Origin of the sequence: Enterococcus sp. AZ163, assembly GCF_050498925.1 — a bacterium.
Taxonomy (GTDB): Bacteria; Bacillota; Bacilli; order Lactobacillales; family Enterococcaceae; genus Enterococcus_A; species Enterococcus_A ferrettii.
Genome location: NZ_JBIPAO010000003.1, coordinates 576714 through 625419 on the forward strand (window position 1 = coordinate 576714; position 48706 = coordinate 625419).

Below are 48706 nucleotides of genomic sequence, written 5' to 3' on the forward strand. Positions count from 1 at the left end.
ACCACGTGTTTTCGAGAAGGGATATACTGGCTACAATGGCCGTGAACAGCAACGAGCAAGTGGGTTAGGACTGTATTTAAGTCGACAGATTGCTCAAAAAATTGGTTGTCGACTTGCCATTGAGTCTACAATTGGTCAAGGAACCACGGTTTCTATTTTCTTTCCTAAGAGAAGGCCTATGAACTAACCCAAACTTTCAGAACTGTAAGTTTGGGTTTCTTTTTGTAAGTGGTTCTGGAGGGCTATGAGCCATATGATAGAGGAGAGGAGGAGAGATTATGAATGAATTATTATATGTGAAAGATGTACGAAAGGTTTATCAAAGCCAAATGAATGGACTATCCGTTGAAGCACTCCGTTCCATCAATTTTAGTGTTGATTCAGGTGAATATGTAGCAATCATGGGAGAATCTGGTTCTGGTAAAAGTACGCTATTGAATCTAGTGGCAACACTGGACAAACCAACAGCAGGGACAATGACATTAAACGCGATGGATTTAACGAAAATTAAAGAAAAAAATGCTGCAGCTTTTCGTCGAGATCACTTAGGGTTTGTCTTTCAAGATTTCAATTTGTTAGATACTTTTTCAGCTCGAGACAACATCTTACTACCACTTGTATTATCACAAGTAAAGGTTGGAGAAATGGAAAAACGCTTAGCGCCAATAGCTAAATCATTAGGAATCTATCAGCTGTTAGAAAAATATCCTTATGAGCTTTCTGGCGGGCAAAAGCAGCGAGTCGCCGTCGCACGAGCAATTATTACCGAGCCAGAATTGTTGCTAGCTGATGAGCCAACAGGTGCGTTAGATTCAAAAACCTCGGATCAGCTGCTGCAAATTTTTCAACAAATCAATCAGAATGGGCAAACAATTTTGATGGTTACTCATAGTTCAATCGCTGCTAGCCATGCTGATCGTGTGCTCTTTATTAAAGATGGGCAGGTTTTTCATCAGTTGTATCGTGGACAACGGAAAAACTTTCAATTTTTAGAAACGATCAACGAAACTATGACAGCTCTGTTGTCAAAGGAGGGGTAACATGTTTTATATAAAGTTAGCCCTTAATAATTTGAGAAAAAACCATCGAGCCTACTTACCATTTCTGATCTCAATGATCTTTTTGGTGGCTGTGACTACCATGACACAAGTAATTGTAAACAATCCTGGGATGAGAAAGCTGCCGGACAGCTATAGTGCGATGATTATGTTCCGTTTGGGCAACATAATTCTGATGATTTTCTCGGTGATTTTCTCGATTTACACCAACAGCTTTTTATTAAAACAGCGCAAGAAAGAAATTGGCCTTTACAATGTTTTAGGTCTCGGAAAACGCGAATTATATTGTTTAATGTTTTGGGAAAATCTGTTGAGCTTTGTGATTGTTTTAATTTCCGGTATTATTAGTGGGATAATTTTTGGCAAACTAGGGTTTTTGATTTTAAAGAAAATGTTGGGTGTAGGCGAGGCTTTTGTTTTCCAGCTAACCTTTGATGGCTTAACAATAACTGTCGGTTTATTTGTACTCATTTTTCTATTTTTATTTCTAATCAACTGTTTGCAAATTCGACGGACCAACCCGATTGATTTATTACACAGCAGCAAATCGGGTGAAAAGGAACCTAAGAGTCGTTGGTTTCTTTCAATTCTAGGATTGATTTGTTTATTTACAGGTTACGCAATTGCTTTATTGATTGAATCACCAGTCGATGCGCTAATCTATTTTTTTATTGCAGTTATCTTAGTTATTGTAGGAACCTATAGTCTATTTATTTCCGGCAGTATCACTTTGCTTAAGAGTTTGAAGAAGCGAAAAAATTATTATTATAAACCGAATCATTTTATTTCGGTATCCAATATGATTTATCGTATGAAGCAAAATGCAGCAGGTTTAGCAAGTATTTGTATTTTATCCACTATGGTTTTGGTTACGATGGCAACAACGGGGAGTCTTTTTTTTGGTGGAAAAGATATGGTCGAGTCGCGGTACACGCATGATATCAGTGTGAGTGCCTCGGTTCCTACAGATCAGATGGAGCAGACGGCAAAGGATTTAGCTAAAGAACAAGGACTTACCTTGAAAAATTTTCAAGTCCTTCAAATTTCAGATTCAGTGGCCTTCATGCGTGAGGGAAAAGGAAATCAATTTGACTTAAAAATGAATTTGACGGTGGATGATATGACCAAAGCGGCAATTATTTCCTTTGTCACCTTACAGGAGTACAATCGTCTATCAAATGAGAATGTGCAGCTTGCGGAAAATGAGTTAGTTGTTTTCGCTGAAAGCGGCGACATCATCGGCAATCGACTCTCATTAGAGGGAGAAGACTTTAAGATAAAAAAAGTGATTGATGAATTTATTGGTATACGTAAGCAGAACAATCTAAGTGATGTTTTTCTAATTGTATTAAAGGACCAAGCAAAAATGGATCAGCTGATTGATCGTTTAGCCGTTGCTTCTGGCGATGAGCACTTAAGAATTCCAACATATTCTCTATCATTCGATATTGCTGCTTCAGAAAGCAAACGTTTAGACTTCGCTGCAACCTTGGCAAAGAAGTATTCCCAGCAATTTGATACGGAATCCTACCAACTTTCTTCCAAGGATGAGTATGCGCTTTCGAACAAAACGTTTTCTAGCGGATTCTTCTTTTTAGGAATGATTTTCGGGGTAACTTTTACTTTGGCTACTGCGTTAATTATCTACTATAAGCAAATATCAGAAGGTATGGATGACCAGTTAAGATTTGAAATCCTGCAAAAGGTAGGTATGAGTCATACAGATGTGAAGAAGGTCATTCAAAGCCAAGTGTTAGCAGTCTTTTTATTCCCCTTGGTTGTTGCGGTGATTCATTTAGCTTTTGCTTTTCCAATTATTCAGAAGCTGCTGATTCTGTTCGGTTTAATGAACTGGCATATTTTCCTAATTGTCACTATAGCAGTGGTACTCATTTTCGCCATTCTTTACTTCATTGTGTACCAATTAACTGCCCGCAGTTACTATCAAATCGTTGAACGAGAAACCTAAAGATAAAAAAGGAGAGCCCAGAGCTATTATAGCGATGGCGCTTCTTTTTTTTATTCCTTTTGATCGATCGACTCTATTGTTCACGTTCACTATGTCCTCACAACCATACCAATTTAATTGAAACATTTTTCAAAAAGATTAGTCAATGGAAGTATTTTGATGATGAAAGAATGTGAAAAAAATAAAATAAAAAGGGCAATTGTCTAAAATTATTCACTTTGATTACTCATTGAAAACCTTATCAAAAAGTTGCTCAGAAGATATTAGGATGAATCCGAAATTTTCCCATGTTTTTTCTGGCATTTAGATGGTTTTTTTTAAGGAACTATTCTATAAATTCTCATAATACAAGTTAAGATTTTGCACAAAAAAGTGAGATAATCATTTGCTATAACGTGGTTTCTTGTATTTCAAAGTCTTTGTGCAGAATTTAATAAAATATATCAATTATTATCTTATATATATATTTGTTATTTTATAATTTTCTATTTTCTGATTTAATTGATTCAAAACAATGAGAAAACGGCTTTTTTGTCTAAGAAAGCAATGAGCGCTATTCTTGCCGGACGTCTTTTTTCAGAGTAAAGTCTTATTTGGGAGCTCTTATTTTATTGTATTGTACTTGTTCAATCAATAACGAACTGGAACTTATTTTTCTACACAATATAATTAGCCGCCCAACTAAAAAACATTCGAAATGGAGTGATTGAAATGTCCAAAGCAGAAAAGGGCATGACACTGGGAGCACTGGTCCTGATGATCTTTACCTCAGTTTTCGGCTTTGCCAATGGACCAGTCGCCTTTTACTTGATGGGCTATGGATCAATCGTCTTCTATGTCGTTGCAGCGATTTTATTCTTTATTCCGTTTGCATTGATGATGGCAGAGTTTGGTTCAACTATTAAAGGCGAGAACAGTGGAATGTACAAATGGTTGGAAGTCAGCGTAGGACCACGGTTCGCTTTCATTGGAACATTTATGTGGTTTGCCTCTTACGTTGTTTGGATGGTATCGACTTCTTCCAAAGTATGGATTCCATTTACTACAGCATTTGCTGGCAGTGATCAGACCCAAAAATTAGGAATGTTCGGATTAAACTCTACCCAAATGGTGGGTTTACTCGCATGTCTATGGATGGTTATTGTAACTGTGGTATCCATTAAAGGGGTCAAAGGTATTGTAAAAATCACCAGTCTTGGTGGAATTGCCGTAACAAGCTTGAACGTTGTATTAATTATTATTTCTGGCATTATTTTGGTGATCAAAGGAGGCCAATTGGCACAACCTTTTGACCACATTTTACACTCTCCAAATCCTAGCTACCAAAGTCCGATCGGATTGCTCGGTTTTGCGGTATTTGCGATCTTCGCATATGGTGGGATCGAAGCGGTTGGGGGCATGGTTGATAAAACCCAAAATCCAGAAAAAACTTTCCCTAAAGGGGTTGTATTTTCAGCTTTAGTTATTTCAGTTGGTTATGCGCTAGGTATCTTCTTGTGGGGAGTAAGTACAAACTGGGATGCTGTTCTTTCAGGGGACTCAACGAACCTAGGTAACATCAGTTATGTTATGATGAATAACTTGGGTGTTGAATTTGGTAATGCTTTGGGCATGAGCCAATCTGCGGCAATCAGTTTAGGTAATTGGTTCGCTCGTTATACTGGTTTGGGTATGTTCTTGGCATACAGTGGTGCCTTCTTTACTTTGACTTACTCACCATTAAAAACCTTGATCATGGGTACGCCAAAGAAACTATGGCCTAAAAAATTTACTGAATTGAACAACAACGGAATGCCGTCTTATGCGATGTGGGCACAATGTGCGATAGTTGTTGCGATTATCTTGATTGCGTCATTTGCCACACCAGATCCATCAGCGTTCTATAATATTCTAACCTTGATGGCAAACGTATCAATGACCTTGCCATACTTGTTCTTGATTTATGCGTTTCCCAAGTTCAAGCAGAAAAATATGCCTCAAACCTTTGAAGTATATAAAACAAAAAGCATGACAATGGTTGTCAGTGTAGTTGTTTTCTTACTAGTATTAGGTGCAAATATTTTTACGATTTTTCAACCAATTATTGAAGGCGCCGGCGTGCGTGACACCTTGTGGATGATCGCCGGGCCAATCGGCTTTACTATTGTTGGGATGCTTCTCTATTCCAACTACACTCGACGTGAAAAAGAATAGATTACGAATCAGCAGTTAAATCTGCCATTTCTTAATATAAAGGGCACAGGAGCAATCCTGTGCCTTCTTTTCGTCCAATTCTATTCTTCCCAAAAATCTGCAATCTCTTCTAAAATTTCTTCTGACGGTAAAATAGTTGCTTCAACAATTGTTTTACCGGTCTTCTTCAAGTAGTGTTCAATCATGTAATATCCACAAGCATAGCCTGCGCAAAAAGGTAAGCCAACTGGGAAATAATTGTTCATCTTAGCGATCTCATCACCATAAAGATAAGCGGTTAAATTATCCATACCAGAAACATCCATTGCATCTTTAATTAAAGGTTTAATGTAATCGTTTAGGGTTTCCATATCAACTTTACTAACCCAAGGTCCGAGTTTTTCTTTGCCATAAATGGAGGTGGCATAGTTTTCGGCTAAGCCTTCACTAACCATCATTTCAGCCAAAGTAATATCATCCCGCCACTCAACAAACTGGAAGCGAACGTTGTGATTGCACTCATGGGCTAAGGCAGCAGGCATCCGGTCCAAGGTGAAGCTGTTGGGATTAATTGCTCCCCAAATATATCCAGGAATCCCACCATCACCAGAATAGCCATCACTTAGAATGGTGTAGGGACTTTGCGGATCAGCCAGCATAATCGTATAAAGATATTCCTGCACTGGTAAAGTAATTTTGGCTTCTTCAAAACGTCCCAATCCATCTTCAATCGCTTCCTGACAGGTTTGCCAAAAGGAATCTTGTGAGAGTAAGGAAACATTTTCCTTTTGACTCTCATCAATTTTTTCAGCAGCTATATATCCAAGCATAGTGCTGGCCATGATGACATCATAACCGTTCTCTTGCTTTGCTTTGAGGGGAATACGATAAATTTCCAGTTTCTTTTCAAAAGGTTTCATCAGTTCGTAACGATAAATGTCGTTGCGCTTTTCTACGGAGGCTGCGATCATCTTTTGATAGACGTGATCGGCCCGAACACATTGAATCTTCATTTGTTTCATCTCCATTTCTATAGTTTTACTATATCTGTTGACGTTGCGTGAAGGTCAAGGGATTTTTTTAGCAAATTATTGCAAAATAATCTTTGTCATTTAACTTTTTCCTGCTATGATAAGCACCAAGGAAGTGAAGATTTGAACCTACATAATTTATTAACGACGGAGAGCTTATTCTCCAATCTGATTGTTTTTATTGTGGCTGTTTTGTTGACTAATTGGTGGCATAAACGAAAATCAAAGCCGGAAAAAGCCGTTTCTAAACCAACAGCTAAAGTATCTTTTGAACCGCCGAGTACTATTTTAAAGACTTATCGAGATGATACAAAGCGTTTTGGTTTTGCGTATTTGGAGAAACATACACCGGCAATCATTGAGAAACTAACGAAAAATCGAGCTGACCCTTCTTCGGGTATTGACCAAGCTGCCATTGATGAAGTGATTAATAGTTTAAAAAATTTTCAAAAGCAATTTAAACAGGTGGGCAAAGATGCAAATGAACAGGAAAAACGCAAAATTATGGTGTTAAATTATGTGAATAAGACGCTGATTCGCTGGAAACAACTGTCGGAGCAAGATTATGAGTAAGAAATGGCAATTTGCCGTTTCTTTTTTTCGTTGACAAGCTTTTCTTTTGTATTTATGCTGACTGTGAAGAACGATTTAGTCAAAAAGGAGTTTTATTGTGCCGAAAGTATTTTCAGAAGATGAGCGAAAATTTATTGATAAGCGCTTGCGGGAAGAAGCAGCGTATTGTCTCACAAATTTTGGAGTTAAAAGAACCACAGTAGATGAACTGGTAAAACGGGTTCAGATTCCCAAAGGCACTTTCTATCTTTTTTATGATTCGAAGGAAGAGCTGCTGTTTCGGGCATTGTTGGATTTGCATGAACAAATCGAAAAGGAATTAGTCAAACTAATCGACGACTTAACCGATATCCGCAATGTTGAACTAGTTACCGATGCGCTTTTGGATTTATTCAAGCTTGCTGATCAATTTGGCTTACTGCGAATGATGACCACTGGAGAGTTGGATTTAATTTATCGTAAATTGCCTAATGAAGTATTTCAAGCACATTTGGCCGATGATTTTGATGCAGTGGAAGCAATTTTTATTCTATTGGAAGTACCCTTAGAAAAAATTGATGGGTATGCAGCAGCATTTCGCGGATTGTTTGTGACGATGCTTTATAAACGGGAAGTCGGTGAAGTGCATGCTTTTGAAGCGTTGCGTTTATGTATTCGAGGATTAGTGATTCAAATGTTCGAATAGTATCTGTTTGCGCAGGTACTAATTTTTAAAATTTATTTGACCAAAAGAGCTAAAATGGTCAAAAAGGAGGTTTTTAAAATGATCAGTGTAAAAAATTTATCCCTTAGCTATACTCCTCTTTCCTTTATACAAAATATGAGTTTTGAAGTAGCCGAGGGAGAAATTTTTGGCTTTCTAGGTCCGTCATGTGCTGGGAAATCTACACTACAAAAAATTTTGACGGACTTAATCACCAATTATTCGGGAAGTGTTCGGCTGGCAGATATGGAATGTAAGAATCATCCCAACCACTTTTATGAAACGATTGGTGTGGATTTTGAATATTCCACAATGTATGAGAAGTTAACAGCACGACAAAATTTGGCGTTTTTCGGTTCACTATATTCCAAGCAAGCGCGTCCGTTGGAAGAGCTATTAGAAAAAATTGGGTTAGCAAATGATGCAGACAAGCGAATTGTCGAGTATTCTAAGGGGATGCGTTCTAGAATAAATTTTGTCAAAGCGCTCATTCATGACCCAGCCATTTTGTTTTTGGATGAACCCACTAGTGGGCTTGATCCTACCAATAGTAGAATGATGAAGGACATGATATTGGCTGAGAAGGCACAAGGAAAAACTATTTTGTTAACAACACACAATATGACAGATGCTGCGGAATTGTGTGACCGGGTTGCGTTTATTGTTAATGGTGAGATTGCGGCATTGGATACTCCTCAGCATATGATTATGCAAAAAGGAGCAGCAAAAGTTCACTATACTTATTTTGACGAAGGAGAAAAAAAGAATTCGTGTTTGCTGGAGGATTTATCTGAAGATCAATTGTTTGCTCAGCTGATGCGGGAAAAGCAATTAACTTCTGTCCATAGCAGTGAGCCTGACTTAAGCGATATATTTATTGAAGTAACTGGGAGGCAGCTGGTATGAGAATATGGCGGTTGTTTTTGGGAGACATTAAGTTTCAAGTGATTCATGGGTTTTATTTATTGTATGGAATAGTTACTTTTTCATATGTAGTTCTTTTGCTTTTGTTACCGCAAGCGTGGCGAGCCAAAGCAGCAGTGGCGATGATTTATTCTGATCCCGCTGCTTTGGGACTGGTTTTTATGGAGCAATTATCTTGCTGGAGAAAAGTCAACGAGTTTTAAATGCTCTGGCTGTTTCTCCTGTGAATGTGCGGGATTACTTAATAGCAAAGATTTGTTCTTTATGTGTGATCTCAGTGGTTTCTTCCTTAGTGTTAGCGATAATTGGTGGGCTGGGAAATTTATTGATGATCGCTGCAGCTACAATGGTTACTTCGTTAATTTTTTCTTTGCTAGGCTTGATTGTGGGAGCAAAAATCAGTAGTCTAAACCACTACATGTTTGCGATTGTTCCGCTAGAAATAATTTGCTTTGTTCCACCTCTAGTTTATTTGTTTGAACCATTTTCCTGGTTAACACTGCATCCGCTATGTGGGGCAATCGCATTGATTAACGAAAGCAGCTCAAGTTTGAGCTATGATTTTAGTCGACTGTTGCTTTTATCTTTCATACTATTTGCCGCTGCACAAAAAAGTACTTCAAGAATGTGGCAAACGATAGGGGGGGCGAAAATATGACTGCAATCCACACTGGCTTCCTGCATATAATGAGGCAGCTAAGAAACGATTCTTTATTATTGATCATGCTTTTTGTTCCTTTTTTAGCTGGGACAATCTTTCATTTTGGTTTGCCAGTTGCTGAAAGCTATCTAACAAATTTTTTCTCTGTGCCGGTCATTTTGGCACCTTATTATCAATTAGTGGATGTATTGCTCAGCTTGCTAACACCGACCATTTTGAGCTTTGTCGTGGCCTTGATTATATTGGAAGAAGCTGACGATGGGATTGTTCGGTATCTGGCAATCACACCTTTAGGGAAAAAAGGATATCTAATTTCGAGACTGGGAATAATGACATTGATTGCTATTCCGTTGAATCTTTTCGTTACATCTTATTTTAGTATTACGGAGTTGAAACCTTCTATTATTTTGGCATTCAGTGTGTTTGGGGCAGTTCACGGATTAGTAGTTGCTTTAATGATCGTTGCGCTTTCTTCAAATAAAGTAGAGGGAATGGCTATCGGTAAGGTGACATCCTTAATCACAGTTGGATTGTTTGCTCCTTATTTTCTTTCTGACCAGCTGTCCTATTTATTTGCGGCAATGCCCTCGTTTTGGGTAGCAAAATTTGTTATCGAAGGTCAGATTCTATTTCTAATCCTCTCTCTGACTATCAATGTATTTTTCATATGTTTACTCTTCCGCCGTTTTGCAGCGAAGCTTCGATAAGATCGAAAGTTATTATCGTGAATGGTGAAAGTTGAAGGGTTCTAAACTGATCAGCTATGTTGTATTCAAAGCAAGATTCGCTTTTATTCCTTTATCCAACTGGATAGATACAGTCTCTAAACGTTGTTTAATGGTTTTGAGTACTACCATGGCTGAGTTTCCTCCGAAAAAAAGTGTTTTATTGTGAATGTTAAGTACTGTCGAAAGTTCTTCTTTTTTCTATGAAATTATGTCGCAAAAGATAAAAATGCGTTATTATTAAGAATAAGAGAATTATGACTTTGTGTTGAGCCTGGCTAAGGTTCTTCAACCCATGATTTTCTGCAGCTATTTAAATAGTCCAATAGGTTTCACAATAGGACAACCAGGAGGAGATTTTTTTGTTTAACAAGTTATTCAAGAAAAAAATACCAATTTATCAACCAGTTTCTGGAAAAGTTGTTTCATTGCAGGAAGTAGCGGATGAAGTATTTTCCAGTGAGATGATGGGCATAGGCTTTGCTGTTCAACCGGATTCAAGTGAAATCGTCTCACCAATCAACGGAACAATTGACAGCGTTTTTCCGACAAAGCATGCATTAACAATTAAAGGGGACAAAGGCTTAGAAATTCTGATCCATATTGGAACTGACACGGTGGAATTGAATGGAGAAGGCTTTGACATTGTTGTTAAGGCTGGAGATAAAGTAATTGCGCAGCAAAAACTCGCAACTGTTGATTTCGACTCAATTAAAGCCGCAGGAAAAGGTACCGATGTGATGGTGATTTTCCCAAGCTTAGACAAAGCTGAAAAAGAGAAGTTCGACTTATCTAATCAAGGCGATGTAGTGGCAGAGTTATAATAGAAGAAAGACGGTCAGAATGACTGTCTTTTTTACATTTACTTTCTAATTTTAAGTGAATTGATTACGATAAGATAATAGGTATCTAAAGAAATGCTAGGTTTATTCTTTGATCAACTAAGAAAGTGATAAAAGGCTTTAGCTTGTTGAATATGGAACGCTTCTATTGGAATTTAGAATTATTCAATTAAGCGTTGATCAAAGAGGGCATTTCCAATAAAAATCAGAACTGAAAAGCGAGTTCCTTAAACTCGCCAACTACTCTTTATCGTGAATAGCTTGCAACCTATTGCTATTTGCCTAAAAATGAAGATTTTATCATCAAACATTAAGAAACGTGTAAGTTAGACTCTTTATTCGTTTTAAAAGGGGAGTTAGATATACATTGCTGCTTAAAGCGTGTATAGTGATAAATGTAGTAGATTTGTCGTTTAAATCAAAGAGTCATTTCATTCGTATGGGTGTTGTCATTCTTCTTTTTTAGCAGCAAGGTATTGCAAAAAAATTAATTGTGCAAAAAGCACTAGGAGGATACACACATGAATACAGGTACAGTGAAATGGTTTAATGCAGATAAAGGATTTGGCTTTATTACTCAAGATAACGGACAAGATGTGTTCGCACACTTCTCAGCTATCGAAGGAGACGGCTTTAAAACTTTAGACGAAGGTCAAGCAGTGACTTTCGACGTCGAAGAAGGCCAACGCGGCTTACAAGCAACGAACATCATCAAAAACTAATTTAAATCCAGTCAGAAGCGATCCAAACGGTTGGGTCGCTTCTTTTTTCCAATATTGTCAACAGTTTGTTTTTGAACCATAATTTTTTTATAAAGAAAAGGGGATAAGTGAATGGGATTCAATGGATGGAAAAAGACCGAAGCATCAGATAAGAGTCAGGCATTTGACGAAGGGCAAGAGGTATCATTTGTGTACAACAAAGTGACCTGTCATGGAAAAGTACAAGTGTTGCTAGTGAATTCGGCAATTGTCAGTATCGATGAATCACCCAATCGCAATGATCAAAATGAAAAAACTGTGATTAGCTATGGAAAACTATTAATTAAATAGACAACAGGTTATCTAATTCGTCTAAGCGAATTAGATAACCTTTTTTTATTCTTTCATGTTAATTATGAGCACCGCAGTAGTAAATTTACTCTTTTTTGCTGCTGTACCAGGGAAATTTTTTGCTAAATCGGTTATGGCTGGTGTTTATCTAGGAATTGCTATGACTCTTTCTTTAGCCCTAGCTAGTACGGTCAACATGCTCCATCCCGCTTTGGCAAAAATTGCTTTTGCGATGTTCTTTGGTCTAACCTTTGTGCTGATTGTTTTTCTCAATGGTGAACTGTTCACCGGTAATTGTCTAACCACAGCTTTTCCATTGATTAATCACAGTCAAACCCTGTCTCAGTTGGTAAAATTATGGGTGGTTTGTCTATTCGTAAACTCGGTGGACGTGCTGTTGTTTGGCTTTTTGTTCATCCAAAGCAAATCGCTAGATTCATTGATATACCCCTATTTAAAAAGTTTAGTTTATGCTAAACAAGATTTCACCTTAATCAGTCTTTTTATCAAATCAGTTCTCTGCAACTTGATTGTCTGCATTGCAACATATACGGCCTTGAAGATGAAAGATGAGTTAGCCAAAACAGTTATTATGCTGCTGACGATAATGATCTTTGTTCTTTGTGGATTTGATCACTGTATTGCCAATATTGGACTTTACGTAATGCAAATATTAGTTGATCCATCGGTATTGAATTGGAAATTGATTTTTGAGAGCATTTCCCTATCAATTTTAGGGAACGTAGTTGGTGGCGCTGGTTTGCTGGCGTTACCGCTATATTTTAGTTCCCGAGAAACAAAACGAAGCAGCCAAGTAACCAGCGGGTTAGTTGACTGCTTTTTGCTTTATTTTTTCTCCGCCACTATTCGAATCCGATGATAATCTGCCTCCCAATAAGTCTCCTTCCAGCAGCTGTCTTCCAAAGTAGCTTCCACTTCTGACAAGACTCGTTCTTGTTCTACTTCCGATAACGCAGCTAAATCACTAGCGAAAAATTGCTTCAACCAGTTTCTCAATCCTTCCGAACCCTTCAAGGGAGTGGAACGATCGTACTCTTGCAGTAGATGCACTTGAAAACCATGAGCCTCCAGCATCGGCTGATATTCCTCACAGGATGGGAAAAAGAAAGGAGACTGATAGTTTTTCCCAAGCTTTTCAAGTTCTGCTTGAAAAGCACTAGTAAGCTTCCTAACATTTCCCGCTCCGCCAAATTCACAAATGAGAAGACCTTCAGCTTTTACTAGACGCTGAAACTGACTCAATAACTTTTCATGATCAGTAATCCAATGCAAAGCCGCATTGGAAAATAAAACATCATAGGGTTGAGAAGTTTCAAAGGTCAAGGCATTTGCTACCAGAAAGTTCTCACCTGGAAATTGTGTTTGAGCCTGCTGAATCATATTAGGTGAAGCGTCAATTCCCAACACCTGGTGCCCTAATTCTGTCATTTGGTGGCTCAGCTCACCAGTTCCACAGCCAACATCTAAAATATTCATTGAAAATTTTGGCAGCAGTTCCAGCAAATCTGCTCCATATTGAAAAACAAAGTCATGATTCTTTTGATAATTCTGTGCATTCCACTCCATCAGCAGTTCCCTCCATTTTTGGCAATTATCCCAATAAATCGTCTAAAAAGCTATTGAATTTGCAAAAGTATCGCAAAAGTTGATTATTTGATATAGAAGTTAACAACCACTCCATTGAATGTATGTCTATGAACCTCTACAATTAAAGTGAAAGGACGTGATGGTATGCGCATGAACCTTGGTTCGGTCATCGCTGAAAAACGTAAAGAAAAGAGGATTACCCAGCAGGAGCTGGCAGAATTTATGAGTGTTTCAAAAGCATCGGTTTCAAAGTGGGAAACTGGTCAAACCTATCCGGATATTACTTCGTTGCCTTTATTGGCTGCCTATTTTGATATTAGTATTGACGAATTATTGAATTATGAACCACAGTTAAGCACGAAGGAGATCCAACATATTTATATCTCTTTGAAGAAATCCTTTGAAACCAAGTCGTCAGAGGAGGTGTTAGCTTCAGTGCAAAGCTTTGTCCGCCGTTATTATTCTTGTTATCCATTGGTGCTGCAGATGGGCATGTTAATTATCAATCATTTCGATAAATTACCAGGCAAAAATCAAAAAGAAAAGCAGCAAGTCTATTTGAAAGAAGCACTGGATCTGTTTGTCCATGTACGTACACAAGCAAAAGAGCCTGAATTAATTATCGAAGCCTCTCGTTTTGAGGCTTATGTGCTGTTAACCCTACAGGAGCCAGATCAGGTTTTGGAAATCCTAGGTGAGCATACCCCTGTTAATTTTCCGATTGAAAGTATGATTGCAGCGGCTTTTCAGATGAAAGGCCGAAATGAGCGTTCCGTAGAAACGATGCAAAGTGCTTTGTATCAATATGTTACCGTGGTGATGAGTCTGTTCACGAATTATTTACATTTTCTAATTGATCAACCTGAAAAAATGAAGGAGACAATCAAGCGGGCACAACAATTTGTGGCGATCTTTGATTTGGGTCAGTTAAATCCTATCAGTTTAATGAATTTCCAGTTGTCAGCTGTTCATTGTCTCATTCAACAGCATAAGGAAACGGCAGCACTGGAACTATTGAATGAGTGGCTAACGGTCTTAGAAAACACAAAATTTCCAGCAGTCTTACATGGTGATGATTATTTTGACCAGCTTGATGTATGGTTTGAATCGCTGGAAACCGGCAATCAGCTGCCGCGCAATTCGATGATGGTGAGAGAACAATTGATCGAGATTGTTCTACTTAATCCAATGATTCAAGAATTAAAGGATCAGGAGCGTGTGCAACAAATTTTTCAGAGACTAGAGCAATTAAGGAGGAAACACAATGAATAATAATTGGCAATTTTTTATGGATAATTTAGCTTTGCTATTGCCGTTGATTTTACTAGAATTGGTACTGACGATTACGGCATTGATCCATGTATTGAAGCATCCTCATTACCGATTTGGTAATCGTGTCTTATGGATTTTTATCGTAGTCATTATTCAAATAATCGGGCCAGTGGTTTACTTTGCCTTTGGAAGAGGCGATGAGCAATGAGCATTCTGGAAATCCAGCAAATATCCAAGAGCTTTGGTGCTACACAAGTATTGGATCGATTAAATCTGGTTGTACCTGACGGATCGCTATTTGGCTTTGTTGGCGAAAATGGTGCTGGCAAAACGACCACTATGAAAATGATCTTGGGTTTAGAGGAAGCTGATAGCGGAAATATTTTGGTTAAGGGTGAAAAAGTCAGCTTTGGCAACACGCGTACCAATCGATATACTGGCTACCTGCCAGATGTACCAGCATTTTATCCTTATATGTCGGCTAACGAATATTTAACACTTTGTGGTGAACTAACCGGAATGAAAAAAACAAAGTTAAAAAAGAAAGTTCCGGAAATACTACGATTAGTGGGCTTAGAGACTCATAAAGGAAGAATCAAGGGTTTTTCTCGCGGCATGAAGCAACGGTTAGGAATAGCCCAAGCTTTGTTAAACGATCCGGAGTTATTGATTTGTGATGAACCAACTTCTGCTTTGGATCCCAGTGGACGCAATGAGTTTTTGGAGTTGTTAGCTTCTTTGAAGGGACGAGTGACAATCTTATTCTCCACCCATATTCTTAGTGATGTGGAACGAATTTGTGATTATGTAGGAATTTTGGACGAGGGAAAGCTGAAAATTTGTACTTCTTTACCAGAGTTGAAGGCACAATATGCTCAAAATAAAATTGAAGTTGTGTTAGCTGATGAAGTGAAAAGCAGTCTGTTAAAACAGCTAGGGCAACTGCCTTCAATCATCGCTGTAGAAAATCCAAACCAACAAACAATTACTTTAACTTATACGGGCGATTACCAAGAGTCAGTTCAAGCGATTTTCAACTATTTGGTTCAGGTAAACATGCTGCCGATTTCCTTGAAGAAGATTGAACCAACTCTAGAAGATATATTTTTGGAGGTGGTCAAATGAGAGCGATGATTTACTTTACCAAAAAGGAATTCCTTGAAAGCTGGCGTACCTCCAAGCTTTGGATCCTCGCAATTGTTTTTCTAATTTTTGGTGTAATGAATCCCTTAATGGCTAAGTTTTTACCGGAAATCATTAAAAGTACTATGGGAGAGGCGATAGCAGGGGCAATCCCAGCCCCTACTTCCATTGATTCTTGGACCCAGTTCTACAAAAATATTTCTCAGATGGGCTTAGTTGTAATGGTGCTTTTGGCTAATGGAACCATCAGCCAAGAGGTTAGCCGCGGCACGCTAGTAAATTTAGTAACTAAAGGTCTGAATCGGACTTCGGTAGTCTTAAGTAAGGCTATATTTTTGATGGTTCAGTGGACATTCTGCATTAGTATTGCTTTTTTTGTGACTTGGGGCTATACCTTATATTATTTCCCTGATAATAAGAGTCCTCATGTTTGGTTCGCTGTTTTTCCAATGTGGCTCTTCGGTATCTTATTAGTTGGAGTAATTCTGGCTGCATCAGCCGCTTCTCGAAATAGCTATGAAGGACTATTAATGGTGGGAGGATTTGTCGTCATTCTGTTCATTTTACAAATTTTTGATAAAGCTAAAGAATACAACCCACTTAGCTTGATTACGGAAAATATGACTGTTTTACAAAAAAGTAGTGAGCTGGAATTTTATTTGCCTGCGATGATTATCTCAACCGTTCTGTTTCTTTCCTTTGTCGGCTGCGGAATCTTAATTCTAAACCGCAAGAAACTATAGTATACTTGAAAAAAGATAACATGTAGGGAGATAAGATGAAGATACCAGGCAAGCTAGTTACTGTTAATCAGCACCAAATGCACGTTTATTATCAAGCTGCTGGTCCTCTTCGACCAACAATCGTTCTGTTAGCCGGTTCTGGCACTGCTTGTCCGACTTATGATTTTAAGGCCCTGTGGCAATTGTTGAAGAAGGACTATTCTATCGCTGTTGTTGAACGCCCAGGCTATGGATGGAGCGAGATTACCGAAAAACCACGAGATGTCGATACCTTATTGGAAGAAACCCGTGAAGCTTTAAAACAGGCGGGTATCAGCGGACCATTTATTCCCGCTGCTCACTCTATGTCAGGGTTAGAAGCCATTTATTGGGCACAAAAATATCGAGAGGAAGTCTCGGCCATCATTGGGTTGGATATGGCTGTTCCTGCCGCTTATGAAGAAATGGCACTGCCAAAAGCTTTTGGTCTCACAGTTCGTATCGGACAAATACTACGGCGACCAATCACTACCGCAATGGTCAGAAGTCATTCAGCAGTAAAAAAAAGATTGCTGACCAAAGAAGAGCAGGACGATATGAAGCAAATTACTGCTCAGCAACTTCTTAGCAAAAACATGGTGAGCGAAATAAACTACGTGAAGGCAAATGCAAAAAAAGTAGCAGCTGGCGCTTGTCCTCAGATATCGGTCTTATGTATTCTTGCCGACGACAAAAACAATTTAAAGAAAATTCCAAGCTGGGGTAAGATCCACAAGGAATATTTTGCTGCTAATCAACAAACAGAATTTCTTGAATTAAATTGTGGTCACTATGTGCATAACGAAGAGCCGGAAAGGGTTGCAAAGGCGATTGAGGAGTTTGTGAATTAGAAAGCTGACTGAATGGGCTAACAGCTCACTCAGTCAGCTTTTTTGAATGTAAATATGGCTTATTTATGCGTATAACATAATTATTTATCTTTTATAATTAGGGAACGAATCAAGAAAAACACCTTTACTTTCAGAATGATTATTGACACATTTGTTGCATTGGCAGCCTTTATTTTGGGAGGGCCTATCAACTTTGGAACTGTTTTACTAGCTTTATTGATCGGTCCTCTAATAAACCTGTTTAGAAAAAAAGTGACGTATCGACTATTTTCGATGGATGAATAAAAAGACAGCAGCATTCGTTTGCAGAACCTGTGGCTTCAGCTGAACTTGTTCATTCATAATAAAAATAGGTGTGAAGCAAAAAAACATCTTCACACCTAGCATTCTCCTCTATCGTTTTTTTTGCAGTCTAACACATTAGTAATTCAACCTTCGCTCCATCCATTCCACACAAAGCGGCAGCCATTTAGCAACGGGCTGATTAATTTGTTCTCCTTTTTTTGATTCAGCAGAAGCTCTTGTAGACAGTGAGAGTCCGTGACGTCCATTTTCAAAAAAATGACCTTCAAAAGGAATTGTTTGCTTGGTTAAGCCCTCGCAGTATTTTAATGAATGTAAAACAGATATTAAGCTATCATTGACTGTGTGCCAGATGAAAGTATCAGGTGTTTCAGCATTGATATGGGCAGCGGCATCATAAGCTTTCAAAAGCTCAGACTCTAATCCACTCGCATTTGGCCAACCGTAGTCAAAGCCTATGACTGGATAACAAAGCACATTACCTAAAGGCTTCGAGTGACTAAGATTCTTTGTTTTTGCCACTTTTTGCCATTGACCAGCATAAAGCGAAGCCATGTGACCACCCGCAGAGCAACCTAAAAGAAAGACGGCATTAGGATCAATCTTCCATTTGTCCTGCTTGTCTTCAATCTCTTTGAAAATATCAGCTAGCAATCGTGTATTGTTATCTAAATAATCAGGTGTGATCGTTTCATTTTTGGCCAGTACTGGGTAGTTAATCACCAAAGTATGATAGCCATGAGATAGGAAAGCTAAAGCAATCGGCTCAGATTCACGATCAGATATCATTTGATACCCACCACCCGGACAAATAATTACCGCTGGAAGCAGATCCTTACCATGGGAAACATTGTTCCGCAGGTACAGATCAACTGTTGCACAAAAAGCTGGTAATTCAATGGTCTTTAGTTTCATAAAACACTCTCCTTTGCTGATTAAAATAAATTTTGAGTACCAAGAATAACTATTGGTCAAAACAATGCCTAACGAACTGCTGTCTTTCAGTGAAAAGTGTAAATTATCTTAGCCGTTAAAGTAATGAAGTCTGATGCTATTACCGATAGCTTTGATAAAGATATCGCTATTATAATAGGCTATGTTGTAACAGTTTTTGTTGAATGATAAGGACTTATAAAAAACTAATAAACTTTACGGGGTTCTTTATTTGCTAATCAGAATCATACTTAAAACTGATTAGTGAAATATGCAAATCATGTTGCATTCATGCTGCAAAACGCAAGAAGATTACTTTACGGGTTGACGACGAAAAAGTTGTGAATGTCCAAAAGGATAGGCTCACTAGTTGGAGAACGTAAATACAGCTTCAATAATCATTCGTATTCCAAGTAGAATATATTCCTACTAAATTGCCCGCGTAAATTCATGATATACATAAACAAGGCTAGTATGCTGAATCTCCGCCATCTCAATTACTCTATAGATACAAGGTATCTCGGTAAAATTGGAACCATCGTATTAATGACTTCACTCAATAAGCCTGCTTATATTCTTACACCATATCCATCCCCCGTTTTAAACAAAATACAGCGGACCTAGATCATTCAACTTAGTTATACTCAATAAAAATGAGAAGGCAATTATTTTCGGTTCAAGATACAAAGTGTGTAACTAAAAACTAGTTTAAGCACTATATCTTTATTATTTCAGTCGGCACCTTCAATACAATTTAAAGTCTATTAGACACAATCATTCTAAAAATTAATACTGTATCGAATCTGCAGGTATGTTCAAGCGCTCTAAATTCTCCATGACTTGTAAAAAGTTTTTGAAAGAGTAAGTAGACAATTTTTCATGATTGGGTTCTAAAGAGATGAAGTCATTCACTAAAAAAACAGGCAGATTTGCATAATGAGCTGCTAAAAGTCCATTCTTCGAATCTTCAAAAACAATTGTTTGCTCTTTAGTGGTTCCCGAACGATGAACGGCTAGTTCGAAAATTTCTGGACTTGGTTTTCCCTGTGTCACTTCATCACCAAATGAAAAAAAGGAGAAGTCGTTATAAATTCCCATCTTCTCTAATAGACATAGAGCCTCTTCCTTGTGAGAGGAGGTGGCTACCCCACAGGTAATATTTGATGAATGACAATGATCAAGAAATTCTCGCACACCAGCAGTCAAATCGAAGCTGCCGGTTTGAATCAGCTCGTTTCTTTTCTCCATAAAGCTAGCAAAAAGTTTCTCAAAAGGGAAAGCGGATCCAAAATAATTCAAGAATAATTCTTGGATTTGATCCGTGGGACAACCTAAAATATTTTTATAAAACTTTTTAGACAAAGCATAATTTTCCTGTTCAACTAATTCGCTCCAGACAGAATAATAGATACTTTCTGAATTGATTAAGGTACCGTCCATATCGAATATCACACACTTCATAAGGATCTCCTTCAGTCACATTTTCTTATAGTGTATCACGTCCCAAACACTAAAGGAATAACCCACGTGAATAGGCGAGAGGACATCAGTTTACCCCACAACATTATGTAGCTTCTAAAACAATCATCGAACTCACTGCTCGACAGACGATTATGATCTTATGTTAATTATCCATCTTTTAAAAGAGAATTGTAGTCACATAAAAACTGTCAAGTTAGACATCCTTCTTATACGACACGTCTGAACAAGAAGTCTCAGCTTTTTTCTTTCCTATTCTTAGTACTGACTTGTATTCCTTAAGAATTATTTTGGTTGAAAGAGTTCTTGTTTCGAAACTATCAATCCTATTCGTGACTTTACTAAATTGCTCAATAGCTTAATGAAAATTCTAAATAAGTATTTCGCAAAAAAATTTACCGAATGGCTAAGTACTTTTTCATGAGTTCTTCAATGATTTGATATAAATTGTTGATTTCACTGAAAATACTTAGAATATTCAAATTATTATTCAGTTATTCTAGTGAAGTAGCTATCTAGTTATTCCTAAATTTTTCATTAAGCTAATCTTTGTCAAAAATAAAACGAGTAATAGTTATTTTTATATTGAATGGTTTGTTCGGTTAATTAGATAATTTTTACGATTCATCATTTTATTTATCCCTTAACTATCAATGATTTTTGTTTATAAATTTGTGAATAAATCAACAAAGATGGTTTTAGATGGATAGTCAAATTTTATGTGTGAATTTCAAGAAAAAAACGAAAGGAACAGGGAGGTAAATGATATAAGTTTATTGAAAAAAAGTTTTTTATCTGAAAGAAAAGGAATGAACGTAAGAGGTTATAAGGAATAAATGGAGCAAGAAGATATAGTCGACAAGAATACGCAAGAAGAATTTTTTCTTTTTCGTGGCAAAAAAAAGAAAAAAGGTCGACAAAAGAAGAGTAATTTGAGTAAATGGGACATTTTGTAATCTAATTATAATTAAGTGGTACCCTAAGGTCAATAGTTTTTAACAAAATGCTAATCATTTAGCCATTTAGGGGCCGAGGGGTTAAAAAAAACTAACTTTCCCCCGTTATTGCTTAAATTACTCGTTTTTTTACGCCGTCAGTTGCGCCGTCAATTTACGAGGAGGAATTAAAATGAGTAGACGTGGTGAAAACATTTATAAGAGAAAAGATAAGCGATGGGAGGGAAGGTATATAAAAGGCCGGAAAAGCAATGGAAAAATACAATATGGCTATATTTATGCTAAAACTTATCGAGAAGTCAAGACGAAATTATATCCTTACAAAATAAAGTATCAAACTTTAAGAGAAAATAACGGAGTCTCATCCATCATGATGAGTGATTGGATAAACGAATGGTTAACAGATATGGAAAAGATAGTAAAAACTTCGACTTATGGTGGATATTCCTACAAAATGTTTAAATATATTTTTCCTTACATAGGAGAAATTCCGTTAAACGAGATAAATGAGTTGCTTCTCCAAGATATGGTATCGGCTTGGGAAGAGGAAAGTAAGTTATCGCCAGCTTCAATAAGGGTTGTTTTTAGACTGGTAAACAGTTGTTTAAAAAAGGCGGTTGAAAAGCAGTTATTGATTATAAACCCTGCATCAAAGGTGATTCTTCCTAAGGAACCTTACAACAAGGTCGGAGCTTTAAGCACGGGTGAACAAAAAGAATTGGAAAAAGCTGCGCTAAATAAATTAGATGGGATGGGACTAGCAGTACTTCTAAGTCTGCGTACAGGGCTGAGGATTGGAGAAATAGCTGCACTGAAATGGGAGAATATTGATTTTAAGAGGGGAATTATTCGCATTGAAAAAACTTTACAACGTATACCGATAAAGGGTGTTGAGCATAGGACGAAGGTAATCATTGATAGGGTGAAAACACGTTCATCTAATAGAATTATTCCCATGAGTTCCACCATAAAAAAATGGTTAAAAGATCATTACCTTCAAACCAAACATGGCTTTGTGCTATCAAACAATGAAAAGCCTTGTGAGCCGCGCTTGATTACTTATCATTTTCACAAAATTAGAAAGGCAGCGGGTTTGGATCGTATCCATTTTCACCAGTTACGTCATACTTTTGCAACAAGATGCTTAGAGTCAAGAGCAAATGCCGTATCAGTTAGTTCGTTATTAGGACATTCATCTATTAAAATGACTTTAGATATCTATGCGGATTCAATGATTGAGGAACGTATTACCACAATAAAAAATATGGAAAAGAAAATCAGCTAAAACGGTTTCAAAAAAATAAATAAACAATCTAAATTTTTAAAAATGGAGAATAATGAAAGCGCTAACTTTTGTAGTTGTAAAAATTTGCTTTGTGATCATTAATAGTGTTTTTTTTAAAAGCCGTCAATCGCCGTCAATCCACCCTAAAAGAGTCCTTATTATCAATAGTTTGCAGCATTTCTTTTTTTTGCCACGAAAAAGAAAATAGAAATACTACTCGTTAGTAGAAAAATTAACTTCGAGATAATTTGATACAAAGAGTGAGTACTGCCATAAAAGGATGTCCAGTATATTTCAATAGTTAGTAATCAACAATGTCTAAGTGATAAATTACCGTAATAGACCAAACATTTTTTCGTGTCGAGCTACATCCATTATATCGTCGAATGAGAGTAATAAGAATGGATAAACCTCAAAAACCTGAATTTATGTAAAATCTTACGGTTGATAAGCTATTGAAAAAAATGAAGGAAAAGGAAGGTTGTAAATGAACGTACTAATTTTGACAAAATGCATACTTGCAGAAGAGGAATTTACCAGAAGGCTCTATATGCTTGGCTACGAAGTTTTTTGTAGTTTCGATTTATTGAGTAGATTGAAGAACAAAATGTCTTCTGATACGATCACGAAATATTTTCAAATTATCATTATTAGCGAAACAGTACCTGATAATGAGGTAGAGTACTTACTAGAAAATAGAGAGTTTCAGTCATCCACTTTGTATAGAAAATCTTCAACTATGACCGAAGTCTCTAAAAATGAAGAAAGTCCAATTCAAGCTATTCTTGCTACTAATGAATCTCTTGAATCATTAAGAGAAAAGTTATCTCAAAATAATAAAAAAAATACGAGCGATAAATTCGCAAACATTTCACCTTTAGCCAAAGAAAATATAAAAAGCTTTTTCCCCTTTAGCAAGCAGGAAAAAATTGTTTTTGAACTCTTGCGAGAAGCGGATGGAGAAATTGTATCAAGAGAAGAAATTTGTGAAAAGATTTGGTCTAAAGTAACACAATCTAATCTTGCTAGAACATCTAGCATAGTTAAAAGAATCAAAATAAAATTGGACGGTTTAGGAATAGATGATAGTAGTTTACAGACTCTCTGGGGAAAGGGTTATCGCTTAATTAAAGGGTAGTTTAATGTATAAAAAATAGCCAGATAGAATCAATATCATGCTAATGAAATAGCAATTTTTGATATTTTTAGGAGAGTAAACGAGTTGATATGAGTGATAAGAACTTAAGGAAGTATAGAAAAATAGCAGATAAAATAGTCAAATTAGTACCGACTTATAAAGCAATGTCTGATGACGAATTACGTGGTCAAACCGCTATTTTTAAAGAGCAGTTGGAAAATGGAAGAAAACTTGAGAGCTTAATTCCTGCGGCGTACGCAGTAGTCATGGAGGCGGATAGAAGAGTATTGGGTCTTGAGCCTTACTACGTACAAATTCTGGGTGGCATTGCCCTTTTTTTTGGCAATGTTGCGGAAATGAAAACTGGGGAAGGTAAGACACTAACAGCAACGATGCCCATGTACTTAAGAGGGTTAAATGGAAAAGGTAATTTCTTAATTACTTCAAATTCTTATCTTGCTTGGCGTGATGCTGAAGAAGTTGGGGAAATATATAGTTGGTTGGGACTAAGTGTGGCTGTGGGAGTCACCAAAGATGCTACTGAGGAAGAAATTGATAAAGAAGCAGTGTATGCTGCGGATATTGTTTACACTACTCACAGTGCATTAGGCTTTGACTATCTATTTGATAATTTAGCCACTACACCAGAAGAACAATACTTAAGTGAGTTCAATTTTGTGCTAATTGATGAAATAGACGCCATTCTGTTAGACATGGCACAAACTCCTTTAATTATTTCAGGTGCCCCTAAGGTTCAATCAAATCTTTACGAAACTTCGGACTGGTACATAAAGAGTCTAATTGATGGAGAAGATTATCTAACAAGCGAAGATAAACGGAATGTTTGGTTTACTGAGAATGGAATAAAGAAGGCGGAAGATTATTTTGGGATTGAAGGAATTCTGACCGAACAATGGAAAGATCTTTATCGGCATTTAGTTTTGTCACTGAGAGCAAACAAACTTTTAATAATAAATCGAGATTATGTAGTTGAAGAAGGTGAGATCCTTCTTCTGGATGAAGCGAACGGTAGAAAGTTAATTGGTACGAAGCTTCAAGCGGGCCTTCATCAAGCCATTGAAGCTAAAGAAGGGGTCGAGATTACAAACGAAACGCGTTCAATGGGTTCTATCACTTACCAAAATCTGTTCAAAAAGTTCAAAATACTTTCTGGTATGACCGGGACGGCTAAAACAGATGCGGAGGAATTTCGTGATACGTACAATGTAAATGTCGTTGAAATTCCGACAAATAAGCCAATTAGGCGAGAGGACCACTCTGATGAAGTCTATGTAACGAATAAAGCAAAAGTTTTAGCATCCTTAAATGTCGTGAAAAATGCGCTGAAACAGGGACGGCCTGTTTTGGTTGAAACTGGATCCGTATCTATGTCTAATCTTTACTCACTTTTGTTATTACAGCAGAAAGTACCACATAATTTGCTCAATGCAACTACTGTTGCGAAGGAATCATTAATCGTATCTGAGGCTGGTCGTAAAGGCGCTGTAACCGTAGCTACTTCAATGGCCGGGAGGGGAACAGATATAAAACTTGATCCGGAAGCAAAAGAAAGTGGCGGGTTGCTCGTTGTGGGGACAGAGAGAATGACGAGTGACCGAATTGATAATCAGCTTAGGGGACGTGCGGGTAGACAAGGAGATCCAGGAGATACCCAATTTTTTGTTTCAATGGAAGATAAAATTGTCGTCGAAAGTGCGCCCAAATGGGTAGCAAAATCAAGGATACACTTGATTGATAAAACTAAAACTGAAGAAATAGATGCTGAAGAACCGCTGAAGGAAAAGAAGTATGACAAGATAATCAGTAAGTCTCAGGCAAATCGAAAAAATCAAGAGATTGAAAGCAGAAAAAATATCTTAGAATATGATGAAATTATCAGTGTGCAAAGAGAAAAAATTTATACCACCAGAAATAAAGTAATGGAAAGTTCTTCTCTATTTTTAGATGAAATTATCAGTGCTGCTGCCTCTCAGGTGATTGAGCGCTTTACAGCTGACAAATCCAATCTGAACAGAGATCGCTTAATTGACTTTATTTACAATAATATCCAATACAATTTTGTACCGTTTTTATTAGATGGTGAACTGGAGAATTATACTAGGAAAACAGTGGAAACCGTTCTAAAGCAATTAATTAATACACGGATAAAACAAATGCCAGAAATGATCCCAGATGACTTTCAACTTTTGTACTTTAAACGAATTTCTGTTTTAAAAGCGATCGATATGATGTGGGTGGAACAATCAGATAATTTACAGCAATTAAAATCTGTCGTAAATGGTCGAAGCTGGGGACAGCATAAGCCCATTTATGAATTTCAGCTTGAAGCAAGGCGCTCCTTTTTTGAAATGAAGGATGAAATATGGCTTAACATATTGAGAAATCTATTGTTGTCAGATCTAATACACAAGTCTGATGGTTCAATAGACGTCGACTTTCCATAGGCCACCGATATTCTAGTATTCAAAGAAGGACGGAAAAAAATGAAAAAAGACAAGGAAATAATTAAACGGATTTGCTGGAGTATTCTATTGTTGGCAATTGTACAAATCGGTAAGAGTATTGAAGTCCCTGGATTTGTAAATATACCTCAAACAGAAAAAGCGCAAAATCTTGTTTTACGGTTCTTATCAACAACAACTGGCGGTAATTTTGCTAAACCGACATTACTATCATTAGGTATGGGACCTTACATGACATCACTGATTATTTGGACCACAATCAGCATGATTGATATAGATCGAATTAAAAATCTTTCTGCTAAACAAAGAGGCTATATTCAAAGAACGTTGACGCTAATTTTCGCCATTGCACAGGGAACAGCTATAATGTTTCGCTTTCGGACGTTAGGAAATTATGATGCATTTTCAAATATCAGCAAAATGGCTTTCTACATGATGGTTATTTTGATACTTGCCACAGGTGGAATGTTTATTTCATGGTTGTCAGATATCAATAGTGAAAAGGGGATTGGTGCCCAAAGTCTGTTTATCTTGCCAGGGTTAATTTCTAATTTACCAGCGATGCTTGTATCTGGGCAAAGTGGAACATTGAAAATTGGTAGTGAGCAAATCATTGGTTTAATTGTTATTACGCTTATTTATCTTTATATGACAGTCTTTTTATACCATTCTGAATACCGAATATACATTCAACGCACTGGTATTGACAGTCGTTTCAATAACTCGTATGTTCCTATTCGTCTGCTAACCGCTGGAGCGATGCCATTTATGTTTGCGGTAACGGTTTTCTCTATTCCTCAGTTATTACTGCTAAACGATGCGTGGAGCAATACGCTTTTCTCAAGTATTTTATCAAGGTTTTTTTCATTTAACTCTGTGGAAGGCATCTTGACATACGGACTAATTCTCTACGGCTTAGGTATGGGATTTAGCTTTATCAATGTTCGGCCCAATGATATTGCTAAACATTTAAAAGAATCCGGCGACTATATTTACGAGATTCCTCCGGGTCAGCAAACGGAAACTTATATAAAAGGAAAGCTACTAAGAATTTCGATGGTTGGGAATAGCTATTTGGTCTTGGTTTCTCTTATCCCCTTATTTATAGGATTGAGAGTAGAAATTGTGTCAAATTTAGCGTTTTATTTTGGGAGTGTGTTCATGCTGATTATTATTATAGACACCATAACCCAAGAAATGCGCTTCATATTTTCCAAGCGTGACTATAATATTTTTTAGTGAAAAGCGGGAGCGTACAAATCAATGATCTATTTAATACCTAACTGGAAACAAAGTGATAACCATTTGGAAAATGATAGAATGCTCAATATTGCTCGATTGTTCTCCAAAAATGGTGAAAAATATGAATTGTTATTACTAAATTATTTGCCCTTTTTACGATACAAGGCACAAGAGTATACCATCTTTTCCGATCGTTATTGGCGTGCTTATGACGTTCTGCAAAACATTCATTTAATTAATGGACATCCTTTAAGCATCGAAGATCTTGAACTACCAGAAATGATTGAAAAAGTTTATACACCGTTTGGAATAGTACTTCTCAAAGAAGCTAAGATGTATGGGGAGGTACTTTACAATAAGTACGGTTGTATTGAGAGAGTAAAGACTTTTGAAAACGATTGGACAATAGTTGATTCTTATGACGATCGTGGTTTTTTATCTTCGAAGGAATATGCTAATGCTGCGGGTAAAGTAAGTAAACGTGAATACTTTAATGAATTTGGTGAAAAAACAGTCATTGAAGTTTTGTCCGATACACCGAGAGTCATTATTGGAGAAGCTGGAAATGACTTGTTAAAGGAAAAAAGTTACCGAACGATTACTGAAGCTATTTCAGATGTATTAATCCATAAAGCAGCATCATTAGAAAACCAAAAAGAGATTTTAACAGTTACTGAAAATAATATTTTAGAGATCACGAAAGCGATCCAAGATCAAGAATCAATGATTCGAATTATTTCGGATAATGACAATTTAAGAACATTCAACCAAAGTGCTTTGTTTGAAGGGATGAAGACAAGTAAATATATCGTAACAGATACGACCAGCAAACAGCATGAACTGATGAATATAAAGAAAGCTAATTCTTTCCTGGAGAATACGTCAATTACTACAATCCCAATGTTCAATACGGAATTAAATCTGGGAATGAGTAACTCAGTTGTGCAATTGATCATGTACTGGCGTGTAGGGGAAATGAATGAACGTGTCTATGAAGCAAATGAAGTTTTTGTCAATAACTTAATTAAACATACAAAGCATACCCTGGTTTTTGAAGTTCAAACTGCTTTTGAAATGAGTAAGTTGCAGGAACAACAAAAAGAGCTGATTGATAGTTTCTTTGCTATTGACAGTGACTCAGAGGATTTCAAAAAAGCTGAACACTTTATTGAAGCGAAAAGGACGAAACACTTATACAAGGCAGATGAAATAGCAGTAGAAGAGATTCGTAAAAAAAAGTCCTGGACGGGGCTAGTCAAAGCAATAAGTGTTTATCACCGTATTGAATTTCGGATAAATCCAACACTGCTTTCGGTTCAAAATGATTTTCAAAGTGTTCGACTATATATCGATATTAACCAAGAATATAATTTGCAGATGCAGTCGCTTGCTATTAGTGCAGGTATCCCGCAGGTTGTCAAAAGTTCAACAGATTATATAGAAGATAAAAAGAATGGAATGGTTATTAGTCGTATCTCGGAACTAGAAGATGCAATCAATTACTTTTTGAAAAATCTAAATAACTGGAACAACTCGTTAGTGGAAAATGTGCGATTGATTGAAGAATATAGTCCGCATATTGTTATGGAAAAATGGAAGGAGGTCTTCAATGGCTAAGCAGACGAAACTCTTTCATATCAGCCATGAACAAGCGATTGATCTAAATGATATTTCTCCTAAATATAGCTATCAATGGCTTCCTTCAGACTATGATTTCTTATTAGATGAGCAGGAGGAGAAGCTATTTGTAAATGGTCTGTTCAATAAGAGGTATTCTCGAGCAATCTTTATTTTAGAAGAAAAAGCAGTGAGGAACTTAGACAAAAATGATTTACTTAGGCAGCTGCCGCCGTATCAAATCATTTATGATAGGAAGGCGAATCTTACCAGTGACATGAAGCAATTGCTAGCAATAATGGAAGCTAAACCACTTGATATGGAGAACTTTAGTCAAGTGATTAATTTTGTGAATGATCAGTTTACTTTCGGACAATTGGGTTACAAATTATCCCATGATCATTTAATCATCCACGAGGATTTTAAGGGGGCCATTGGTAAGAAAGGCAACTCTTATGTAGAAGTACAGGGTGATTTCTCCTCTGAATTCAAGCAAATTATATCTTGGAAGATGACAAATGTAGTCAAGGGTGAAGAAATAATGGAGTTCTTCGCTGAAACAGATGTTCTATCAGGAGAAGTAGAATTACTATTCAAACTATTTCTTATCAAAGAGAACACGAATCAAATTGTTCAGATAGTAGAGGCACCTGTGAGTAAATTGAAGCGTGGAGAAAAAGTTAAGTTTAACAGTACAGCGGATGTGTATGTAAATGTTGCTTTGTATGCTAAAGGAAAAAGTGGAGAAATTAGAATCGGGCAGATACACATTCGGCGAGCTTTAGCTGATCACAGCACAATGATTCCTGGTGGGCAAAGGCTTTGCGATGAAGAGCAAATGGATGGTGAAATATTGTATTACTTCAATTGCGGAGACTTAAAACCTCCCCTAGCAATATATTTCTCTGGTTACCGTTCAGCAGAAGGCTTTGAAGGAAGAAGAATGATGAGCAGTATGGGGGGAGGACCTTTCATGCTGATTGCTGATCCTAGATTAGAGGGAGGAAATTTTTATCTTGGCAGTGAAGCATTTGAAAAGAAATTAGTAGAGGTCATTCAAAATAAATTGACTGTTCTAGGCTTCCAGAATTCTGATTTAATTTTGTCGGGTTTATCAATGGGGACATTTGGGGCACTCTACTACGCAAGTGATTTGTCACCGAATAGTGTAATTATCGGAAAACCCTTAACAAACATCGGAACGATAGCACTTAATGAACGTGTTCTACGCCCTGGAGGGTTTCCAACTGCTTTGGATATGCTATTTTACAACACCGGAGAAATAACAGAAGAGTCGGCTCAAAAATTAAACAAACGGTTTTGGGATAAGTTTTCTAAAGGAGATTACTCCAATACGACATTTACAGTTGCCTACATGAAGCAAGACGATTACGACAAAGAAGCATTCCCAATGCTTTTTGATACTTTAAAAGAAAATCGTTCAACCGCACGAGTTCTCTATAAAGGATTAACCGGAAGGCACAATGATAATAGCCCAGGAGTTAATAAATGGTTTCTAAAACAATATAGAAATATCCTATTCAATAATTTCCGTCGAGTCATGGATGATTTTGAATAACTGTGAGGTGAGAGGTTGAAAAATTTTTACATGGTAAAGTGGGGAGCTGACTTTAATGATAACTACAACTACGGAACGGATATTCGTTTTGTGGCGTTGGATTATGTTCATTTTTCATCTCCACTCATGCCTTCAGGAACACCAATTAAAACATGGTATTCAAGGACTGAATATCATGTAAGCAGAAAATCACCGATGCTGCCCCTTTTAGAAAATGGGAAGTCTTATGATATTCAAGTGAATGCTGAGTTTGATAACAAAGAAGCTGTACAAGTGGAGATCGAATTTTTCGATATCAATAATGATGTAATTAATAAAATTTACTTTCAAAATCTGAATGGTCAGTTCACTTATCCCGACAATGCGATGAGTTACAAGGTTCAATTAGTCAACAAAAAGCATCAGTATATGCTCTTTAAGTACCTAACTATATCAGATGAGGGCTTAGCTGATGACTGCAAAATCGATTTCATTGAGAAACTAAACATCATTCAAATTAAGAAGAATGAGTATATGGAGCAGACAAAAAATGAAATCGTGGTTTTGAAAAATGCTAAATATAGTACTAGCCTTACTCTTAATGATCATACGAATTATTTCTTTTTTTTAGGAAATACTGAGGAATCACTTTTGTTGCCAGCAGCTGTATATGTATATGAACAGGTGCTGCACAGCAGCCATCAAGTGTTAGTAGATATTTTGCGTGGCCCGTGCTTCAATTCTTTACCTCAAGCATATATGGAATTGCCGGCAGCCTTAAATATTTTAATTCCAACCTCACGCTTGCCAAACATATCGGAGAAACCTTCAGAACGAATAGATCAATTAAAAGAGAAAAACCGGAATAATACTTTGGCTTACCGTGTACTAGAACAAGCAGTAGAAAATAGAAAATCCTCATATTTGGTAAAGAAAATTTTAGATACAGAATCTAAAAATGAAACTAGGAGTGAGACGAATTGAATTTTTTTGTAAATAAAGCAATGGGAATTGGAAATTCAGGTGTTGAACATGCACAGTTTTACCGCGCAAAATGCTTTGATAAAGTTCAGCTTCCTTATAAATATGTGTTCGTTGAATTGGTTAAAAATTTGCATGAGGCAATGAGCAATTGGAAGATTCCAGACGACAGAGTGATTAATATGTGGGAACTATTTGTATTAGGTGAAGGGTATTTGGAAAGAGGGGCTTCAAAAAAATATAAGTTTACAGAAGAAATTTTAGTTGACCATACAAATACTCACAGAATCAAGGAGATAATCACTTCCTCTGGTTTGCGAATCGTGGAACACTTAGAGAAATCTCCGAGTAAGAAAAAAGAAAATATGCTGGTTGTTTCTACCTATAGGATTGAAATTTTTGATTATAAAACGGCTAAAAGAAAAGTGATGTATGAGTATGTAGATCATAAACATAGAGGTAGATTAATCAGCAATATTCATCTTTTTGATTTTGAAGGCAGACACTTTTTTTTCAAAACGGAGGTTCAGCTTCAACGATTCTTTTTCACGTATCTAGCTGAAAAATTTGAAGGTGCAAACAATTTTATTATTGATAGGGGTCAAGAATCAGAATCAGCATTGTTTGCTCATAAGCCTGAAAACTGTACTATTATCGAAATTATTCATGCTGACCATCTTTCAGACCGGGACGTGAAATCGGCACCGTTATGGAATAATTTTTATGAGTATTTGCTGACTCATATGGATATGGCCGACAAAGTAGTAGTAGCAACTAAACTTCAGCGTGAAGATCTATTAGTTGATTTTCCCAATGATAAAGATAAGATTGCGGCAATTCCTGTGGGTGGTATTAGAGATCAGGAAGAAGCAAAAGAGTTTAAAAAGGAAAATCTTTCCCCTATTCAAAAATTTATCACAGTTTCAAGGCTGGCTGCTGAAAAACATATTGATATTGTGATTAAGGCCATTAATGAAGCACGCAAAGAATATCCGGGACTGTCACTAGACATTTATGGACAGGGTGGAGAAGATAAAAAGCTGCGGGAACTGATTAAGTCATTAAATGCGGAGGAGTACGTAAAACTACAAGGACACTCTAATAAAATTGAAGAAGTTTATCCAGAGTATGATGCATTTATTTCAGGGTCTTATTCAGAAGGTTTCGGTTTAACTTATATAGAAGCTTTAGACGCGGGACTTCCAATTGTAACTTTCAAGGCAAGGTTTGGTGCAATTGAACTTATTGAGGACGGCATTAACGGATTTTTAAAAGATTATTCTAGATCTGACGAAGCTTATAGTGTGAAAGAATTGACGGAAGGTATTCGCCAGGTAATTAATTCGGACCGAAATGATTTATCCAAAAACACGCGCAGATCTGTCTCTGAATATCAGGATTTCATCATTGCAAACAAATGGAAGGAGCTTATTAATGGAATATGAGTTAGTAAGTATCATCAAACCAGCAAATTCGATTTGGGAAAAGCAGAAAAACCGACTAAAGACTCATGGAGGAAAAGTGATTTCGATTTCTCCTAGTCCGACTTTCAATAAGCTAATATCCAAAGAAGAAGTTCAAGGGATTAATTTACTGGATTCTCTAACCCAAAGGGAACATCACAAGGATAATTTTCTTTTTTTTAATCAAATACCTACTGTGTATTCAGCTGAGATATTCATGAATGAAGATAGAAGTATTTCTATTGTGAACGATGGTGAAGAAATTGGTCGTGTTGATTTATATCCGGAGACTCGAAGACATGTAAAAGAGGTTCAGTACTTAAACGCAGATGGTAGTACGGATTTTATAGAAGAATATGCTGACGACGGTGGATTATACAGTAATCTTTTCTTTTTCAATAATACTGTACAAGAAATCGACTTTTTCAACAGTAGACAACTTCCGGTAGTAAGTTATTTCTTCTATGAAGGAAAAATAAATTTGGTCGTAGTTAGAGATCCCGAGACGATGAGAGTGACAGCAAAATATAATAGCTTACTTGAGTTTGTGACTGATCAAGTCGCACAATTGGTTACCGAAAAAGATCAGATTTCAATTTCTTATATGGGAATGGAAATGTTTGCTCTTGAAAAAACAACTTCTCATAATATCTTGTATTTAGAAGAATCTCCCTTTGACAACAAAGGAGTAATAAAGGGGAATTTGCTTAACATTTTAAAAGATAACATTAGCTATATAAATGAAGTAAGGATGGCCAACATTTACTACAAACAGTTAAAAGATAAAAATGTTCCTTTAGACAAAGCGGCCATATTAGACGAAGGAGAAGCAGTTTATGACAATAACAATTCCAGCAGATAAGATTAATCAGAAAATGCAAGAACTCATGAATGAAAATTCAGCAACTTTGCTAAAGTTTGATCAAGAAATAGAAAAGATGAACGTGCTATTACAAGAACAGCATACAGATTTTGAAAAAATGCAACAGCTTAATAATCAAATAAAGGCCTTAGCAGAAAAAAGTGGGTCAACCATTGATCAAATTAAACAGTTAAAAAAAGATTTCAATCAAGTATTTGATTCTTATAAGAAGGGGTATGCTGCACTAAAAGAAATAGCATTAACTTTAAAAGTTGCCTATGAAACAGAAAATCTTGTAGCTAAGCATTATTTATTTGAGGAAAGTGAAAAAATTATGCTTGAAATACAGAACACCGAAAATTGATAGCAACTACCATAGAGCTAATCAATGCAATAGCCGGCTTATAGTAAAGGAGCATATAGCATGAGTAATCAAATACCCGCAGATCGTCTGCTTGAAAAAATCGAACAATTATTGACGGAAAATCAATCCTCTTTATTAGGATTTAAAACAGAAAAACAAAAAGCTCAAGAGTTAGTAGCTAAGCAACATGAAAAAATTGAAAAGCTTCAAATGATTCATGTAGAAATAGCTGAAATGGCCGAGCAAGAGGGAACAAGCCTAGAAGATTTCAGAACAACTAAGGAATCATTTAATCGTAGCTATCAAGAATACAAAGAGGAATATGCTTTATTGAGAGAATTATTTTTAACTATATCGGTCTCTTATACTACAGAAAAATATGTGATCAAGCGCTGTTTCTTAAAAGAAAGCGACCAACTGCTAACACAGCTTATAGAAAAAGCAGATCAGCAAGATTTACGCATTTTACAGCTTAATGATTTAACTAGTTCTTTGGACTAGAAATAATGGTGCCAGTATAAAACCGATAGATAAAAAAGATACGTTTCGAAGGAGGTCATCTGGTGAAAAGAGATCAATTGTCTAGAGATATAGAAAGAAAGTTCGAACAAGAGAGCAACAAAGTAGTAGATAATTCACAGGATGAAGATAAGGGCTCCAAGCTTCTGACAATTGTTATCTCTATTATTATGTCCAGTGTCATTTTAGGTTCATTAATCTATTCGCTGATTGAGGCAATTGGTCTGTAATATTTTTTGGCGTGACTTATCTCATGACACTAAATAAGTACCTATGAAGAAAATTGACAGACCTTCATAGATGAAAAAGAGAAGAAAAGAGTCTTATGGTTAACTCTGGGAGTGTGTAATGATGAAAAGTAATCTTTTAAGTATTTGCAGATTAATTAATATGATAAATCCAACGTTGCAGGAACCACAAAATTCGGTTGTAGCTGTAAATATCGACCGTGAAAGACTTGAAGAAATCCGTAAACGAAAAGGAATACCTATACGAACACTCGAACGAAAAATTAATCTTTCAAAATCTCGTTATTATCGCTGGCTTCGTTATCAAAGCGATTTACCTTTAGAATTAATTATTGGTCTAAAGAAGCTATTGAATATGTCCGATCGAGAATTGCTGAATTTATTTGTCAATTCAACGGATGAACAAATTCAAATGTTGAGCCTGGTAATCTATACTTCGATGTCAAACGAAGAGAACGATTTAAAACATTTCGTGGAAATTAGAAGCAGTTTGGAAAAATATCGCAATTCTAATGAAGATAATTTTGCCTACAAACTTATTTTAGCATATGCCGATTTAACCCTGCATTGCAAGGCGAAACGTGAGCCGGGTAATAGTTTGAAAAAGATTGAGGATTATTTCCTCTCGATTGATTATTTTACAATGTATGATGTGTTACTTTATTTAGCGACATTGCGAACAAAAATCGATTACTCTTTGGCTCCTACAGCAATGGAAAAAGAAAGTATTATATTAGAAAATAGCATTCTTAAAAAGCTATCTAGTGAGCAATTAAAAGAATGGAACGAAATTATCGTAGGATGTGTGATTGACTTATCTTTATGTCTGGTAGACATGAATAGTCATGCACAAGCGATACAGCTATTAAATAAAGCAACGGTCATCTTAGACAAAAAGAAAACTACTTCTCATCAAACGAAAGAAGTTTTTGACTTATTGTCCTATCTTTTTATTAATGACAACTTAACAAGCAAGGATGAGGTTATTCAAAAAACCAAACGAGATATACAGCATTTGTCCTTTTATTTACCGGAAAATGAGTATAAGTTTCTGAAAAATTTAACAGTTAAGGAGAAATATGTCTTTGGCTAATTGGCTAACATACATCGTCGAGGGAAAATCAGTGGATTCTGTCTCTAAAGCAAGAAATGATATCTCTTTAATTGGAGATACTATAGAATTTCAAAGATTGTATATTTATCGATATGTGGATAGTAATGAAGATGACAGGGCACTGATTGCCAGAATAGATGGTATTACTGCGGGTGTTTCTGCCGGAGACATGATTGTCTATCAATATCCTAGTTACAATAGTTATCGATTTGAACTGAATTTCCTTCATCAATTAAAAAAAAGAGGAGCAACGGTTGTCTTACTAATTCACGATTCCGAACTGTTGCGGGGAAACAATATTCCAGAAGAGTTAAACTTACTTAATCAATCAGACTGGTTGATTACGCACAGCAAAAAAATGGAGCAGCAATTTATCCTAATGGGTGTAAAAACACCGATGCTGACAAAACCACTTTTTGATTATTTAATTCCTGACAGTATAAGCCTAGATTCTAGTTTGGATAAAAGTATCGTGTTTGCTGGAAATATTCAAAAATCAGTTTTTTTAAGTAATTGGCCAAGTAAAACGAAGATAGCTGCCTTTGGTACTAAAGGTGAGATTCAATTTAGTAAACAGGTAAGCTATGGGGGGACCTATCAACAAGAAGAGCTGCTAAGAAGAATGCCTAAAAATCGTTTCGGCATCGCTTGGGATGATAATTTACAGCAAGGCGGTAACTATCAAAACTATACTCGATATAATGCTCCTCACAAAGTTTCGCTTTATTTAGCTTTAGGTTTACCCGTGATCGTTTGGAAGAATGCCGCTATTGCTGAATGGATATCAAAATATCAGCTAGGCTTCGCAATAGATTCGTTGAAAGAAATAGACTTGCTTTTTGAATCTCTTAGCACAGATGAGTTATTAAAACTAAAGAAACGAGTTAATAAGTTTAGTCAGCTTTTAAGAAAAGGAATTTTTACAAGAAATGCTTTGCTGCAAGTGGAAAGAGATAGTCTTTTTAAAGAAGTGGAGGACAGTGAATGTCAAATGGAGTAACAAAAAATGTTGATAGCATTGTCAATAAGGAACGCTTAGTTGAATTATTAGAACGAGTACAGAGAGAGGTTCAAACTCGGGACCAGTTAAGAAATGAATTAAATCAATATATCTCCAAAATAAAAGACAATCGAGCGGTCACATTAAATGATTTCAATAAACTAAGAACCAAGAACGATGAGTTAAGTGCGAGTTATTCAGAGATAGATGCTATTTGTTCTCAGATAAGCGGTTTTGTCTCCTGCTATAAACTAACAAAGCCTGTAGTTCAAGAAGTAGAAGAGCTAGCACAATTAATTGATCATCAGGAGCAACAATTAAAAAAACTTTCAACGATGATTTTTGATGACCAAGCAATAGAAAAAAGTGAAGACCTGACAGTCGTTGAAGCTGAGGAACAAACAGATCAGCAAGCAAAGTAATTTAGACATTGAAAGATAAGGCGCACTCAGTTGGAGGAAACTATGGTAAAGAAAATAATCGCACTAGATATCGATCAATACAGAATAGGGATTTGTGGGCCAAACTATGAAGAGATTTTTAGTTCGGTATACGCCTATGTGAAAAAGAATACCTGGAAACCATCTTTGTTCAGAAAGCAATCAAATGAATCAATTGGTAGTGAGATATTACTGCAGGAAATGCAAAAGGCGATCTACTGGGGAATTACCAAACGGTACAGTCGTCGTTTAGATGCCTATCAAACCTTCGGCAACGTATTAGAACATCTGGAAAATAATGAAACGGTAATGCTCATTCGCAGTGTATTAGCTTATTTAGCAGATAAGAGACAGGAACTATTTGATAAAACTGAAGATAACCAAATGAGATGCTCATTGTGTATAGGGGTTTCAGCTACAAGCTCCGAGGAATTAAGTAAAATTGAAACCTATTTTAAAGGGGCATTTTGGGCAGAGATTAACGGAGAAAAGATGACTATTTTAGTTGAAGAAGTCACGTTAGTTCCAAAAACGTTTGGTGCTATTTTAGAAAATGCCTGTGAGAATTATTTGGAATGTAAAGAAAATGAAATTACTGCCTTATCTGGACTGAATTATGTTCTAGATTTGAATGATCATTATGTGAACTGTGATGTTTATGATAACGGTGAATTAATTAAAAGTGAACGAATATCGGATGGACTGTACGAGTTTTCTGATCGGATTGTTCAAGAATACAAAACAAGCTGCATGCAACAAAATAAAAATCCTTTTCAAATTGATAAGGATATGGTTTATAACGTGCTAACTGAAGGAAATGAGAATAGTACTTTAACGGTCAATGGGCGACAACAAATTGATTTGAACGAACTAATTAGAGCTGAATCTATCGAGGAAACAAAGAAAGTATTATCTTGTTTAATCAAAGATAACGATTTGCAATATGCGGATAATATCATCATACGAGATTTGGAAAAAGGAATTATTAATCAAAAAAGTGTCGATCGCTATCTTGAAAATTTTGGTTTGTATTGTACAAAGCTCAACAATAAAAGTGCTCGAGGCAGCTATACATTTGCAAGTATCTTTTTAGGGGACAACTTTCCCAGCTATAACGAAGCGGTTCAAGTTGAATCATCGGCAACCAATTTTCAAGAAGAAAGTCAGGAAATTACTGAAACGAGTGAAGATTTTTTGGATACAGTTATAGCAGTATTGGAGTCTTCAACTGAGACGGAAGTAAGTCCTCATACGGAGATTAATGAAGAAAGTGAGTTGCTAGAGGATAACGTTGATGAAATAATTTCTACTGAAGACAATCTATATTCAAAAGTAGAAGGGGATAGCAACACTCAAACTGACTCGAATGATGTCGTGATCCCAGAAGAAAAGGAATTAGAGATTGAAGACATTCTGAAAGAGCAAGCTGAGTTGTTGACTGCTCTGACGGATTTTGATGCGGATTTTCTGTAAAATATGAGGAGGTATAAACTATGACAAGCAAAGCAGTAGTGTATACCATCAACCAGAATAATATTGAATTGGTGGGAACATCTCTTTTTTCACTCATTAAGCATTATGATAGTGAAGAATCTTTGAGTATTTTACTTTTGGTAGATGATATTGTTGAGAAAGATATTACCATTCTACGGGCTTTTTCACAAGCCATGAAAAAAGAACAGATCGAGATTAGTGTTTGGCAAATGCCTCAAGAGTTAAATCAGATAACATCATTCAAAGTGGATGTGGGACCTATTCGATATCATTTGACAAAGTTCTTCTTGCCTCGATATTTTTCTGATTTTGAAGAAATAATATATTTGGATGCTGAGACCTTAGTTTTGGGAAACATTGCTGAGTATTTCTGTGCGTTTACTGATGAATATGCAATGGGCTTAGTGAAAAAAATAAGAGGTACTAAAAATAGTCAGGCTAATTCGGAATCTTTTAATTCAGATAGTATAATTTTTAATACTCAGGAATACAATCAAAGATTTTCTGTAGATGACCTAATAACTACAATTAATACTTGTTCAACAGAGACCACCATGAACGAGCTCACCTATCAAATATTTAAGGAAAATAGTCAATTTTTACCAGCAAATTTTAATGTCACAGATGCAAATGAAGCTTTTGAAGCTGAAAGGTACGAACAAGAATGTATTGTTAAAAATTTCAAGTGCAGTGTAGAAAAAAACAAGCCTTGGAATCATTTAGCCTTATTGAACAACTGGGATAGGGAATTTTGGATAAATTTTACTGAAATGAAAAGTTTAGTATTTAAGGTACATAATAATGCTGAATCTTTTTAATGAAAGAATGAGGTTTATTAGATGAAGAAAATACTTCTACTTTTAGTCATAGCATTACCTCTGATAACAGGTTGTACCTCGGAAACACCAACGACTCAGGCTGCTGACTTAAAAGAAAAGATCGCGAAGCTAGAAGCAGAAAATACTAAGCTTAAAGAAGAATTTTCCAATTACAAAAAACAAGTAGCTAATGATAGTGCGCAGACAGAAACCAGTGAGAGATTGACACAAGAGGTCCAAGTTTATGGTATGAATGAGAGCGTTGATTTTGGTGACGGGGAAACTAAGACTGCTGAGCTTAAAATCATTGAGGCAACTACGAAGCAATCAGCCTTTCCAAAAGGCATGTCTGACCTAAAGAGTTACGACACGGAACGCATGGTAGCGGTGAAAGTTGAGTATACTAATCTAGCTATGGAGCAACCTTTTCTGCCCTATGCACAATATTTTCAAGCATATACAAAAGATGGTGTGAGACTCTCCTTAGTAAATCAACAGATTGGTCAAGCAGAAGTTTTGCCTAATGAATCTGGTATAACACAAATGTTTTGGGAATTACCGGTTGATGGATCAGAATTTAATGAATTTGAAATTGATTTTGTTACTGGTGAGCAAAGAGTCGCAACGTTTGATTTAGAGGTATCACATTAGTGAAGCCAAAAAAAATCTTGAGGGAGCTGTTTGAATAGACAGCTCCCTCAAGATTTTTTTTATTAATAATAGATACGGAGAAGGAGGGATTTGAACCCTCGCGCCGTGTTAACGACCTACACCCTTAGCAGGGGCGCCTCTTCAGCCACTTGAGTACTTCCCCAACACTTAATTAAGTATAGATAAGATTACTGTCTAAAGTCAAGACTATTATCACAGACAAAACTAGTATATTTGCAATTTTACATGTAAATTACCAGTTTGTCTAAAACGTCCCAATATTGGGAGTATTTTATAATTTCCTGATTATGTGTAATAAACTAGAAAAAATGAAGAAGGAGGAATTGTATTGTCGTCGAGAAATAATAATTTGAAACGTCTAAAAAATGCTGACAAGAAAGTCCGATTCAAAATGTATAAGGGTGGCAAACACTGGATGTATGCAGCTATTACAGCTGTTAGTGGGATTTTTGGCGCTTCCATGAATACTATGCAGGTGCAGGCAGAGGAAGGTCCAACAGATACCAATGAAGCCTTAGAAACCAATACTGATAACGTCCTAGCTGTACAAGAAACAACTCAAATACCACCAGCACCTGAGTCTACATCAATAAGTAATGGCAATTCTACATCAGAGAGTGCGACAGAATCAACTAGTGAAACATTGTCAGAGAGCACCACAATAGTTGAAAGTACTATCCAGTCAGAAAGTACAATTGTTTCTGATACAGAAAGCGGTAATTATTCTGAGAGTGAGGTACAATCACCGAATGAAATAAACTCTGATAACAGTCTGCTAGCAATTGAAAGTCAGTCAATGTCAATGACGCCTCCACATATCTCACAAAGTTTATTGGAATCTGAATCCACCTCTTTCTCAGCATTGGCTAGTGAAGAAGGTATTTCAGCAGAGGAAGCGGCCCAACTATTCAGTACGTCACAGTCAGAGATGTTTTCTCTTAGTGCGTCAGTAAGAGAGTCTTTTGCAGACAGTGAACACTCTTTACACAGCAAGCTTGGCTCGGAAGTTGATTCAAGACATGAGAGTGCTAGTACGAGTGAGTCGCTAAGTATGCAGTTAGTTGATCCATCAATCTCAGCAAGTCAAAGTGTATCTGCTTCTGTTTCAGAATCATTAAGTGATTCTGCGCTTCCAGAGTCAATCTCAGGGTCAGTGTCGGACTCAGCATCGAATTCTATATCTACTTCACTTTCTGATTTTGTATCAATGTATGAATCCTTATCAAATAACTCGTTGCTGTCGGATTTCTCAACGTCTGAACAATCGTTATCGTTAAGTGAAATTGTGTCGCTATCAAGCTCTTTATCAAATTCTTATAGTACAGAAAGTTCAGAATGGCGTTCCGATCATTCATCTAGCTCAGAATCAGCAAGTCTATCAATGAGTGTATCAGTTTCTGAAGCACCTCCAGAAAGTGAAACGGAATCAACCAGTGAAACGTCTCTTTCTGCTTCAGATTCGATTTCGACATCAACGTCAAGTTCAATTTCAGATTTTACATCAATCTATGAATCGCTTTCAACTGACTCATTGTTGTCTGATTTTTCAACATCTGAGCAGTCCATTTCGTTAAGTGAAATCTTATCTGTTTCAACGTCATTGTCAGACTCATATAGTGCAGAAAGTTCAGAATGGTTCTCTAATTATGATTCTAAATCAGAATCAATGAGTCTTTCAGCTAGTCTATCAGGTTCTGAAGCAGCTATAGGGGGTGAAGCATCGAATTCAAATTCGCAATCACTATCTAACAGCCAGTCTTTTAGTGACTCATCTTCTAAATCAGAAAGCTTGAAAGAAGAGGAAAGTACAACTAATTCGCGGTCTGATAGTAACGAGGAGTCAAAAAGTACGACGAACTCTGGATCAACAACCAGCTCCGCTAGTTTTTCAATGTCCATGAGTGACTCACTTTCTGAGAGTCATAAGGCGCCTCATAGTGTCTCAACCAGTCAATCATTGAGACATAGTGCAATGGCGAGTTTATCGAATGCAGCTTCTGATAGTCGTTCACAGTATTTAAATGAACGGGAAAGCTTATCGCAATCAGCATTAGAAAAGCAATCGCAAAAAAATAGTGCTGCAGCAAGCTTATCGTTGTCTGTAAGTGAAAGCCAATTGAAAAAGGCTGATGGCTTAAGCAGCACATCATTTTCAGTTTCAGAGAGCCAATCAGCAAGACAAGAGTATTTAACAGACGCTTTAGTGTCTGTCTCAGAAAGTCAATCTGTGAGACAAGACTATCTAAGAAGTACATCAGACTCGGTTTCTGCCAGTCAATCTACAAGACAAAGTAACCAGGGGAGTATTTCTACTTCTGTCTCAGAAAGCCAGTCACAAAGATATGAATCCTTAGCCAGCCTCTCTAATTCTGTCAGTAACAGTATGTCAGAAAGAAGTAGTTTCCTAAGCAGTGCTTCGCGATCGACATCGGATAGTATTTGGAACAAAGAGAATAATAATGCTGATGATCAGTTGATTAAAGGGGACTGGTTAGATGGATATAACAAGAACTATCTATTTGACAAGGTTACTGGTCAACTGTTGATGTCTGATACAGACATGTTATATAGAAGTCCATTTATCATGTACAACCAAGAAGAGGGATATGTAAAGGTTCTGCCTATCGATCCAAAGAAAGATTTTGCAGTAGGATGGAATTATTCTTTTGGAGACGTAACGTATAAAGGAAAAACCTATCAAATAGGTGACAGAATTTATGATGAAGCATTTAAAGAAGGAAATTTTGAAGGATTAAAATACAATTTTATTTCTGAACCCGTAACGTATCAGTACAAGTACGGTTTATCCTATGAACTAGGACAAGATCCCGAGGAAGTAGCGCTTTTCGATGAGGCGGTTAAAAATGCAGGCTTAACATATTCAGAGACATTGATACCAGGTGACCCACTGAATCCACCAACTGAAATTCCAGGATATAAGCTAATTAGAAAATGGGTCTATGCTTCGCCTTCAGTTATGCCTGTTCCTATTGATCATACTGTTCTTGCTTCAGGTACAACCCCAGCAAAATGGCTCAGCTTTGAATATGAGCGTATTATATAGCCGCCAATGAACAAGAAATGACAACTATGGTTATCTCTAGAAGGTACCTCTGGAATTTGTTAAAAACATAGAATTATACCTATAAAACAAAAGAAATGAGTGCAGAATATCATTTCTTTTGTTTTTTTGTTTTGGTATTGCGGAATATAAAGTTAAGTTTCCCAATATTGACACGTTTTAATCCTGCTCTCATTTCCTATGTAATAATCACTTTAGCACTTCAAAAAGTTTATAAAATTGAAAGGAAAGGGGCGCTGTGCTTAAATTATGAGTCGTAAAAATAATTTGTATAAGCTGCTTAGATCGAACAAGAAAGAGCATTACAAAATGTACAAAAGTGGCAAGCATTGGATGTTTGCTACAATAACGGCATTTACGGGTGTTTTAGGGGCTAGTACGCTAGTTACCATGGAAGCACAAGCTACATCAGCGAGTCAAGATGATGCAGGAATGGAGATTGATACGGGAACGGATCAAGTACTTGCTAATCAAGAAACAGCAAGTATACCCGCTCCAGTAACACCAGAAAATGGTGTATCAGAGCCAGTCGTGGATAGCACTACTAATTCGGAGGCTCCAGCATCAGAAAGCAAAAGTGAGTCAGTTGTTGAAACAGAATCAGAGAGTAATACGGGTTCGACTAGTAACACTGAATCAGAAAGTACAATGGATTCTGCTAGTATTTCCGAATCGTTAAGCGTTTCTGATTCTATAAGTATTTCTGAATCTGAGTCAATTAGCACTTCAAAGTTTGAGGAAACCAGTCATTCAAATTCGATTAGTGAGTCAACATCGAATAGTCTTCTTGCAAAAGTAAATAATGCAGCTTCTGATAGTATGTCTGATTCAACGAGTCATTCAGAATCTGCAAGTGCTTGGGTTTCTGACAGCTTGTCTGAATCAATTAGTAATTCTGAAAACCGAAGTGCAGTAAATTCTTTAAACAAAGAGAAAAGTAAGCAGCCAGCAGCAAAAGAACAAAGTGTAAACGAAACAAACAAAGCAAAAGATTTATTTGATCAAATTGTTCCAAATGGGACGGAAGTAAAAGTTGATGCAAAAACAAATGAGCTAGTATTTACCATGAAAGATGGTACTGTACCAAGCAATGCATTGATTCATGCAGCACAAAAATATGCTGCAGCAAATGACTTAATTGCATACTTCTCGGTTAAAGGAGCTAATGGTCGTGCAACAAAGATTAACGTTTCTGCCGATCCAGATATTAATCGTGGAGATTTTGAGGATGCGGTCAATAATCCGGGAGCGTCAAATTCTCCAACATCCGTTAATGTAGCCGTTCCAGATGAAGTTCTGAATGATGCAACATACAAAGCAAATGCAATAGCAAATGGGACGTATGCTAAGGTAACAACTTATGCAGAGCTGCGAGCTGCATGGGGTAATGCTAGCATTACCTATATTGATGTTACAGCTAACATCACTTATAGCTCAGGAGCAATGTCTGCACGTGCTAATGGGGCTAGTGTTATTGTTCAAGGAAACAATAATACTATCGATCTTGGTACTCAAACCTTTAACTGGGGTGGAATTACAAGCTCTACAACCTTTACTTTAAGCAATGTAATAGCACAACAAGGTTTTGGCGGCAATGATGGAAATGGCTACTCCTTGATTAATCCGACAAATGCAACTCAGTTGACGGCAAATGTCAATAACGTGACATTAACTAAAAGTGATTCAAATGGAAATAATCCGATCCATCTTATGTATGGAGTAGGCTCTAAATTAGTGTTCTCAGGTACGAATGTCTTCAATATATCAAATGAAATCACTCGTTCTGTGGGAAGTATTAACTTTGCTAATAACTCTAGCGTTACATTAAATCGTACGTCTAATGATATTGCTTTCTCAGAGTTTTACTTTGAAACACGAGCAGCATCGGGAAGTGTTGGTTATGGGAATTCCATTACGATGGGAGACGGCTCTTCGAATACAGCACGGACTTACAACGGTCAATCGGCAAACTATCCTGCTGTTTACTATTTAATAGATAAGATAACCGTCGGTGATAATTGTAGCTGGACTCAGACGGGATTCCAATACTTTATTAACGGACAACAAGGTGCATCTTCTAGTGCGAAATATGTATTTGGTCAAAACTTTAATTTATCTATCCCTCAATCTACTCAACCTGGGGCAATTCGAATAGAGGGCACTCAAAGCGTTGTATTTAATGCCGGGACAACCCTTGATATTAATCAATGGGCACCTGGAGCCGTAATACAAATGAATAGCGCTGGTTCTAGCGTTACGTTTATCTCTCCTAAGAAGTTGCATATGGCAGTAAATACTACCTCGGGCGCTCCAAGTACGGGACCTTTGGTGAGTGGTGCCGGAACATTTACAATGAACAACTCACAGATTTCAACGTGGCAAGGAACTGATAGCCAAGCAGCAACACCAGGTGGAAATAGAAATCTTAAGTTTACCAATATGACGATTAGAAATGGTGTTACAACCATCAAGGATACAGCTGGTAATACTTCATCCTCTAACATCGTAGACAGTAGCACGCGTGAATTATCCACCACGGCAATTGAGCCTGGAACCGTCAAAGTTAATTATGTAGATCAATATGGTAATGTTGTCAAAACGATAAATGTTCCTATAGATAAAGATGTTAATTATATTGGGCAATATATAGATTTAGTTAACAAAGACTATGCCTTGTCAAATATGCCGCCAAACTACATGTGGGCGATTGCAAATCAAGTTCCTCCGTCAGCACTGACAGACAAGCAAAGCGGTGGCGATAGCACTACATCAGCAGATGATGGAGATGCATATGGACAAGCTGGTGTTGCGATTGTTCCAATGGAAGGTACAGAGTATACGTATAATATTTATGTTTACGGGGAAGCAAATAATTCTGTTCAATATCAATATGTAGATGCTAAAACGGGATTAGTTGTTTCATCAGATTACCTTTCTTCTGGACAAGAGGCTGCGGGTACAAGCAAGACTCCAGCTAATTATGGCAATACAGTTGACTGGACAAACTCTTACTACACAAATGATCTAGTTGCTGAAGGCTACCATTACGCAACAGGCTCGGAACTGAATGGATTCACACAGGCTACCTCTACAACCGTGGGCACTGATCCGGTTCTTGTCACTATATACGTTGCTGCGGATGTACAAACTGTAAATGTTACCTTTGTAAATTCAGATGGTACATCATTAGTAGGTCAGACAGCAAATGTATCAATCAATGGGTCATCTGGTGCTGAAATGAGCTATGCTGATTTAATTTCCGGTTACCTAACACAAGCTGGATACCATGCAGATGCGAACGGCGTATTTACGTTTGACTTTACTGCTAATGGCACAAATGCCAATGATGCTACTCCTCAATCATTAACAATTACACTTTATCCAGATTACCAATTAGCTGGTATAGTTGGTAATAATCAACCTAGCAGTGATCCTGCTACTGGAACAGCTTATGAACAATTACCAACAAGTGTAAATGAAGGAAACTATGGAGTTTCTGGGGTTTCTAACGGAACGATTAGTTTAGGTGTAACAGATGCTGACTTAGCCAGAAATGGTTATATTTATACTGTTACTGGTCCAGATGGAGTTACCTATAATAGTTTAGCAGAAGCACTTGCAGCTAACCCGAAATTTGATACAACTACAAATGGTGCAGGCTCAGTTGATAATTCTCCTCAGGGATTTGTTGTTAACTATGACGTTGATCCTGTCTCTGAATCAACATCAATGTCTGAAAGTGAATCATTGTCGAACTCAGTATCAGACAGTGAAAGTGACTCTACATCTAATTCGATTTCAGATAGCGAAAGTGATTCAATCAGCACATCAATTTCAGATAGTGAGAGTACTTCAAGGTCTGACGATAGTACAAGTAGTTCGATTTCGGATAGCGAAAGTGATTCAACTTCAGACTCGATCTCAGACTCAATTTCGGATAGCGAAAGTGATTCAACTTCAGACTCGATCTCAGACTCAATTTCGGATAGCGAAAGTGATTCAACTTCAAATTCGATCTCAGACTCAATTTCGGATAGCGAAAGTGATTCAACTTCAAATTCGATCTCAGACTCAATTTCGGATAGCGAAAGTGATTCAACTTCAGACTCGATCTCAGACTCAATTTCGGATAGTGAAAGTGACTCAACTTCAGATTCGATCTCAGACTCGATTTCCGATAGTGAAAGCAACTCAATCTCGGATTCGATCTCAGATTCAATTTCAGATAGTGAAAGTTTGTCAGAGAGTATTTCAGAGTCACAATCGTTGTCAATCTCAATTAGTGAAAGTGATTCGACATCTGATTCAAACTCAGATAGCGAGAGCGATTCAATCTCAGATTCACTTTCCGACTCGATTTCAGATAGTACAAGTGATTCAATTTCAAACAGTGAAAGTTTGTCAGAGAGTGTTTCAGAATCAGAATCGTTGTCAATTTCAATTAGTGAAAGTGATTCAACGTCGGATTCAAACTCAGATAGTGAGAGCGATTCAATCTCGGACTCGATTTCCGACTCAATTTCTGATAGTACAAGTAATTCAATATCGGATAGTGAAAGTTTGTCAGAGAGTATATCAGAGTCAGAGTCTCTATCAATTTCGATTAGTGAGAGTGATTCAACGTCGGATTCAAACTCAGATAGTGAGAGCGATTCAACTTCGAACTCGATTTCCGACTCAATTTCTGATAGCACAAGTAATTCCATTTCAGATAGTGAAAGTTTGTCAGAGAGTGTATCGGAGTCAGAATCCTTATCAATTTCGATTAGTGAAAGTGATTCAACGTCGGATTCAAACTCAGATTCGATCTCAGATAGTGAGAGCGATTCGATTTCCGACTCAATTTCAGATAGTACAAGTAGTTCAATATCGAATAGCGAAAGCTTATCAGAGAGTGTGTCTCAATCAGAATCCTTATCAATTTCAATTAGTGAAAGTACAAGCACAAGCACATCGATCAGCGATTCAAGTTCAACCAGCACAAGCACCAGCAATAGCGACAGTGACAGCTTGAGTAATTCGATTAGCGATTCAAGATCAGAAAGTACAAGCACCAGCAATAGTGACAGTGACAGCTTGAGTAACTCGATTAGCGATTCAAGATCAGAAAGTACCAGCATCAGTGATAGCGACAGTGCAAGTATCAGTACGTCGATTAGCGAATCAATCAGCACATCGATTTCCGACAGCACGAGCGATTCAGCAAGTGAATCAGGCAGCTATAGTGGAAGTACGTCAGTAAGTACAAGTGACAGTACAAGCACAAGCACATCACTAAGTGATTCAAGTTCAACTAGCACAAGTATCAGT

The 48706-nt window shown here is 36.9% G+C and carries 43 protein-coding genes and 1 tRNA gene (1 of these 44 running past the window's edge); 39 read left to right on the top strand and 5 right to left on the bottom strand.

What is annotated here, in order from left to right; all coding sequences use genetic code 11:
• From IGI46_RS24375 to yjeM, 4 genes are all read left to right on the top strand, one after another.
• A protein-coding gene (locus IGI46_RS24375) for a sensor histidine kinase (protein WP_207704930.1) crosses the window boundary here: on the top strand, nt 1–187 show its 3' end. The gene continues 806 nt to the left of window position 1, outside the view; 187 of the gene's 993 nt are visible here — the last part of the coding sequence; its start codon lies off the left edge, out of view; it ends in the stop codon at nt 185–187.
• Between the two features lie 91 nt (nt 188–278).
• Nucleotides 279–1040: an ABC transporter ATP-binding protein gene (locus IGI46_RS24380; RefSeq protein WP_207704929.1), complete on the top strand. Its 762-nt coding sequence runs from the start codon at nt 279–281 to the stop codon at nt 1038–1040.
• 1 nt (nt 1041) lies between these two features.
• The gene (locus IGI46_RS24385; RefSeq protein ID WP_429965320.1) at nt 1042–3027 is read left to right on the top strand and encodes an ABC transporter permease; all 1986 of its coding nucleotides are present in this window, start codon (nt 1042–1044) and stop codon (nt 3025–3027) included.
• 711 nt (nt 3028–3738) lie between these two features.
• Nucleotides 3739–5220: a glutamate/gamma-aminobutyrate family transporter YjeM gene (yjeM, locus tag IGI46_RS24390; RefSeq protein WP_207704927.1), complete on the top strand. Its 1482-nt coding sequence runs from the start codon at nt 3739–3741 to the stop codon at nt 5218–5220.
• Between the two features lie 80 nt (nt 5221–5300).
• Here the strand turns inward: yjeM and IGI46_RS24395 are convergent, their stop codons facing one another.
• Nucleotides 5301–6212 carry a DUF2268 domain-containing protein gene (locus IGI46_RS24395; RefSeq protein WP_429965319.1) on the bottom strand — a complete coding sequence of 304 codons (912 nt, stop codon included), beginning with the start codon at nt 6210–6212 and terminating at the stop codon, nt 5301–5303.
• Nucleotides 6213–6353: 141 nt separating this feature from the next.
• Here IGI46_RS24395 and IGI46_RS24400 point away from each other — a divergent pair, with 141 nt between their 5' ends.
• From IGI46_RS24400 to IGI46_RS24445, 10 genes are all read left to right on the top strand, one after another.
• Nucleotides 6354–6803: a hypothetical protein gene (locus IGI46_RS24400; protein ID WP_429965318.1), complete on the top strand. Its 450-nt coding sequence runs from the start codon at nt 6354–6356 to the stop codon at nt 6801–6803.
• A gap of 97 nt (nt 6804–6900) precedes the next feature.
• Complete coding sequence (locus tag IGI46_RS24405; RefSeq protein ID WP_429965317.1) at nt 6901–7488, top strand: TetR/AcrR family transcriptional regulator; 588 nt, start codon at nt 6901–6903, stop codon at nt 7486–7488.
• A gap of 78 nt (nt 7489–7566) precedes the next feature.
• Nucleotides 7567–8412, top strand: a complete 846-nt coding sequence (locus IGI46_RS24410) for an ABC transporter ATP-binding protein (protein WP_429965316.1) — start codon at nt 7567–7569, stop codon at nt 8410–8412.
• On the top strand, nt 8409–8633 hold the full coding sequence (locus tag IGI46_RS24415; RefSeq protein WP_429965315.1) for a hypothetical protein: 225 nt from the start codon (nt 8409–8411) through the stop codon (nt 8631–8633). Before IGI46_RS24410 ends, IGI46_RS24415 begins: the two co-directional genes overlap by 4 nt.
• Nucleotides 8606–9088, top strand: coding sequence for a hypothetical protein (locus IGI46_RS24420; RefSeq protein ID WP_429965314.1), 483 nt, complete (start codon nt 8606–8608; stop codon nt 9086–9088). Before IGI46_RS24415 ends, IGI46_RS24420 begins: the two co-directional genes overlap by 28 nt.
• Nucleotides 9085–9798, top strand: coding sequence for a hypothetical protein (locus tag IGI46_RS24425; RefSeq protein WP_429965313.1), 714 nt, complete (start codon nt 9085–9087; stop codon nt 9796–9798). Before IGI46_RS24420 ends, IGI46_RS24425 begins: the two co-directional genes overlap by 4 nt.
• A gap of 380 nt (nt 9799–10178) precedes the next feature.
• Nucleotides 10179–10640 (top strand): PTS sugar transporter subunit IIA, encoded by a 462-nt coding sequence (locus tag IGI46_RS24430; protein WP_429965312.1) that lies wholly within the window; start codon nt 10179–10181, stop codon nt 10638–10640.
• A gap of 539 nt (nt 10641–11179) precedes the next feature.
• On the top strand, nt 11180–11380 hold the full coding sequence (locus tag IGI46_RS24435) for a cold-shock protein (RefSeq protein ID WP_207704912.1): 201 nt from the start codon (nt 11180–11182) through the stop codon (nt 11378–11380).
• 111 nt (nt 11381–11491) lie between these two features.
• On the top strand, nt 11492–11710 hold the full coding sequence (locus IGI46_RS24440) for a hypothetical protein (RefSeq protein ID WP_429965311.1): 219 nt from the start codon (nt 11492–11494) through the stop codon (nt 11708–11710).
• Between the two features lie 64 nt (nt 11711–11774).
• The gene (locus tag IGI46_RS24445) at nt 11775–12590 is read left to right on the top strand and encodes a formate/nitrite transporter family protein (protein WP_429965310.1); all 816 of its coding nucleotides are present in this window, start codon (nt 11775–11777) and stop codon (nt 12588–12590) included.
• Here IGI46_RS24445 and IGI46_RS24450 read toward each other — a convergent pair.
• The gene (locus tag IGI46_RS24450; RefSeq protein ID WP_429965309.1) at nt 12557–13297 is read right to left on the bottom strand and encodes a class I SAM-dependent methyltransferase; all 741 of its coding nucleotides are present in this window, start codon (nt 13295–13297) and stop codon (nt 12557–12559) included. The two genes, IGI46_RS24445 and IGI46_RS24450, sit on opposite strands and share 34 nt — an antisense overlap.
• Before the next feature lie 165 nt (nt 13298–13462).
• Here IGI46_RS24450 and IGI46_RS24455 point away from each other — a divergent pair, with 165 nt between their 5' ends.
• Genes IGI46_RS24455 through IGI46_RS24475 form a run of 5 tightly spaced genes read left to right on the top strand, consistent with a single transcriptional unit; the run spans nt 13463 to nt 17345 of the window.
• Nucleotides 13463–14590 (top strand): helix-turn-helix domain-containing protein, encoded by a 1128-nt coding sequence (locus tag IGI46_RS24455; protein ID WP_429965308.1) that lies wholly within the window; start codon nt 13463–13465, stop codon nt 14588–14590.
• Nucleotides 14583–14798, top strand: a complete 216-nt coding sequence (locus tag IGI46_RS24460) for a PLDc N-terminal domain-containing protein (RefSeq protein ID WP_207704908.1) — start codon at nt 14583–14585, stop codon at nt 14796–14798. The genes IGI46_RS24455 and IGI46_RS24460 overlap by 8 nt, the downstream gene beginning before the upstream one ends.
• A complete protein-coding gene (locus tag IGI46_RS24465; protein WP_429965307.1) occupies nt 14795–15715 on the top strand; it encodes an ATP-binding cassette domain-containing protein in 921 nt (306 codons plus the stop codon). Before IGI46_RS24460 ends, IGI46_RS24465 begins: the two co-directional genes overlap by 4 nt.
• Entirely contained in the window at nt 15712–16476 is a 765-nt protein-coding gene (locus IGI46_RS24470) for an ABC transporter permease (protein WP_429965306.1), read from the top strand. The genes IGI46_RS24465 and IGI46_RS24470 overlap by 4 nt, the downstream gene beginning before the upstream one ends.
• A 35-nt stretch (nt 16477–16511) precedes the next feature.
• On the top strand, nt 16512–17345 hold the full coding sequence (locus IGI46_RS24475) for an alpha/beta fold hydrolase (protein ID WP_429965305.1): 834 nt from the start codon (nt 16512–16514) through the stop codon (nt 17343–17345).
• A 420-nt stretch (nt 17346–17765) separates the two neighbouring features.
• Here the strand turns inward: IGI46_RS24475 and IGI46_RS24480 are convergent, their stop codons facing one another.
• A complete protein-coding gene (locus IGI46_RS24480; RefSeq protein ID WP_429965304.1) occupies nt 17766–18563 on the bottom strand; it encodes an alpha/beta hydrolase in 798 nt (265 codons plus the stop codon).
• An 804-nt stretch (nt 18564–19367) separates the two neighbouring features.
• A complete protein-coding gene (locus IGI46_RS24485; protein WP_429965303.1) occupies nt 19368–20042 on the bottom strand; it encodes an HAD family hydrolase in 675 nt (224 codons plus the stop codon).
• Between the two features lie 1146 nt (nt 20043–21188).
• Here IGI46_RS24485 and IGI46_RS24490 point away from each other — a divergent pair.
• The 18 genes from IGI46_RS24490 (at nt 21189) to IGI46_RS24575 (ending at nt 40293) form a co-directional block, all read left to right on the top strand.
• Complete coding sequence (locus IGI46_RS24490) at nt 21189–22301, top strand: tyrosine-type recombinase/integrase (RefSeq protein WP_429965302.1); 1113 nt, start codon at nt 21189–21191, stop codon at nt 22299–22301.
• A 487-nt stretch (nt 22302–22788) separates the two neighbouring features.
• Nucleotides 22789–23439, top strand: a complete 651-nt coding sequence (locus IGI46_RS24495) for a winged helix-turn-helix domain-containing protein (protein WP_429965301.1) — start codon at nt 22789–22791, stop codon at nt 23437–23439.
• Nucleotides 23440–23528: 89 nt separating this feature from the next.
• Entirely contained in the window at nt 23529–25904 is a 2376-nt protein-coding gene (gene secA2 / locus IGI46_RS24500; protein ID WP_429965300.1) for an accessory Sec system translocase SecA2, read from the top strand.
• A gap of 39 nt (nt 25905–25943) precedes the next feature.
• A complete protein-coding gene (locus IGI46_RS24505; RefSeq protein ID WP_429965299.1) occupies nt 25944–27161 on the top strand; it encodes an accessory Sec system protein translocase subunit SecY2 in 1218 nt (405 codons plus the stop codon).
• Between the two features lie 24 nt (nt 27162–27185).
• Entirely contained in the window at nt 27186–28781 is a 1596-nt protein-coding gene (asp1, locus tag IGI46_RS24510) for an accessory Sec system protein Asp1 (RefSeq protein WP_429965298.1), read from the top strand.
• Nucleotides 28774–30360, top strand: a complete 1587-nt coding sequence (gene asp2 / locus IGI46_RS24515; protein ID WP_429974453.1) for an accessory Sec system protein Asp2 — start codon at nt 28774–28776, stop codon at nt 30358–30360. Before asp1 ends, asp2 begins: the two co-directional genes overlap by 8 nt.
• A gap of 15 nt (nt 30361–30375) precedes the next feature.
• On the top strand, nt 30376–31323 hold the full coding sequence (asp3, locus tag IGI46_RS24520; RefSeq protein ID WP_429965296.1) for an accessory Sec system protein Asp3: 948 nt from the start codon (nt 30376–30378) through the stop codon (nt 31321–31323).
• Nucleotides 31320–32765 (top strand): glycosyltransferase, encoded by a 1446-nt coding sequence (locus tag IGI46_RS24525; protein WP_429965295.1) that lies wholly within the window; start codon nt 31320–31322, stop codon nt 32763–32765. Before asp3 ends, IGI46_RS24525 begins: the two co-directional genes overlap by 4 nt.
• The gene (locus IGI46_RS24530) at nt 32755–33645 is read left to right on the top strand and encodes a hypothetical protein (protein WP_429965294.1); all 891 of its coding nucleotides are present in this window, start codon (nt 32755–32757) and stop codon (nt 33643–33645) included. The genes IGI46_RS24525 and IGI46_RS24530 overlap by 11 nt, the downstream gene beginning before the upstream one ends.
• The gene (locus IGI46_RS24535) at nt 33620–34009 is read left to right on the top strand and encodes a DUF3110 domain-containing protein (RefSeq protein WP_429965293.1); all 390 of its coding nucleotides are present in this window, start codon (nt 33620–33622) and stop codon (nt 34007–34009) included. Before IGI46_RS24530 ends, IGI46_RS24535 begins: the two co-directional genes overlap by 26 nt.
• Nucleotides 34010–34069: 60 nt before the next feature.
• Nucleotides 34070–34510, top strand: a complete 441-nt coding sequence (locus IGI46_RS24540) for a hypothetical protein (protein ID WP_429965292.1) — start codon at nt 34070–34072, stop codon at nt 34508–34510.
• A 62-nt stretch (nt 34511–34572) separates the two neighbouring features.
• Nucleotides 34573–34758 carry a hypothetical protein gene (locus IGI46_RS24545; RefSeq protein WP_429965291.1) on the top strand — a complete coding sequence of 62 codons (186 nt, stop codon included), beginning with the start codon at nt 34573–34575 and terminating at the stop codon, nt 34756–34758.
• A 121-nt stretch (nt 34759–34879) separates the two neighbouring features.
• Nucleotides 34880–35869: a helix-turn-helix domain-containing protein gene (locus IGI46_RS24550; protein ID WP_429974454.1), complete on the top strand. Its 990-nt coding sequence runs from the start codon at nt 34880–34882 to the stop codon at nt 35867–35869.
• Nucleotides 35856–36890: a sugar transferase gene (locus IGI46_RS24555; protein ID WP_429974455.1), complete on the top strand. Its 1035-nt coding sequence runs from the start codon at nt 35856–35858 to the stop codon at nt 36888–36890. Before IGI46_RS24550 ends, IGI46_RS24555 begins: the two co-directional genes overlap by 14 nt.
• Nucleotides 36875–37312: a hypothetical protein gene (locus tag IGI46_RS24560; RefSeq protein ID WP_429965288.1), complete on the top strand. Its 438-nt coding sequence runs from the start codon at nt 36875–36877 to the stop codon at nt 37310–37312. Before IGI46_RS24555 ends, IGI46_RS24560 begins: the two co-directional genes overlap by 16 nt.
• Before the next feature lie 42 nt (nt 37313–37354).
• Nucleotides 37355–38803: a hypothetical protein gene (locus tag IGI46_RS24565; RefSeq protein ID WP_429965287.1), complete on the top strand. Its 1449-nt coding sequence runs from the start codon at nt 37355–37357 to the stop codon at nt 38801–38803.
• A gap of 20 nt (nt 38804–38823) precedes the next feature.
• Nucleotides 38824–39642, top strand: coding sequence for a glycosyltransferase (locus IGI46_RS24570; RefSeq protein ID WP_429965286.1), 819 nt, complete (start codon nt 38824–38826; stop codon nt 39640–39642).
• A gap of 21 nt (nt 39643–39663) precedes the next feature.
• Nucleotides 39664–40293: a hypothetical protein gene (locus IGI46_RS24575; RefSeq protein ID WP_429965285.1), complete on the top strand. Its 630-nt coding sequence runs from the start codon at nt 39664–39666 to the stop codon at nt 40291–40293.
• Between the two features lie 75 nt (nt 40294–40368).
• On the opposite strand, the gene IGI46_RS24580 is transcribed toward IGI46_RS24575, so the two are convergent.
• Nucleotides 40369–40456, bottom strand: a tRNA-Ser gene (locus tag IGI46_RS24580).
• Between the two features lie 186 nt (nt 40457–40642).
• On the opposite strand from IGI46_RS24580, the gene IGI46_RS24585 reads away from it, so the two are divergent.
• Together IGI46_RS24585 and IGI46_RS24590 are read left to right on the top strand one after the other, a co-directional pair.
• Nucleotides 40643–43378 (top strand): KxYKxGKxW signal peptide domain-containing protein, encoded by a 2736-nt coding sequence (locus IGI46_RS24585; protein ID WP_429974456.1) that lies wholly within the window; start codon nt 40643–40645, stop codon nt 43376–43378.
• A 267-nt stretch (nt 43379–43645) separates the two neighbouring features.
• The coding region (locus IGI46_RS24590) for a pectate lyase-like adhesive domain-containing protein (protein ID WP_429974457.1) at nt 43646–48706 on the top strand (5061 nt) is incomplete at its 3' end.

What these genes read in the sequence shown, in the direction of transcription:
- IGI46_RS24485 (WP_429965303.1), bottom strand. Translation starts at nt 20,042, where the DNA reads ATGAAGTGTGTGATATTCGATATGGACGGTACCTTAATCAATTCAGAA.
- asp1 (WP_429965298.1), top strand. Translation starts at nt 27,186, where the DNA reads ATGATCTATTTAATACCTAACTGGAAACAAAGTGATAACCATTTGGAA.
- IGI46_RS24565 (WP_429965287.1), top strand. Translation starts at nt 37,355, where the DNA reads ATGGTAAAGAAAATAATCGCACTAGATATCGATCAATACAGAATAGGG.
- IGI46_RS24495 (WP_429965301.1), top strand. Translation starts at nt 22,789, where the DNA reads ATGAACGTACTAATTTTGACAAAATGCATACTTGCAGAAGAGGAATTT.
- IGI46_RS24410 (WP_429965316.1), top strand. Translation starts at nt 7,567, where the DNA reads ATGATCAGTGTAAAAAATTTATCCCTTAGCTATACTCCTCTTTCCTTT.
- IGI46_RS24490 (WP_429965302.1), top strand. Translation starts at nt 21,189, where the DNA reads ATGAGTAGACGTGGTGAAAACATTTATAAGAGAAAAGATAAGCGATGG.
- yjeM (WP_207704927.1), top strand. Translation starts at nt 3,739, where the DNA reads ATGTCCAAAGCAGAAAAGGGCATGACACTGGGAGCACTGGTCCTGATG.
- IGI46_RS24505 (WP_429965299.1), top strand. Translation starts at nt 25,944, where the DNA reads ATGAAAAAAGACAAGGAAATAATTAAACGGATTTGCTGGAGTATTCTA.
- IGI46_RS24415 (WP_429965315.1), top strand. Translation starts at nt 8,409, where the DNA reads ATGAGAATATGGCGGTTGTTTTTGGGAGACATTAAGTTTCAAGTGATT.
- IGI46_RS24385 (WP_429965320.1), top strand. Translation starts at nt 1,042, where the DNA reads ATGTTTTATATAAAGTTAGCCCTTAATAATTTGAGAAAAAACCATCGA.
- IGI46_RS24395 (WP_429965319.1), bottom strand. Translation starts at nt 6,212, where the DNA reads ATGAAGATTCAATGTGTTCGGGCCGATCACGTCTATCAAAAGATGATC.
- IGI46_RS24530 (WP_429965294.1), top strand. Translation starts at nt 32,755, where the DNA reads ATGGAATATGAGTTAGTAAGTATCATCAAACCAGCAAATTCGATTTGG.
- IGI46_RS24425 (WP_429965313.1), top strand. Translation starts at nt 9,085, where the DNA reads ATGACTGCAATCCACACTGGCTTCCTGCATATAATGAGGCAGCTAAGA.
- secA2 (WP_429965300.1), top strand. Translation starts at nt 23,529, where the DNA reads ATGAGTGATAAGAACTTAAGGAAGTATAGAAAAATAGCAGATAAAATA.
- IGI46_RS24555 (WP_429974455.1), top strand. Translation starts at nt 35,856, where the DNA reads ATGTCTTTGGCTAATTGGCTAACATACATCGTCGAGGGAAAATCAGTG.
- IGI46_RS24465 (WP_429965307.1), top strand. Translation starts at nt 14,795, where the DNA reads ATGAGCATTCTGGAAATCCAGCAAATATCCAAGAGCTTTGGTGCTACA.
- IGI46_RS24575 (WP_429965285.1), top strand. Translation starts at nt 39,664, where the DNA reads ATGAAGAAAATACTTCTACTTTTAGTCATAGCATTACCTCTGATAACA.
- IGI46_RS24440 (WP_429965311.1), top strand. Translation starts at nt 11,492, where the DNA reads ATGGGATTCAATGGATGGAAAAAGACCGAAGCATCAGATAAGAGTCAG.
- IGI46_RS24480 (WP_429965304.1), bottom strand. Translation starts at nt 18,563, where the DNA reads ATGAAACTAAAGACCATTGAATTACCAGCTTTTTGTGCAACAGTTGAT.
- IGI46_RS24455 (WP_429965308.1), top strand. Translation starts at nt 13,463, where the DNA reads ATGCGCATGAACCTTGGTTCGGTCATCGCTGAAAAACGTAAAGAAAAG.
- IGI46_RS24475 (WP_429965305.1), top strand. Translation starts at nt 16,512, where the DNA reads ATGAAGATACCAGGCAAGCTAGTTACTGTTAATCAGCACCAAATGCAC.
- IGI46_RS24445 (WP_429965310.1), top strand. Translation starts at nt 11,775, where the DNA reads ATGAGCACCGCAGTAGTAAATTTACTCTTTTTTGCTGCTGTACCAGGG.
- asp2 (WP_429974453.1), top strand. Translation starts at nt 28,774, where the DNA reads ATGGCTAAGCAGACGAAACTCTTTCATATCAGCCATGAACAAGCGATT.
- IGI46_RS24460 (WP_207704908.1), top strand. Translation starts at nt 14,583, where the DNA reads ATGAATAATAATTGGCAATTTTTTATGGATAATTTAGCTTTGCTATTG.
- IGI46_RS24550 (WP_429974454.1), top strand. Translation starts at nt 34,880, where the DNA reads ATGAAAAGTAATCTTTTAAGTATTTGCAGATTAATTAATATGATAAAT.
- IGI46_RS24470 (WP_429965306.1), top strand. Translation starts at nt 15,712, where the DNA reads ATGAGAGCGATGATTTACTTTACCAAAAAGGAATTCCTTGAAAGCTGG.
- IGI46_RS24535 (WP_429965293.1), top strand. Translation starts at nt 33,620, where the DNA reads ATGACAATAACAATTCCAGCAGATAAGATTAATCAGAAAATGCAAGAA.
- IGI46_RS24380 (WP_207704929.1), top strand. Translation starts at nt 279, where the DNA reads ATGAATGAATTATTATATGTGAAAGATGTACGAAAGGTTTATCAAAGC.
- IGI46_RS24435 (WP_207704912.1), top strand. Translation starts at nt 11,180, where the DNA reads ATGAATACAGGTACAGTGAAATGGTTTAATGCAGATAAAGGATTTGGC.
- IGI46_RS24450 (WP_429965309.1), bottom strand. Translation starts at nt 13,297, where the DNA reads ATGGAGTGGAATGCACAGAATTATCAAAAGAATCATGACTTTGTTTTT.
- IGI46_RS24570 (WP_429965286.1), top strand. Translation starts at nt 38,824, where the DNA reads ATGACAAGCAAAGCAGTAGTGTATACCATCAACCAGAATAATATTGAA.
- IGI46_RS24560 (WP_429965288.1), top strand. Translation starts at nt 36,875, where the DNA reads ATGTCAAATGGAGTAACAAAAAATGTTGATAGCATTGTCAATAAGGAA.
- IGI46_RS24540 (WP_429965292.1), top strand. Translation starts at nt 34,070, where the DNA reads ATGAGTAATCAAATACCCGCAGATCGTCTGCTTGAAAAAATCGAACAA.